Below are 57671 nucleotides of genomic sequence, written 5' to 3'. Positions count from 1 at the left end.
AGTGCGCCCACGAGTGGACACCTGATGCCACCGCCACGGGCGTTGCCGAGAAGGGGGTCATCCGCGACGCGGTCGGTAACGTGCTCGCCGACGGCGACACGATCACGGTGATCAAGAGTCTCAAGGTCAAGGGCAGCCCCACGGGGATCAAGGCGGGCACCAAGGTGCGCAACATCCGGCTCGTGCCCGGTGTCGGTGACCACGACATCGAGTGCAAGGTCGACGGGATCGGCGCCATGCAGCTCAAGTCCTCCGTGGTCCGCAAAGCCTGACATTGCGCACGGCCCCAGAGCTCTGGTCCCGCAGACTTTCGCCTGGGGTCGGGTGCTGTGCCTGTGCGCAACCTTTGACATCACACGCCGTGGGCCAGTATGTCGGCCAGGACCGTCGCCTCGCTGATGTCGCTTCGCTTTGCCGCGGTCAAGAGCGTGACGGTGCCGTGCGTGCTCCGCCTACGAAGATCAGCAAGGGCAGCAGCCCGGGCAGGGTCGTCCAGTTCGGCGCGGTAGCGGCGGGCGAACTCGGCAAACCGATCGGGGTCGTGGCCATACCACTGCCGCAACTCGGTGGAGGGCGCTATGTTCTTGCACCAATCGGCAAGGTGAGCCTGATGCTTACTGAGCCCGCGCGGCCAGAGGCGGTCGACGAGCACCCGTTGACCGTCGTCGGGCTGGGGCTGATCGTAGGCGCGTCGAACCCGCACCCGTGGCGCCGCTGGCATCCCTGTCCCCCGTGGTGTCGCCGGACAGTCCCTGCGTAGTCTATTTCGGGTGGTTGACGTCTGCGCGACGAACTTCGGACACGCCGTGCAGCGCAGCTCATGCTCGGTCCGGGCGAGCGGAATACACCGGGGCCACATCCAACAATGGCCAGGCTGGCGGCACGTGGGTGGCTAGCGAGTCCTGGGCCGTTGACGGCCGCACAGGCGATCACGGTCGGGCGGGTGCCCGCCGCCGCTTCGCCTGGGGGCTGGGTCGGCACGGCGGCCGGGACGCGCTGCGCGTCAGCTTGTGTCAGCGCCCAGGGCGGTCTTCGAACCCGTTGATGTCCTGGCGGGCCGGCAGGACCGCTTCCTTGGACTGACAGCCACAACATTTGGACCACTACATATAGGCGGCGCAGGTAACCGTAGGCACCATATATTGATCCCGGCGGCCAGCTGCACTCCTTCGAGGAGTAGTGTCGGATGTGACACCGACGAGCCCACTTGTCGAATCAATCCGGATCCAGCAGTGAGGAGCTAGGGAGATGCCGACGAAGAAGTCAACTGTTCAGAGCCCTGGCGAGCCGGCCAAGAAGTCAGGACAGTACGCGCCGGTCAAGGGAGGCGACGAGGTCACGGTGCCCAAGGGCCACCGGCTGCCCCCCAATCCGAAGAGAGGCGACTGGGAACTGGTCGACCCGACCAAGAACAAGTCCGGCTTGGAAGACTGACGATCGACCGTCGAACAGGTACGCCATGCTGGCTGCCGGGAAGGCCTAGCCGAAAGCCCGCCTTCGTGCGGAGAGCGAGCTCGGTAGAATGATCGCCGTGGTCGCCGGCAAACGTACCGGACGTCGGTGCGTACATGGCTGAGGTGCCGCAAGACCGTCACGAGGTGCTGGCAGCCGTTCGTGAGTTATGCATCTTCGCTGCCCGGATTCGACGAGCACATCGCCTTCGGCATGCCGTCCTACCGCCGTAGCGGCGGTGATGTCGAGGTCGCTTTCGCCAGCCAGAAGCAGTGCATCTCGCTCTACCTCCTGCGCACCGACGTCATGGCCGCCCACACAAGGATCAACTTGTCGGCGGTACTTGACCCAGGTCACCGCGGACACGTCGTACACCATGCTGCTCGGTGGCCTGCTCGTACTCGGCATGGGCATGGGCCTGACCATGATGCCGATCTTGTCCGGCGCGCTGGGCAGCCTGACCGACCACCAGATCGCGCGCGGCTCGACACTGATGAACATCATCCAGCAGACCGCCGGGTCGATCGGCACCGCGGTGATGTCGGTAGTGCTCACCAACCACGTGCTCAACAGCCCAGCCGCCACCGCCTACATGGCGTCGCCCAAGGCGCCGTGCCCGCCGACCAGGTGCCCCCGACCCTCCTGGCCCAAGGCCAATCGGCGCTGGCCGAAGCATTCGGCAGCACCTACCTGGTAGCACTGATCCTGATCGTCGCGTGCATCGTCCCGGCACTGTTCCTGCCGCGCAGGAAGATCGCCAGCGCGACCGGCCAACCCGCGGAACTGGCATTGGCCCTGCACTGAGCCACCAAACCCGCACGGGCGGCGGCTTCGCCGCTCAGGAAATGCACGCCACCGCCAACGCCACCGTCCACGAATTCGCGATGACCGGCCTGTTCGGCTGTGAACGCTGCGGCCGGAAGCTGGAGCCGCACTGGAGCCGCTGCCGTCCCGCGCACCGCTGCCGGCACGGTCGCACAAGCTCGCGAACGCGTTGGCAGCGACCGATCAAGAACATCTACGCTCGCGAAGACCAGGCCATGGCCTTCCTCGAACAGGCCGGGATCACCGCTGCCGACCTGGTCACCGTTGTGGAGGCTCATCGGATGATCATCTGGTGCGATCATCACACATGGCGGCTGGAGATTGACGGCAACGTCGTGGTCACGAACGACCCGCCACGGATGCCGCCCGTCCCGAAGCAGCGCACACCCCGTCAGACGGCGAATACGCTACCCGGAGATCGGGTAGCGTCGATTGAAGCCGTGGGACAATAACGTGTCCGAGGGGGGACTTGAACCCCCACGCCCTATACGGGCACTAGCACCTCAAGCTAGCGCGTCTGCCATTCCGCCACCCGGACCGGTGGTGTCCGACCTTCCCCGGCCACCTTCGGAGGCATATCTCCGCTGGTGTCCGGCGTCAGCCGCACGAGCCACAACGATACACGCTCCCCGTTGATCACGCACATCGGGTTACCGGTGTCGGTAGTCTCCGGGCGTGAACGCTGCGGTATGGGTCGTCGCCGGCCCTCCAGGGGCAGGCAAGAGCACGGTGTCCCGGCTCCTCTTGGCAGCCCTCGACCCCGTCCCGGCCCTGCTCGACAAGGACGTCCTCTACGGCGGCTTCGTCGCCGCCACCCTGCAGGCCGCGGGCCGCCCGCACGGCGAGCGCGAGGGCCCTTGGTACGACGAGCACATCAAGATCCACGAGTACGCCGGCATGACGGCCACCGCCCGCCTGATCCGCTCCCACGGCTGCCCAGTCCTCCTGGACGCCCCCTTCACCGGCCAGATCCATGATCCAGTCCGCTGGGCGGCATGGGTGGCCGAACTCGGCGGCGACCCGGTACACCTGATCTGGATCCGCACCGACCCCGCGACCCTGCACACGCGCCTACACGCCCGAGGCTTGCCCCGCGACGCCCAGAAGCTGGCCGGCTTCGACGCGTTCGCCGAGCAGATCCGGGCCGGAATCGAGCCTCCGATCCCCCATCTGACCGTCGACAACCGCACCGGCGCGGAACCACTGGAGTCCCAGCTCACCGCCCTCCTACAGCGGTGATCCGGACATCTGCTCCACAACCGGGCAACAAGCACGACCCGCACACCTGATCCCGCGCCGGGGTTCATCCGTGAGGAACGACCCGGCCGGGATCTCACTGGGGACGCCGGCACCCCAGCCCTGAACGCCATGCCACACGCACGATGCCGATGCACGATGCTGCGGTGCCCCGCCCAGCGCCTTCAGCCAGGTCGTCACGCCCAGCCAGGTCGTCACGCTTCCGAATGTGGCCTCCACCACCACACATGCGTGGCAGCTGATGGGCGAAGCGGGCCGAGCAAGCTGGCAGCGCACCGGCATGAACCGCCACGGGCACCCGTGCGTCCGGGAAACCGGGACCGTCTGGTCAGTGCAGCGGCGTGAACGCCATCGTGAACGTGGCCGGGACGGCGTGCAGTTCGTGCTCGGGCAGGACGGCGGGGCCGCAGGAGTTGCTGCCGATGCCGTGCTGGGCCAGGTCCACGTTCACCCACACGTGTTCGCCGGGCACCAGGTCCGTGAGGTGCCGGGCGTTGTCGAGCTGCTCGCTGGTCCACCGCCGTGCTGTGAACAGGAACGGCGACCCGCCCGCGATCCGTAACCCGGCCCCGGCGGCGTCGGTGACACTCGCCCACCGGACGTCGAGCCGGGCCCCGTTCTCCTGCGGGTACACGTACGGCGTCTGCATGGCGTCGACGGTGCTGGTGAACCTGCCGACGCGGGCGGCGTGCCGGGTGTCGGCGTAGGCCTCGCCGGGTCCCCGCCCGAACCATTCAACCTGGTCGTACGCGGCGGGCAGGCCGAGGCGGAGCCCGAGCCGGGGCAGCGGCACGGTCCATACGCCGTCGGGGGTGATGTCGAGCCGCAGCCGCAGCACATCTCCGGCCTCGCTCCACCGGTACGTGACCAGCAGCCCGGCGTCGGTTGCGGCCGCCGCGACGCGGGTACGCACGACCAGCGCGTCGCGGTCGGCGGTGACGTCGACGGTGCGTTCGTGCACCCGATGCAGGCCCTCGTGCCGCCACCGCTGCGCCAGGGCGTGGGCGTCGTTGTCGGTCGGCGCCCGCCACAGGTCGATCCGCGGCGCGACCACACCCATGCCTCCGATCTCCACGAGCCGCCCACGCTCGTCGAACCGCGCCGCCCGAGGCGCGCCGAACCCGGCCCCGGCTTCGTCGCCACCTACCGCCGCGCTCTCGCCCTCAATTCCGACCGACGCACTTTCGCTCCCGCTCCCGACCGGCTCGCTGTCGATCCCGACCGGAGCAATGCCGCCGAGCGCCGATCCGGCCGCCTCAACCGCGTTGCCCTGCACCGAAGCCTCCACCGAGCGCCACTGACCCCAGGCGATCTCATGCCCGGCCATCGCCCAGGCCGTGTCCTCGGCCAGCACGGCGCGCACCGTCCACCACGCCTCACCCTCGGCCGCTGACCCAGCCCCTGCTCCCCCACCGGCTCCTGGCACGCCGGCTGCGGGCAGGGCGACGGTCGCGGACTGGCCCGCCGCCAACTGCGGGCACCGCAACTCACCCGCCGCGTGTTCGACACCGTCGATCTCGTACGTCCAGCGCAGGGTCAGGCCGGTGAGGGCGGCGAAGTCGTGCCGGTTCTCGATCGTGAACGCGCCGCTTCCGGCGTCGGTGATGCGGATAGGTTCGATGACCTTCTTGTATTCGAGCAGCCCTGGTGACGGCGTCCGGTCGGGGAAGACCAGACCGTCGCAGATGAAGTTGCCGTCGTGGAGTTCTTCGCCGAAGTCGCCGCCGTAGGCGTGGAACTCGCGCCCGTCGGCGGTCCGCGAGCGGATGCCGTGGTCGATCCACTCCCAGACGAACCCGCCCTGCAGCCGCTCGTAGCGCTCGAACAGCTGCTGGTATTCGTACAACCCGCCGGGACCGTTGCCCATCGCGTGGGCGTACTCGCACAGGATGAACGGCATCGCCCGGCGGCGGGCGTCCAGTGACGGGTCGGACAGCGGCGGCTCCTCACCCCGGCCGATGAGCTCCACCTCGGCATGGTCGGCGTACATGCGGCTGTACACGTCGGTGTACCGGCATTCGCGGTCGCCTTCGTAGTGCAGGGGCCGGGTGCCGTCGAGGGCCCGGACCGCCGCGGCCATGTGCCCGAGGTTCTCGCCGACTCCCGCCTCGTTGCCCAGCGACCACATGACGATCGAGGGATGGTTGCGGTCCCGGGCGACCATGCGCACGGCCCGGTCGACGAGCGCGTCCCGCCAGGCCGGTTCGGCGGTGGGGTTGCGCCGCCACCCGTTCTCCCCGAACCCGTGGGTCTCCAGGTCGCACTCGTCGATCACCCACATCCCCAGTTCGTCGCACAGCTCGAGAAACCTCGGATGCGGCGGGTAGTGGCTGGTCCGTACCGCGTTGATGTTGTGCTGTTTCATCAGCAGCAGGTCGGCGCGCATCAGCTCCTCGCCGACGACCCGCCCGTGGTCGGGGTCGAACTCGTGCCGGTTGACGCCCCGGAACAGCACCGCCCGCCCGTTGACCTTGATCTGCCCGTCTTCGACGGCCACGGTGCGGAACCCGACGGGCACCACGGCCCGCTCCGCGGCCGTGGCGATCTCGACCTGGTACAGCCACGGCGTCTCCGCGGTCCATGGCAGCACCTCGGCCTCGTAGAAACCGTCCGCGGGTACGCCGTCGAGCCCGAGCTCGGCGCACGTGAGCACCGCGCCGGCGCCCGCGTCGACGCGCAGGCTGCCCAGCCCGGTCCGGTGGTCGTACCCGGCCTCGATCCGCACGTCGGCGAGCCCGCCCGCGGGCCGGGCGATCAGCGTGACGTCGCGGAAGATCCCCGGCAGCCACCACATGTCCTGGTCCTCGACGTACGTGCCCGCCGACCACTGGTGGACCCGCACCGCCAGCACGTTGCCGCCCGCCCGCAGCAGCGCTCCGACCGGGTACTCGCTGGGCAGCCGGCTGCCGGCGGTGGTGCCGAGCTCGACGCCGTTGAGCCAGATCCGCCCGCACGAGTCGATCCCGTCGAACCGCAGCACCGCGTCCCCGCCAGGCCATTCTGCGGGCAGGTCGAACACGAGCCGGTGGTCGCCGGTCGGGTTGTCGGTCGGCACGTGCGGCGGGTCGACGGGGATCGGGTAGCGCACGTTGGTGTAGATCGGGTTGCCCCAGCTGCCGTCGCGGCGGGCCAGCGGCCAGTGCGACGGCACGCCGATCTCGTCCCATCCGCTGTCGTCGTACCCGGCCTGCGCGAAGTCCTCGGGCACGTCGGCGACGGGTGACAGCCGGAACCGCCAGGCGCCGTTCAGGGACAGCCGGGGCGCGTCGGTGACCAGCTGGGCGCGGGGCGGCAGGGCCCCACGGCCCGTCGTGGAGATCAGGTATCGCACCCCGACAGATTCCGACACGATCCCCCAGATGTCAACGCACCCAGCGTGGTGCACCGGCACCTGCCGGCACGGACGCCAGAGGCGTCAAGACGACTGCCCGTACCCGTTCACCTTGATCCGCTGCGCCGCCACGTCGTACGCCGCCGGATCCGCCGGCACGATCGTGCCCAGCCCGTCGACATACCGGTTGTACATGCAGAACGCCGCCGCGATCAGCACCGTGTCATGCACCTCCAGGTCCGTCGCGCCCTCCGCCCGCGCCGCGTCCACCAGCTCGACGGTCACCTTCCGCCCGTCCTGCCGCACCGCCGCCGCGATCCGCAGCAGCGCCCGCAGCTTCGCGCTCACCGGCGCCGTCTGCGGATCCGCACGGACCTGCTGCACCAGCGTCATGCCCTCATCCAGCTGCGCCGCCGCGAACGCAGAATGCGAGGAGCAGCAGAAGTCGCACTCGTTGAGCCCCGACACGTACGCCGCGATCAGCTCCCGCTCGCCCGCGGTCAGCGTCGGGTGCGGGGCGTGCAGCAGCGCCTCGGCCAGCGCGTTCAGCGGCGCGGCGGTCTCCGGCCGGAACCGCATCGGCCCGTTGATGCCGGGGAACTGCTTCTCGTCCAGACCCAGGTCGATGTGTGCCACGCGCGCTCCTCAGCGGTCGTCCCGGCCGCCGGCTGTGCGACCCTCCGCATTGTCGCCGCGGCACCACCCGTCGCGCTTCTTCGATATTGCCGTCCTCACCGGCCAGCCCGCGGCCACTCGCCCGGCCGGCCCCGCACCAGCCCTGACCTGCACCCCGGGCGGGAGCGCAATCCAAGCCATGGCCCGATCCGCGGCACGCTGCGACGCTTGCCCCATGTGCGATGTGGAGGCCATAGGCGCTATGGCACAGGCCCGGGCCGCGACGATGACCGAGCAGCTGCAGGAGCTGGTCGAGCTGGAATCCCCGCCCGGCGACCTGCCCCGCCTGCACGCCTGCGCCGACCTGCTCGCCGCCTGGGGCACCGCCGCACTCGGCCGCCCACCCCGCCGCGTCGTCCGCGACGGCCTGCCCCACCTGCTGTGGGCCGCCGACGACCAGCGGGTGCTGCTGCTCGGCCACTACGACACCGTGTGGCCCGCCGGGACCGTCGACCAGTGGCCTTTCACGATCGACGGCACGATCGCCACCGGCCCCGGCGTGTGCGACATGAAATCGGGCATCGTGCAGATGCTCACCGCCGTGTCCCTGCTGCCCGACACGTCCCGGGTCGGGCTGCTGCTCACCTGCGACGAGGAGACCGGCTCCATCACCTCCCGGCCGCTGATCGAGCAGCAGGCCCGCCGCTCCCGCGCCGTGCTGGTCGGCGAACCCGCCACCGAGGACGGCGCCCTCAAGGTCGCCCGCAAGGGCGGCTCCATGTACCGCGTGACCGTGCACGGCCGCGCCGCCCACGCCGGCGTCGAACCGCACCGGGGCGTCAACGCCGCCGTCGAGCTCGCCCACCAGGTCCTCACCGTCGGCTCGTTCGGGATCGGCGACACCAGTGTCACCCCGACCGTGCTCAGCGCCGGCACCATGACCAACCAGGTCCCCGAATCCGCGGTGCTCTGCGTCGACGTGCGCGCCTGGACCCGCGACGAGCTCGAACGCGTCGACCGGATGATGCACGCGCTGGCCCCCCACGTGCCCGGCGCGACCCTCAGCCTCGGCGGCGGCATCAGCCGCTACCCCCTGCCCGAACACGTCGCCCGGCCCCTGCTCGACCTCGCCCGTGACACCGGCCGCCGCCTCGGCCTGCCCGAACTGCGCGGCGCGCACGCCCCCGGCGCCTCCGACGCCAACTTCACCGGCGCGCTGGGCATCGCCACCCTCGACGGTCTCGGCGGCGTCGGCGGCGGTTCCCACGCCCGCAGCGAATGGGTCGACCTCGCGCACCTGCCCGCCCGCGCCGCGCTGCTCGCCGGACTCGTCGACGCCGTACTCCAGCAGCCCCGCCCCCGCACCCCGCGGACCCTGAGCACCGGCGCCGCCGCACACTGACCCCGGCCGCGGCCGGCAGCTCCGTCCACATCGGCGTGTCGCCACCGCGCGTCACCAGCACTCCAGCCCTCGGTCCGGTTAGGCTCCCGGCGGCCGCAAACGCGGCCCCGCCGAGCCGGAGGGCCATCCCTGCCATGACCTCGACCCACCAGCCGACAGCAGCACCCCGGTTCGGGGTCGAGGAGGAGTTCCTCGTCGTCGACGCCGCCACCCGGGCCCCCGCGCCCCGCGCCGCCGAGGTCATCGAGAAGGCCGCCGCCACCCTCGGCGCGCGCATCTCCGGCGAGATCACCACCCTGCAGCTGGAGACCCGCACCGACCCCTGCACCACCCTCGACGAGCTCGCCGAGCAGGTCATCCAGGCCCGCCGCGTCACCGCCGCCGCCGCGCAGGCCGCCGGGCTGCGCCTGACGGCCACCGGCTCGGCCGCCGTGGCCGCGCCCGTGCCGCCGCCGATGACCACCGGACCCCGCCAGGACCGCGGCATCGCCACCTTCCGCGGCCTGCACGACGAGCTGGCCATCTGCGCCCTGCACGTCCACGTCGAGATGCCCGACCGCGACCACGCCGTCGCCGTGTCCAACCACCTGCGGCCGCACCTGCCGGTGCTGCTGACCCTGACCGCGAACTCGCCGTTCTGGGACGACCGCGACACCGGGTACGCCAGCTGGCGCACCATGACCTGGCCGCGCTGGCCGGTGGCGGGCCCGCCGCCGCGGTTCGACTCCGCCGCCCACTACGACCAGGTCGTCGACACCCTCCAGGCCGCCGGCGCCCTCGTCGACCGGGGCACCGTCTTCTGGGACGTACGCCCCTCGGCGAACCACCCCACCCTGGAGGTCCGCGTCGCCGACGCCGCGCTGACCGCCGGCGAGACCGTGCTGTACGCCGCCGTCGTCCGCGCCCTGGTCATGCACCTGTCCGACGCCGTCCGCCGCGGCGAGCCCGCCCCCGACGTCCCCGCCGAACTGCTGCGCGCCGCGTATTGGCGCGCGGCCCGCGACGGCCTGGACGGCGAGGGACTCGACCCGGTCACCGGCCGCCTGCACCCCGCCCCGGACCTGGTCCGGGCCCTGGTCGACCGGATCGCGCCCCAGCTGCACGCCAACGGCGAGCACGACCGGGTCACGGCGGGCCTGCAACGCCTGCTCGCCGGCGGCACGGGCGCCGCCCGGCAGCGTGCGGCCGCCCGCGACGGTGGCCTGCCCGCGGCCGTGGACTACGTCGTCGAGCAGACGGTCGGCTGAACACGGACACAGGTCGGGCGGTGGACGGCATTGGCGGCCGGTGAAAGTGGGCAATCCGGCGTAACCGCGACGGCCCGACGCCGGGCGATGCTGTACGGGAGCCGCAGACACCCCTGGAGGCCCCGTGCAAGCCGTCGCCACCACCCCGTTCCACCTGGACCGCCTCGAACCCGGCCAGATGAGCCGCGCCGCCCGCGACTTCGCCGAGCGGATGGCCGCCCGCCGCTCGGTGCGGCACTTCTCCCCCGACCCCGTCCCCATCGACGTCATCGAGCAGGCGGTACGCGCCGCGGCGACCGCCCCCAGCGGCGCGAACATCCAGCCGTGGCGCTTCGTGCTCGTCACCGACCCGCAGCGCAAACGGGCTCTGCGCCTGGCCGCCGAGGCCGAGGAGCGCGAGTTCTACGAGCGCCGCGCCCCGCGGCAGTGGCTGGACGCGGTCGCCGCGATGGGCACCGACTGGCAGAAGCCGTTCCTGGAGACGGCCCCGGTGGTCATCGTCGTGTTCGAGGTCCACCAGGGCCCGACCACGCCGAAGCCGTACTACGTCAAGGAGTCCGTCGGCATCGCGGTCGGCATGCTCGTCACCGCCCTGCACCTGGCCGGGCTGGCCACGCTGACGCACACGCCCAGCCCGATGCGGTTCCTCAACGAGATCTGCGAGCGCCCCGCCGAGGAGCGCCCGTACGTGGTGATGCCCGTCGGGCATCCCGCCGAGGGCGTCACCGTGCCCGCGCTGACCCGCAAGCCCCTGCCCGAGGTCCTGATCCACCGGTGACGGCCGGGGCCGTCACCGCGCCTGCAGGTCGCGGTCGAAGAACTCGCGCAGGGGCCGCACGTGCCGGTCCTCGCGCCGCCACTCGGCGAGCAGGTCCTCCAGCAGGTGCAGCTCCTCCACCAGCTCCGCGCCGCGGTAGCGGCGGATCACCGGGTGGATGAACGCGCTCTCGGCCGCCCGGTCCGGCTGCGGGTGCCGTTCGATGGCGAACACGTCGGAGTACTCGTCGCGGCCCCAGCGCAGCCCGAACGTGTAGTAGTGCGGCTCGTCGCCGAACCGGCTGACCGCGTACTGCTCGGGCAGGTCGTGGAAGTGCCGCACCGGCCCGCCGGCCGGGTCCACGACCAGCACGTCGACCAGGAACTCGAACTGCGTCCACAGCGCCGAGCTCCAGTTGACCCGGTCCAGCACCGCCGCCGTCAGCGCCGCGGCCTCCGGGCGCACCTGGTCGTGGGCCAGCGGCACGCCCTCGTACCGCTCGCGCAGCAGCTCGGTCAGGGTGCGCAGGTTGTACCGGAAGCCGTCGATGAACGCCGACGACGCCTTCTTGAAGTCCCGGTCCTGGGCCAGGGTCCCGGCGAAGTACAGCCCGTCCACGTCCACCGACTCCCAGCCGGGCCGGGTGGCCGGCATCCGCCCGTTCGGGGTCATGCCCGGCCGGCAGCTGTCGCTGAACGCGGACGTGTCCATGGCGAAGCCGGTGCAGCGCAGCACCGACTCGTACTCCATGACGGCGGTCTCCCCGTCGGCGTGGGTGTAGGTCAGGTGCACCTCGTACCGGTCGCCGACCGGGCGGATCTCGTCGATCACGCAGTCCAGCACCGAGTGCAGGGTCTTGAACTGGTAGCTGTCCAGCACCGCCCCGTGGTGGCCGCGCACGTCACCGGGGTGCTTGGTGTTCCACGCCAGCCGCACCGGCCGCGGGCTCGCCAGGTGGATCATCGCCGCGTGCCCGAGCAGCGCCGACGCCGTCTCGAACGCCGAGTTGCCCTTGCCGAGGATCAGCACCCGATGGTCGGCGTAGTCGGCCGGGTCGGTGCTCATCGCCTCGTAGCCGACCGCGTGCTCGATGCCGCGCACGTCCGGGATGTTGGGCCGCCCCCAGCCCGCGGCCCAGATCAGGCATTCGGCCGTCACGGTGCCGTCGGCGGTGTGCACGAAGAACCCGTCGCCGTCGCGGTCCACGCGCAGCACCTCGGTGCCGTAGCGGACGTTGAGCTTGTGGTGGCGGCCGAAGTCGCCCAGGTAGCGGACCATGTCGTCGGCGTGCGGGAAGTACTCCCGGCTGTAGTCGGCGAACGGCAGCTCGGCCGGGTCCTGCAGCAGCGAGTTCCAGTCCCAGCGCAGCCGGATCTCCGGGTCGGTGCTGGTCGTGTGGACCTTGTTGAGGGAGATGAGCTTGCGGTGGCGGGGGAAGTGCCGGAAGAACTCGGCGGGCTCCAGCGCCCGTTCCAGGGTCACGTAGTCGGCGCCGGCCTGCTGCAGGTAGTAGCTGAGCTGTAGGCCCGCGGGGCCCGCGCCGACGATGACGTAGCGGTGGCGGGCCTGCGCCGTGGTGCTGTCTGCCATGAACGCTCCTTTGTGGATGCTCATGACCATCGCAGGATCGATCACGTTCCGTCAATCTCTCCCGACCTCGCCGGCGGTGGCGATGTAAAGAATGTTTGACGCGATACGCGCCCGTGGCGTACCGTCAATATGTCAAAGATTCTAGACATGCGGGCCCGGCGGTCCGCTCCTCACCATGCGCCAGCAGCGATGACGCCAACCCACCAGCTTCCCGAAGGTGCCCCATGACAGACGTGAAACGCACCGCCCGCATCACCGGCCTGGCCTACCTCGGGCTGGCCGTCACCGGCTTCATCGGCTTCCTGTTCGTCCGCGACCAGCTCTACGTGCCCGGCGACGCCGCCGCCACCGCCGCGAACCTCATCGCCCACGAAGGCCTCGCCCGCGTCGGCATCGTCGCCGACCTCGCCATGGTCCTCACCCAGGCCGCCACCGCGGTCTGGTTCTGGCGGCTGTTCCGCCCCACCGCACCGGTCGCCGCCGGGTCGATCGCCGCGTTCGGCCTCGTCAACTCCGTGGTCGTGCTCGTCTCCACGATGTGCACGACCACCGCGCTCCAGGTCGCCCTGCGCGCCGACGCCGCATCGGCCGCGCAGGCGCTGCTGCTCTACGAGGTCAGCGGCGCCGCGTTCGCCCTCGGCGGCCTGTTCTTCGGCCTGTGGCTGATGCCGATGGGCTGGCTGGCGATCCGCTCCGGCTACATGCCCCGGCCGCTCGGCTGGATCCTCATCGCCGGCGGCGTCGGCTACCTGCTGAGCGTCCTGGCCGCGGTCCTCGCCCCCGACCTGCCCGCCGCGGTCACCGTGCTGGTCATACCCGCGACCGTCGGCGAGTTCTGGATGGTCGGCCACCTGCTGGTCAAGGGTGTGTCGAACCGGGCCGCCGTGAGCGCGCACCCGCAGGTCGCGGCCGCCTGACGAGCCGGAAGGAGATGCGCAGCGGCGCCGCGCTGGGTCGCGGCGCCGCTGCCGGAGTGAGGCTCGATGACGCGGTGCGGGTCAGTGCCGCAGCCGGTCGGACATCAGGCGGCGTACCGCGGCGGCGTCCCCGTCGCCCGCGCCGAAGCGCAGCGGGACGGTCTCGGCGTAGACCTCGCTCGTCTCGTACGCCCGGTCCTCCAGCTGCACCGCCTCCCAGTCGGCGGCGAGCCGCTCGGCGACGGTGAGGCCGCGCCTGCCGGACAGGAACAGCGTCTCGCCGTCGGAGTTGGCCTGCGCCGCGGCGACCAGCCCGATGCCGGGCACGTACGAGCGGCGTACCGGCGGGGCGAGCAGCGGGCTGAACTCCTCGACGATCAGCACGTCGTCGTAGCAGATGGCGGGCGCGCAGACCTCGTCGGCCGAGGTCCGGATGACCAGGCCGCACCGCAGCAGCCCGATCGCGGGCGCTTCGGCGCGCAGGTACGGCGGCTCGTCGCGGTCGGGGTCGCCGGGCACGACGATCCCGGCCCGTGCGCCCGCGACACCGGCGATCCAGGTTCCGGGCGCGCCCGCGGGCAGCTCGTTCTCGACCAGTTCCGGGTACTCGCCCAGTTGCCAGACGTTGCCGTGGTCGTCCTGGGCCTGGAAGACCAGCGCGGATTCGACGGCGGCTCCGTCGCGCCAGTCGCGCTGCCAGAGCACCCGGGCCCATACGCCGTCGATGTTCTTGACGAGGTCGGTGGCGGTGATGGTGACCAGGTGCGGCAGCAGCGCGCCGCCGTCGTTGGCGACGGCCTGCAGGGTGATCTCGGTGCCGGGCGGCAGTGGCTGGTGGGGGTTGTCGAGGTCGGCGGGGTCGCCGAAGTCGCGCGGCCGGAGGCGGGTCAGCGGCGGGCAGGGGCCGGGGTCGGCGGTCGCGGCCGGGGGCAGCACGGTGGCGGCGGGGCCGGTCGAGGGGTCGGGGGTGGCGTGCGCGGCGACGGGGGTCAGGGTGAGTGCGGCGGCGAGCGCGGCGGCCGGCAGCACTCCGCGTCGTGTCCGCCGTGGACGAGTGTCGTCGCGCATGGTCCCGCCCTCCACGGCCGTTAAACCCATTGGGTGCTTTTGCCCCATGTTCGGAGGGTAGGGGCAGCGAGAAGGCATCACCTACCGAGGTCACCCGTCCGCGAACCAGGTTGACCCTGACGTGGCGGAAGGCGGCACCGTCGGGGTACACCGCTGCACCAGCGACGAAGGAGTGCCATGACCACCGAACGCCCCGCCCGGCCCGCCCCCGGCGTCGACCGCGACATCTACCCGATGCCCGCGTTCGTGAAGTTCGAAGCCGCCGACCTGCCCGCCACGACCCGGTGGTACGAGGCCGCCGGGTTCGTGGTCCTCGCCGCCCTGCCCGGACCCGGCGGGTCCACGGCCCTGGTCCACCTGCGACGGCAGCGCCACCAGGACATCCTGCTCGTGCCCGCGCAGGCCGCGCCGCAGAGCGCGGGTCGGATCACGATGGCAGCCGGCGGCGACGACCTGCGGCTGCGCGCCGCCGACCTGGCCGCGGCCGGCGGCGGCACCGTCGCCGGCCCCTCCCCCACCCCGTGGCGCAGCGACGACCTGACGCTGACCGACCCCGACGGCAACGTCGTCGTGCTCACCGAACCCCGGCGGGCCGACATCGACGCCGACCCCGCATGGTCGGCGATGGTCCGCGACAGCGTCGGCCGCAAGGTCGCCTGACCCGCGACCCCCGCGGCGCCTGCCGCAGGTGGGCGCCGCGGGGCAGCACGCCCGCACAGCCGTCGCGATGCCGTGACCGGAAAAAAGTACGCTTCCCGTTCCCCCCGAACCCGGCACCGTCGGCGTCCACAGGACCATGGAGTGGCGAGATGCGCGATGACTGGACGCCGCCCGACGCGGGCACACCAGACGACCGGGCGGCGCGGTTCGAGGAGTTCGTCCGGGCCCGGACGGCGTCGCTGTGGCACGCGGCGTACCTGCTGACCGGCGACCGGCACCACGCCGAGGACCTGCTGCAGACCGCGCTGGAACGCACCGCGGTGCGGTGGGACCGCCTCGACCGGCCCGAGGCGTACGTGCGCAAAGTCCTCTACACCCAGGCCGTGTCCTGGTGGCGCAGGCGGCAACGGCGCGTGCCCGAGGTGCTCGTCGACGCGACCCCCGAGCCGGCCGGCGCGGCGGGCGAGCCGGAGGTGCGGATCGTGCTCGCGCAGGCCCTGCGCCGGCTCACGCCCAAGCAGCGCGCGGTCCTGGTGCTGCGCTACTACGAGGACTGCACCGAGGACGAGACCGCGCGGCTGCTCGGGGTCGCCCCCGGCACCGTCAAGAGCCAGACCCGGCACGCGCTGGGCCGGCTGCGCCAGCTCGCCCCCGAACTCGCGGGCCTGCTGGGCGAGCTGGACGGTGCGAGCGCGACCGGCCACGACGAGAAGGTGGTGACCCGATGAGCCTGCGCGAGCACCTGCGCGCCGTCGCCGAGACCGAACCGCCCCCGGCGCTGCCGGAGCACTTCTTCGCCCGCTCCCGCCGCAGAGCACGCCGTCGCCGCCTGGCCGGAACAGGACTGCTCGCGACGGCGGGCGTCGCCACCGCACTCGCCGTCACCAGCGACGGCGGCACCCGCGCGGTCCAGCCCGCCGCCCCGCCGGGGTTGTCCGGGCTGGGCGGCTCAGGGCTGGGCGGCCCGCTCGGCTGGGCGCTGCTGGCCGTGCTGCTGGTGCTGCTCGCCGTGCTGTGGCGGGACATGCCGGGCAGGTCGCTGGTGCGCCGCCTGGCCACGGCCGCGGTGGTCGGCGCGCTGCTGATCCTGGCCGCGCCGCCCGGCAGCGCGCTGTGGGGTGAGCCGCGAGGCAGGGTCGGGCTGCCCGACCGGCTGGCCGCACGGGATTCCTGGTGGTCGGCGGCGGAGCTGCAGCAGTCGCCGCCGGGGCCGGTCGCCCTGGTCTACAGCGGCCGGGCCACGCACGGCAACCTCGAGGAGGGGCGGCTGGTCCTGCTGGCCGCCGACGGCGACCGCTACCGGGTGCTGGACGTGTTCAGCGACCCGCTCGAGCAGATCGTGCACGAGGAGCTGGCGAGCACGTGGCCGGTCCTGTCGCCGGACGGCCGCCTGCTGTCGGCGGGCGGCTACGGCGTGTTCGACCTCGTCACCGGGGAGCAGGTGCACGGGCAGGGGTGGGAGTCGGTTCCCCGGGCGTGGTCCGCCGACGGCCGGCGCGTCGCCCGGGCGGCGGCCAATCCGGCCGACGGCGCGCAGACCGGCTGGCAGGTGCAGGATCTGGCGTCGGGGCGCACGCTGCGCACCGTCCCGTACGCCGAGCCGGGCGGCGGCGCCATGGCGGCCCTGTCCCCCGACGGGTCGCGTATCGCCGTCGAGCACGGCGACCGGATCGCGGTCTACCCGGTGGCCGGAGGTGAGCCGGTGACCTGGCCCCGCGACGGCTGGCGGCTCGGCGACAGCACCGCCTGGAGCCCCGACGGCCGACTGCTGGCGATGGTGCGCCGCACCGCGTGCGTCGGCTGCGGCCAGCCGACAGGCCCGAGCGAGGTGCGGGTCGTCGACGTCGAGACCGGAGCCGTGGTCACCGGCGGGGCGTTCGCACCGCTGCCCTCGGACATCCCCGTCCGGGTACAGGGCTGGCGTACACCGGAGCAGCTCGTGGTGCAGGTCGGCGGGGCGGTGGAGGTCTTCATGCTCGGCCGGGCCACACCGTCGCGGCTGCTCACCCTGCCCGCCGGCGTGTCCGCGATCGAGATCGCCACGAGCCGGCTGGCGGACCCGCTGCGCCCGGCGGAGCCGGCGACCTACGGGCCGCCGAACCTGTTCCTGTGGCTGACGCTCGGCATCTGCGGCATGCCGGTGCTGCTGGCGGCCGTCGGGGCCTGGTCGCTGTCGCGCCGGATGCGCGGCCGGTCCCGCCGGGGCGGGGACCCCGCCTAGAAGACGGCCCCCGCCAGCACGAAGAGGAACGGCAGGGCGCCCAGCGCCCAGCAGACGGCCGCGGTGCCCAGCACCGTCCCGTAGAACCGGCGCGGCCGGGCCGGACGCACCACGCGGTCGTCCGCCTCGGCCGCGGCGGGCGTCTGCTCGGGCAGCCGCGGGAACAGCAGGCCGGCCCAGGCGAGCACGGCGAGCGCGGGCAGTACCGCGATCAGCCACGCCACGTAGCTGCCCTTCGCGCCGCCGCCGCGGCCGCTGCTGAAGTCCGCGGGGACCTCCGCGCCGAGATACCAGGCCAGCACCGCGATCAGCACGGTGTACGCCAGCACCAGGGCGGCGTTGACCCAGCCCAGCCGCACCGACCGTCCCGCCTTGCGGGCCCAGAGCGGGTGCAGCGCCGCGCTGGCGAGGGTGGCCGCCGCGAGCGCGGTCAGCAGCACGTAGCCGGTGCTCTGCCAGCGCTGGTAGGCGTCGCGCAGCAGCGGGACGTCGTCGGCCAGGGCGCTGAGCCAGACCGTCGCGCCGACGGTGATCACGATGACGGCGAGGCTCAGCACCGCGCGCCGGTCACCGCCCCGGGGGGATGGGTCGGTAGTCACGGCCGGGATCGTACACAGCAAGGTCACCTGACGTCGCGGGCCCGCCGAGCACCCCGGCGGGGTCGCGGTATGCCCGCGCCAGCAGGGTCACCCAGTCGTAGATCGCGGTCTCGTTCGGCGCGAGCGGTCCCGGGGTGTAGTGCGGGGAGGACAGGCCGCGCTGCACCGACTCGCACGCCGCCCAGTCCTGCCGGTTGGTGACGTCCCAGAACTCGACCGCGTACGACGGGTCGGTGACGGTGTCGTCGAACAGCCACACGCACTCGACCGCGGTCCGGTCGGGCGCGAGCGGGGTCATCCGGTGCGCCATGACGTAGTCGGGGTGCAGCGACAGCAGCACGTTCGGGAACAGCCCCAGGTAGCGCACGGTGCGCCGGTCGACGCCGTCGAGCATCACCCCGCGCGAGCGCCCGTCGAGGGACATGGTCTCGGCGTGTTCGCGCAGCTCCATGGACCCGCCGAGCCAGTGGCCGGGCTCGTGCCAGTTGTCGCCGGAGTTGGGCGGGGTGACCGCGCACAGCTCCGGGTGGATCAGCGGGCAGTGGTAGCACTCGTGGTAGTTCTCGGCGATGACCTTCCAGTTCGCGGCGACCTCGTAGCGGTGCACGGCCTTGACGGTCAGCTTCTCCGGCGCGTACGGCGCGACCAGCGCGTCGAGGGTGCCCAGGTGCTCGCCGAACGGCATCGCGGCGCCGGTGGCGTTGACGAACACCCAGCCGTGCCAGTCGACGGCGGGCAGCTCGACCAGGCCGAACTGCTTGGCGGGGAAGTCGTCGCCCATGCGCGGCGCGGTCTTCAGCGCGCCGTCGAGGTCGTAGGACCAGCCGTGGTACGGGCACACGATCGCCCGGCGCTCGCAGGAGCCGCCGTCGGGCAGCAGCTCGTGGCCGCGGTGCCGGCACACGTTCGCGAACGCGCGCACCCCCTGGTCTGCGACGGTGACCACGACGGCGACGTCGCCGATGGTCACGGCGTGCTGGTTGCCGGCGGCGGCCAGCTGCGCCCGCCGCCCCAGGCACGTCCACGACCCGGCGAACAGGTGCCGCCGCTCCCAGGCCAGGACCGCCGGGTCGGTGTAGGCCTGCACGGGCAGCATCCGCGAGGTCCCGAACGGGCGCAGCGCGGCGTCGAGGCCGTCGGCGGGCAGCGGCGCGGCGGTCATCGCCGGCCCCGGCGGCCGGTGTCGCGCAGCACCTGCCGGACCACGTTGCGCCCCGGGATACCGGTGACCCCGCCACCCCCGTGCGTGGCGGAGCCGGCCTGGTAGAGGCCCTTGATCGGGGTACGCAGGTCCGCGTAGCCGGCCGCGGGGCGGCAGTGGAACATCTGCCCCGGGGTCAGCTCGCCGTGGAAGATGTTGCCGCCGACCAGGCCGTACTCGTGCTCCATCTCGTGCGGGCCGATGATCTGGCGGCCGATGACCGAGTCGGTGAACCCGGGCGCGACGGCCTCCATCCGCGCGACCAGGCGGTCGGCGTAGGCGTCCAGCTCGGCGGGGTGCGGCTCGGCGGCCCAGGTGTGCGGCACCCACTGGGTGAACATGCTGACCACGTGCTTACCCTCGGGCGCGAGGCTCGGGTCGAACACCGACGGGATGCACACGTCGGCGAACGGCAGCGTCGCCGCCCTGCCTGCGGCGGCCTCCTGGAACGCGGCCTCTACGTCGTCGAGGGACTCCGACAGCACGATCGTGCCGCCGTACACCGCCGGGTCGAACTCGGGGTGGCTGGCGAAGCTCGGCAGCCGGTCCACCGCGAAGTTGACCTTCACGGTGCCCGAGCGGGTCTGCCACGACTCGATGTCGGCGACGAAGTCACCGGGCAGGTCGGCGCGGTCCATCAGGCGCAGGAACGAGATCTTCGGATGCGCGGTGGTGATCACCGTCGGGGCGCTGAGCTGCTCGCCCGACTCCAGGGTCACGCCGGTGACCCGGCCGCCGGCGGTGTCGATGCGGGCCACGGCCGCCTCGGTGCGGATCTCGGCGCCGAAGGAGCGGGCGGACGCGGCCATCGCGGCGGTGACCCCGCCCATGCCGCCGCGCGGGAACCCCCAGGCCGCGGACTGGCCGCCGGTCTGGTCCAGGTGGTGGTGCAGGGTGACGAACGCGGTGCCGGCGCTGCGCGGGCCGCCCCAGGTGCCGATGACGCCCGACACCGACAGCAGGCCCCGCATCGCATCCGACTCGAACCGGTCCTCGACCAGGTCGGCGACGCTGGCGGTGAACAGCCGGGTCAGGTCGAACGCGGCCCGTACGTCGATGTTGCGCAGCGTCTTGAGCAGCGCCGCCTGGCCGAGCAGGTCCCCGGGGCGCTTGCTGCCGAGCTTCGGCGGGATGGCGTCCAGCAGCGGGCCGACCTTCGCGCCGAGCCCGCCCAGCCAGGACTCCCAGCGTTCGTAGGCGTCGGCGTCGGCCTTGGAGAACTTGGCGATCTCGTCGTGGCGGCGCTGCGGGTCGCTCGCCAGGTGCAGGTGGCGGCCGTCGCGGCGGGGCGCGAAGTAGGGGCCCTGCTCGTACACGTGGTAGCCGTGCTCGGCCAGGCGCAGGTCGCGCACCATGTCCGGCGGGAGCAGGCTCACCACGTAGGACAGGGAGGTGACGAGGAAGTCGGGGCCGAACGGGCGCTCGGACACGGCCGCACCGCCGACGGTGTGGCGGCGTTCCAGCACGACCACCTTCCGCCCGGCCCGCGCGAGGTACGCCGCGGCGACCAGCCCGTTGTGCCCACCACCGATGATGATCACGTCATGCGTCACGCTGAGAGTTTGACTGACTGACCACTCAGTTGGGAAGACCCTTGTTCACCACGCATTATTTATTACTATCGGTATCTGCGCTCGGCGACCAGGTCATGAGCTCACCACGGCGTGGCAAACCCCCAGCCCCGACACCGCGGGGCCGACCGGGACGGAGCGCCCGGTCGGACCCACGGGGCGCGGCCGTCAGCGGGTCGCCGACACCACGAGCATCTCGCAGGGCCCGACGAAGCCCTCCGGGCCCTCGAACGCCGCCAACTCGGCGGTGATCTCCGCCCAGGCCTCCTCCCGCTCCGCCGGCGACAGCCCGGCCAGCATCTGGTGCAGGGCGCCGAACGACTCCCGCTCGAACCGGACGCAGTCGGCCGCAGACGGCAGCCGCACCGGCGAGTCGACCACGTCGACGGTGATGTCGTGGAACCCGGCCCGGGCGAACGCCTCCTCCGCCGCACCCGGCGCACCGAGGCTGAACGGCCCCGGCTGGCCCGGCAGCGGCGGCGGCAGCGCGGCCCGCCGCCGGATGATCCCGACGGGCACGGAGAAGAAGCCGTTGCGGTCCGCGCCGGCGTAGACGACCGCCGCGACCCTGCCCCCGGGCCGCAGCGCGGTGCGCATCCCCGCCAGCGCCGCCTGCTGGTCCGGGAAGTAGATCAACCCGACCCGGGAGATGACCGCGTCGAACGACGCCTCCGGCACGTCCAGGCGCTCCCCGTCCAGTTCGGCGACCGCCACGTTGGCCAGCCCCGCCTCACGCGCGGAGCGCTCCGCGTACGCCAGGATCGCCGGCGAGATGTCGGTGGCCAGCACCTGCCCGGCCGGCCCGGCACGGTGCGCGGCGGCCAGCGCCTGCCCGCCCGCCCCGGCGGCCACGTCGAGAACCCGGCTGCCGGCGGTGATCCCCGCCGCGTCGAGCATCCTCTGCGTGGCCGCACCGAGCCAGTCCTCGATCAGCGGCCCCCACCGGTGCCAGGCCTCAGCGGCGTCCTGCCACTGCTGCCGGGTGGTGGACTTGTACACCTGCGGGTCGAACGTGGTCGTCACGGCTACTGCCCTCCGGAAATCATCGCCGGTCCTGTCCTGTCACTGCGATACGCGCCAGAACGGCACCCGCGACCGCCAGAAAACGCCTGGCACTTTCCGGCCGGACGCCGAAGCTGCGCGACAATGCCCGGGTGTCCACCTTCGTCGGCCGCCAAGACGCACTGTCCCGCCTCGCGGCCGCACTCGCCGCGACCGGTGGCTCGGGCTGGCGCCGGCCCGCACTTGCGCTGGTCAGCGGCGAGGCCGGGATCGGCAAGACCGCGCTGCTGGCCAGGTTCACCGCCGACGCCACCGCCGCGGGCGCCCGCACGGCCTGGGGCACCTGCTGGAACGGCGAGCAGGCACCGGCGTACTGGCCGTGGACCCAGGTGCTGCGCTGCCTGGACGACCACGGTCCGCAGGCGGGACCGGCGACCGTGCCCGCGGAAAGCCTGCTCGACGCGGGACCGGCGGGCGGCGACGGGGCCGGCGGCCGGCTGCGCGTCTTCGACGCGGTCGCCCGCGTGCTGGCGGCAGCCGTCCGTCAGGGACCCGTGGTGGTCGTGCTCGACGACCTCCACTGGACCGACGACGCCAGCCTGGAACTGCTGCGGTTCCTCACCGGTATGACCTATCCGGGCGCGCTGCTGCTGCTGGCCGCCTACCGCCCCGACGAACTCGCCGGCCCCGCCGCCACCACGATGACCGACGTGGCGCTGCCGGCCGAACGGCTGCCGCTGCGCGGCCTGTCCCCGCAGGAGATCACCGAACTGGTCCAGGCCGTCGCCGGCGCCGACGCCGCCGACCGGTGGGCCCCGGTGGTGCACGAACGCAGTGGCGGGCACCCGTTCTTCGCGGCCGAACTCAGCCGGCTGCTGTCCGACGGCCCTGCTTCCGGCACCGTGCCCGCCGCGGTACGCGAGGTCATCGCGCGCCGCACCTCCCGGCTGTCGGCCGACTGCGCCCGGCTGATCGAAGCCGCCACGGTCGGCACCGGCACGCTGCTGCCCGACGTGCTCGCCGAGGTCACCGAACAGCCGCCCGCCCGCATCGCGGAACTGACCGAGCAGGCCACCGCCGCCGGCATCCTCACCTGCGCCGCCGACGGGACCCGCTTCACCCACGACCTGTACCGCGAATCGATCTACTCGGCAATGTCCACCGCGCAGCGCCTGCACCTGCACGCGCGGTTCGCGGCCGCGCTAGAGCGCCGGCACGAGCGCGGCGGGACCGTGTTCGCGGCCGAGATCGCCCACCACTGCACCGCCGCCCTGCCGCACACCATCACCCCGGCACTGCTCTGGGCCCGCCGCGCCGCACAGATCGACGCCGAGCGGTACGCGTTCACCGACGCCGCCGCCCACCTCGGCCGCGTCCGCACGGCCGCCCTGGGCGCCGGCGCCGTCCTCGGCGACACCGACCACATCGACCTGCTCACCGCCGAAGCCGACCACCGCCTCCGCGCCGGCGACACCGCAACGGCACGCGACCTGCTCGACACCGCATGGCAGCGCGCCCGGCACACCGGCGAACCCGACCTGATCGGCGCGGTCGCGCTGGGCATCGACCGCATCGGCGCCCGCTTCGCCATGCCCCGCACCGACCTGATCGACCGCCTCGAGCAGGCCCACCACGCCCTCGCCGGCACCGCCACGGCCACCGAAGCACAGGTCACCGCCGCGCTCGCCCGGCAGCTGCAACACTCCGTGCCCGCCGACCGGCCCCGCGCCGCGCCGCTGGCCGAACACGCCATCGCCGTCGCCCGCCACGTCGGCGACCCGGCCACCCTCGCCGGCTGCCTGCTCGCCCAGCACGACGTCCTGTGGACGCCGGGCACCGCGACCCGCCGGGCCGAGATCGCCGGCGAGATCGGCGAACTGGCCCGGCAGGCCCACGACCCCGAACGCCAGACCCAGGCGCTGCTGCTCACCGCGACCGCGCAACTGGAGACCGCCAACCCGGCCTTCCGGGCGACCCTGCACGCCTACGACCACGCCGCCCGGCAACTGCGCCAACCCCGCCACGACTACAACCTGCACATCCGCCGCGCGGCGCTCGCCCTGCTCGACGGCGACCTGGCCGCCGGCGAGCAGCTCAGCGCCGAAGCCGCCGCGCTGGGCGAAGCCGTCGGCGACGCCGACGCCGGCAACGTGCGCATGTCGCAGCGCCTCGAAATCGTCCGGGCCCGCGGCGACGCGGCGCAACTGCGCGACACCGCCGCCGAAGCCGTCTCCTGGTGGGTCGGCGCACCGGCCCACGCCCACGCCGTGGCCGCCGGCTTCTACGCCCGCGCCGGCGACCTCGACCTCGCCAGACGCGAACTCGACACCGTGCTCGCACTGCCGGACTGGCGCACCGACCGGTCCTACCTGTGGTCGGTGTTCGTCGGCGAACTCGCCACCGCCGCCGTCGCCCTCGACGACCGCCCACTGTGCCGGCAGCTGCTCGGCGACCTGCTGCCACTGTCGGAGACCTGCGCCGTCAACGCGGCACTGGTCGCCTTCATGGGCGCGCACGCCCACCGGATCGGGTCGCTGCACGCGGCTCTCGCCGAGCCCGTCCCGGCCCGGCAGTGGCTGGGCCGCGCCGCCGAACTCCACCGGCGGCTGGGCGCCCGCGGCTGGCAGGCCGAGTCACACGCGGCGATCGCCGCCCTCGACACGCGGCCACGACAGCAGCCCCCGCCGCGCCACCGTGACAGCGAGGTGCCACTGCGGCGGATCGGCGACATGTGGCAGGCCGAGTACCACGGCCGGACCGCGTTCCTACGCGACTGCAAAGGGCTGCACGACCTCGCCGCACTGCTCGCCGCGCCGGGCGTCGACCATCCCGCGCTCACCCTGGCCGGGGCCGCCGCAGCCGACGCCGGCCGGGCCGACCCGGTGCTGGACCGCACGGCGCTGGCCGCCTACCGGCGACGGCTGGCGGCACTCGAGCAGGAGCTGGCCGACGCGGACGACGGCAACGACCTCGGCCGCCGGCACGCCGTGACCGACGAGCGCGAGCAGCTGCTGACCCAGCTGCGCCAGGCCACCCGCCCGGACGGCGACAGCCGGCCGCTGGGCGCGTCGGCGGCCGAGCGGGCCCGCAAGGCGGTCACCGCCCGCATCCGCGACGCGATCAGCCGAATCCGCGAGGCGCTACCTGAGCTGGCCGCGCACCTCGACCGGACCGTACGCACCGGCAACACGTGCCGTTACGACCCGCGTTGACAACGAGCGGGTCGGCCGTCAGCCCGCGACGACGAACGCGTAACAGTAGGGGCCGCGCGACAGTGCGCCGGGCCGGAACCGAGCCCGGAACTACAGCAGGTCGCCGCAGGAGAGCAGCGACTCGATGCCGTCGCCGCCCGGCATCCGGTAGACGACCACCGTGTCCACCCCCGCCATGTCCCTGATCGGCCTCAGCATCGCGCAGTCGAACTCCGGCGCGGCGACGTCGGCCAGCAACAGCGCCGGGATCTCCTCGACGGTGATGGACGCGGCCAGCTCCGGGCTGTCCTTGAACTGACTCTGGAACTTCTGGAACGCCTGCTCCCGGCTCTCGTACCGGACGGCCTCCACCGGGTCCAGGCCGGCCAGCGCCGACTGCAGGGCGGCCTGCTGCTCCGCGGTGATGGCGCGGTCCAGGTAGATGCTGACGAGGTACCGGTGTTCGGGCTCGCTCCAGCCCGAGAACATGATCACGGAGGTGAGCGTCCCGACGAGCACGGATACGGCGACGACGACCGGCAGGACCCAACCGCGCCGCCGGGGTGGCGCTTCGACGAGGTACGTCGGCTCGGCCTGCGACGGCGAATCCACGGACGGTCGTTCCATGAAGTCGGACATGGCCCCCAGTTCTACCAGTATCGAACTTTTCGCGGGGTCCCCGATCCGTCGCATCCGCCGCGGAACAGCGTCCAGATCGCGTGGCCCCGTCGACCTCGGCCGCCGGGGGGCCGCCGACAACCGGCGATGCCCGCCATGGCGTTCACCACCCGGCAGGCACGCCGGAACGGGTGCTCCGGCAGACCAGGAAGCGGTGACCGTGTACCAGCAGCCGGCCTCGAGCACGACCGCGGTGATCGACCTCGGCGCGGGCTGGCGGCAGCAGCCGTCCGAACGCGACCATCCCGGCGCGCGCACCCTGCTGCGGCCGGTGGCCGCCGCGGTCGCGGCCGCCCTGGTTTTCGCGCTGGGCGGCGCGGTCCCCGCCCGCCGCCTGCAGGAGGTGGCCACCGTCGCGCTCACCGCGCAGGGCGACTTCCAGGTCCTCGAAGATCTGCTGCTGGTACGCGGCGGCGACCGGCTCGCCGGATACAACCTCACCGACGGCTCACAGCGCTGGGACCTGCCGCTGCCGGGAACGGCGGGCGGCCCCATCATGCCCGTCGAGGCGGCACCGGGCATGATCCTGACGGCGATGGAGGACGCGGCCACGGGCCGCCGGACCACCTACGCCGTCGACGTCGCCGCCGGGGTGGTCCGCTGGCAGGACGAGCTGCCCATGATGGCGCTGGGCGACGTGGCGATCGCCGTCTGGTCGCCCGGCGAGGACCGGACGGACACGCGGATCACCGTCCGCGACGTGCGCACCGGGCAGCAGCGCTGGACCGTGCGGGGAGTGCTGCCGGCGCTCGACTACCCGGCGGTGATCCGCGGCCGGGACACGATGCCGATCTGGACGCTGCAAACCGGCGGCGAGCTGACCGAACGTGACCTCCGCGACGGGCGGGTGCTCCGCCGGCTCAGGCTGGACCTGGGCGCGGCCGTGCCCGTCAACCTGAGCATCTCCGGCGACGAGCTGATCGTCGAGACGGTGCTCGCCGGCGTGAAGACGACGGCGCGGTTCGCCACCGCCGACCTGTCGCCCGTCGCGCTGACGGCGCCGTACGTGTTCCGCACCGACTGCGGCGCTCACTGGTGCACGACGTCGCGCCCGGCCGCCGGGGGGCCGGTCGACGAGACGGGTGCGATCGTGGACAAGGAGACCGGCGAGGTGCGCGGACGCTTCGCCATGGGAAGCATCATCGTGCCGACGCCGCTGGGGCTGCTGGTGGCCGGTCCGGAACCGCGCGGGGACGGGCTGCCGGTCACCGCGCTGCTCGACCCGGCGACGGCCCGGCCGCTGGCGGACCTGACGGGGTGGGACCTGTACTCGGGCTCGACCGTCGGGGTGACGGTCCTGCTCCGCGGCAGAACGCACCGGCAGGTCGCGTGGCTGACGCCCGGCGGTCTTGAACTGACCCAGTTGCCCGTGCCGCCGGCCCGGTGCGCGTTCGCACCGCGGGCGATCGCGTGTCCGGCCGCCGCGAACAGCGTGACCGTGTGGCGGGTGACCGGCTGATCCACGAGCGGCGGACCGGCCGGCACCGTGTAGGGCGGTGCCGGCCGGTCCGGGCTCAGCCGATGTTGGCCTGCGGTCCGGCGTACGTGCGGAGCAGGTTCGGCACGTCGGCGGCCGCGTCGAGGGTGTAGGAGTAGAAGCTGCTCGGCGTGAACGCCGACCCGAGGGTCTGCTGCTTGCCGGTGCAGTTGACCATGATGCTGCCGCTCTGGCGCAGCTGCGCCGTCGAGTCGGGGTAGAACGGGTCCTTCACGTTCTCGAAGTAGCTGTTCTCCAGCACCATCTTCGTCGCGCCGCGGGCGTAGTTGCCGTACGAGGCCACGTTCTGCAGGTAGTTGTTGTACAGGTGGGCGTAGGCGACGTTGTCGGTGCTGGGGTTGCGCTGGTTGGTGTCCTTGATCCAGTTGTGGTGGATCGTCATGCGGGCGGTGACGTTCTCGGTCCAGCCGATGCCGAACGCCTTGTTGTTGCTGGACAGCACGTTCCAGGAGATCGTCAGGTAGCTGGTGTCCTTGCGGCTGTCGATCAGGCCGTCGTTCATCCGCGTGATCGTGTTGTGGTCGATCCAGACGTGGTCGGCGGTGTCCATCTGGATCCCGTCGTAGTCGTAGACCTTGTCGTCGGGGTCGTCGTCGGCCATCTGCGTGTCGCGGATGGTCAGGTTGCGGATGATGACGTTGCGTACGCCGGTGCCGAGGAAGAACCCGCCGCCGACGATGTGCCCGCTGGTGCCCACGCCGACGATGGTCTTGTTCGAGGCGACGCGCAGCTCGGTGCCCTTGGGCGTGACGGTGATCGCGCCGCTGACCCGGATGACGTACGGCTCGCTCGCGGTGACGTAGCGCTGCAGGTCGGCGAAGGTGCTGACGGTGACGGTCGCGCCGGCCGCGCCGCCGGTGGTGCCGCCGCCGGTCGAGGCGAACCCGTCCGGGGTGTTCGACCAGGTGCGGCCGCCGGCGCCGGTGAACGCCCACTGCTTGTTGCTGTTGGCGGTGCACGTCTCCTGGATGATCTGCGCACCGTTGGCCGTGGAGGCGTCCTTGAGGCTGACGCACAGCCCCGAGTGCACGCTGATGATCTGGTACGTGTTCGTGCCGCTGGCGACCAGGCGCCACTGCTGGTTGGCCTGGCTGGACACGCACCCGTACTGCTGCAGCTGCACGCCCGAGGTCGTGGACCAGCCGGGCACGTCGACGCACTTGCCGCTGCTGACGTTGACGAGCTGGTAGTTGGAGCCCACCGCGGTCAGCCGGAACTGCTGCCACGGCGAGTTCGCGGTGCAGCCCCACTGCTGCAGCAGCGCGCCGTTGTCCGCCGAAGCGCCCGGCACGTCGACGCACTTGCCGCTCTTGGTCACCACCAGCTGGTAGGCGACGCCCGTCGCCGGTGCGGCCTGGGCGGGTGAGGACGGCAGGCCGACGAGGGCGGCGAGCATGGTCGCGGCGAGGGCCGCGGGGGCGTACCGCCTGGTTCTGGTCTTGGTCATGGTCTTGTCTCCTGAAGGTCAGCCGACCGGGTTCCAGCCGTCGGTGCCGGCCAGATACTTCTGCGGGGTGTAGTTCGGGGCGGCGGCGTCCGACAGCTGCGGGCGGTTGCCGTTGCTGCCCGCGCCGGAGCCGGTGTTGCGGTATTCGACAAAGCGCGCGTTCTGCCACGTGTTGCCGGACATGTCGGTCCACGGCTGGGCGGTGCGGATCGTCGCCGACAGGTTCGACTCGCGGAACAGGACCTGCGCGGCGGGCCCCCACGGGCGGCCGAGCTGGGTGACGCCGTTGGCGGTCCCGGTGATCGTGCAGCGGTAGACGAGGATGCCGTAGGCGTTGGCCGGGTCGGTGCGGGCCGCGGTGATCGGGCCGCCGCTGGTGCGCTTCTCGTGGATCGTGCTGGCGTTGAACACCGCGGTGCCGCTGCCGAAGATGAAGTCGACGGTGCCTTCGACGTACGAGTTCACGATGTAGGCGCGGTAGTTGTTGAGCAGCAGCGTGTCCTGGTTGCCGAGGAACCGGACGTTGTCGAAGACGGCTCGGTCGCCGTTGAGGTTCGCGGCCACGGCCTGGCTGCCCTCGCCGTAGTCGTTGGCGATCGTCAGGTTCGCGGCGCGGAAGTCCTTGCCGTTGACGAACACGGTCGCGCTGCCGGAGGTGCCCCACCCACCCGCGGAGCTGTGGTTGTTGACGATGACCGTGCCGCTCGCCGACCCGCCCAGGCCCTGCAGGGTGATGTTGGGTTTGTTCGACGGGATGGTGACGATCTCGCGGTAGGTGCCGGCCTTGATGGTGATGACCTGGCGGGTGGTGCTGCCCGCGGGCACGGCGTCGACGGCGGCCTGCACCGTGCGGTACTGGCCGGTGCCGTCGGCGGCGACGGTCGCGGCGGTGCCGCCGCCGACGCCGGTGAACGCCCACTGCTTGTTGCTGTTGGCGGTGCACGTCTCCTGGATGATCTGCGCACCGTTGGCGGTCGAGGCGTCCTTGAGGCTGACGCACAGCCCCGAATGGACACTGATGATCTGGTACGTGTTCGTGCCGCTGGCGACCAGACGCCACTGCTGGTTGGCCTGGCTGGACACGCACCCGTACTGCTGCAGCTGCACACCTGAGGTCGTCGACCACCCGGGCACGTCGACGCACTTGCCGCTGCTCACGTTCACCAGCTGGTAGTTCGACCCGGCCGCGGTCAGCCGGAACTGCTGCCACGGCGAGTTCGCGGTGCAGCCCCACTGCTGCAGCAGCGCGCCGTTGTCCGCCGAAGCCCCCGGCACGTCGACGCACTTGCCGCTCTTGGTCACCACCAGCTGGTACGCCACTCCCGTGGCCGGAGCCGCCTGCGCCGGGGACGCGGCCGCTGCCACGACCACCCCCGACGCGGCGACGGTGAGCGCCAGGGCGAGCCACCGCCCCGCTCTTCGTACTGTTGCTGTCACGACGATCCCTCCTTCTCGAACGGTCAGGCCCCCGGCGCCCGGAGTCGGGATCGGCCCTTGTTTCGATACGGAGACGGCACGGCGTCAGCGGTGATAACAGAAACCGGCGGATTTTCTCGCCGGTTCCGACAAAGTCCGCGCACCTCGCACGCCCACGGTGGCGTGCCCCACGCTGGGGTCCTCAGCTCGCCGGTGGCGGCGAGGGTGCGGTCGCGGCGGTCATCGACGCGCCCATGGTCTTGTCCTTGCGGTTGAGCAGGAACGTCGTCGTCGGCAGCTGACCGGACGGGGTGCGCTCGCCGCGGGCGGTGGACGGGTCGCCGCTGCGCAGCACGGTCGTCACCCAGCCGCTCTGGCCCCAGGAGTTGCCCGTGTCGTCGACGCCGCCGCCGACCTGCACGTCACGGGCGTTGGCCAGGGCCAGGTTGTTGCGCAGCCGCGCCGAGGAGTACAGGAACGCGAACCCGGTCGCGCCGTTGCGGAAGGCGGTGTTGTTGGTGACGGTGAGCCGCCCCGCGTTGCTCGCCTCGGTGAACCCGTAGCCGGCGTTGTCCCAGGACGCGTTGTCGACCACGACGTGCGCGACGGCCGGGGCGGGTTCGCCGCCGCCGAGTTTGATGCCGTTGCCCGGCCCGTTGAACGAGGCGATGTCCCACCGGTTGTGGCCGTTGCCGTAGGCCCAGTTGCTGGTGACGGTGACCGGGTCGGTGAAGTTGCTCAGGTCCAGGCCGTCGCCGGAGTTCTCCGCGAACCGGTTGCCGCGTACGACGTTGCCGGGGCCGGAGCCGTTCTTGATGGACAGGCCGTCGGCGCTGCCGCCCCGGTCGACGGTGTCGTGGTTGCGGGCGAAGTCGCTGTCGAGGACCTGGTTGCCCTGCGTGCCCGCGTCGCGCAGCATCAGCGCGGTGTTCCCGTTGTCGTGCAGCCGCAGGCGGCGGAACACGTTGTCGCGGCACGAGCTGCAGACGTAGGCGTGGCTGGGCGCGTTGCGCATCTCCAGGCCCTGCACGGTCCAGTACCCGCCGGTCTGGGAGATCAGCCACCGGCCGCCCGGCAGTGCGGAGCCGTCGATGACGGGCCGCTCCCCGATCAGGTTGCTGACGGTGATGCGCCGGGCCGCGGTGCCGCTGGTGGTGATCTCGACGGTCTGCGTGGGCCGGTGCGTGCCCGCGCGCAGTGCGATGACCTGCCCGGGGCGTACCGCCTGCACCGCTTTGGCCAGAGTGGCGTAGGGCCGGGCGGCGCTGCCGGGGCCGGAGTCGTCGCCGTCCACCGCGACGTAGATGTCCGCGCTCTGCACGCCCTCGGCCGTCACCACGTGGCGGGCCGGTGCGGGCGCCGCCGACGATGACGGCGTGGCGGACGGCTCCGCAGGTGCGGCGCTGGTCGCGGGCGCGGCCTGCGGCGGAGGACCCGGCTCGGTCGGCGGGGTGGCCGGTGGCGTGGTCGCGGTGACGGCCAGCACGGCGGCGGTGGCGGCGGCGACCCCGGCTCCGGCCGTGCCGACGACCTTCAGATTGACGTATCCGACGACGCGCCGCATCACCTCCACCGCCACGGCCGCCGCGCCGCTCGTCGCGCCGGTACCTCCCGACGTTGCTACCAACTCCGGGAGCCGGGCTGCAAGCACGGCGGGCACCGGTGCCAGCCATGGCAGGGCCAGTACCCGTACCGCGGGCACGCCGCGGCGGCCGGCGAGCAGGCATACGTCGCAGTCGGTCACGTGCCGGCCGAGGCGTTTGAGCCAGCGGGGCTCGGCGGTGCGGTCCCAGGCCGCGGCTGCCTCATCGAGTCCGGGGCAGCGTTGGGCGGACCGCAGGGCGCGCAGCACGGTCAGCGCCAGGTCGAGGCGGGCCCGCATGCGCTGGACCCGGACGGCGGTGTGCGCCGGGCTCAGCGAGAGCGCGGCGGCGACCTCGGCGCGGGTCATCGTCCCGGCGACCTCCTGCGACCACAGTGCCAGGGTCTGCCGCTCGGCCGGGTTGAGGAATCCGGTGGCCTGCGCGATCAGGCGCAGTTCGCGGTCGAGGTCGACGCGGTCCTCGGCCAGGCCGGCGACGTCGGTGTCGGGGTCGGGCGACTCGGCGGCCCCGACGCCGAGGTCGATCGGCTGGGTGGCGCGGGCGCGCTGGCGGGCCAGGCGGCGGGTGCGTTCCTGGATCTGGCTGACCGCGATGGACACCAGCCAGGACTTGAACCCGGCGGCGTCGCGCAGCCCGCGCAGGTGCCGGACCGCGCGCAGCATCGTCTCCTGCACGACGTCGTCGACGTCGGGGTCGCCGCCCAGTGCGCGGCGGACCACCGCGTACACCAGGGGCAGGTGGTCGCCGAGCAGGGCCTCCAGGGCATGCCGGTCGCCTGCGCGGGCGGCGGCCACGCGCGCGGCATCCGCCGTCGGGGACAAGGCGACTCCTCGGTACGCGTACCGCGACCGGGCCGGTCGGCACGTGCCCGACATGGTGACACTCATGAATGTTCGTTGTAAAGCCGAACTAAGGTTCGCCGGACAACCCGGGCATGGCGCCGGCCCCCGGTCGACACCGGGGGCCGGCGTACGCACTCACGTCGTCCAGTAGCCCTGGACCTCACCGAAGTCGTCGGTCAGTTCGACCTTCGCACCGGCGAAATTGGCGGGGTCGGCGTCGAACACGACATTGCCGTTCTTGCGCTGACCCTCGTTGATGGTGGTCATCGCGTCCAGCTGGGGGTCGATGCCGACGACCAGGAACTCGCTCTGGTAGACCGTGCCGTCCTTGGCGATCAGCCGGAAGTTCGACGGGCCCAGGTCGGTCTGACCCTTGGTCGCGAAGATGTCGACCATGACGGCGACGAACTGGCCACGCTTGGGCTGCGTGAACTGGTTCGGCGACTTCGCCTTCTTGACCGACTTGACCGTCACCCTGGTCTGCGCACTCATGAACTTCACGTCGATGGGCTGGCCGACCTTGACGGTGACCGGGCCGTCGGGCTCGGCGGCCTTCGTCGGCGACGGCGCCGCCGCGGCGGCCTCGGTCGGCTTCGCCGCCGGAGTGTTCTCGGCGTCGCCGCCGGTCGCCGCGACAGCGGACGGCTTGTCCGCCGGGTCGGGGGCGAACACGGCGATGATCGTGCCGCCGATGCAGCAGAGCGCGATGAGCGAGCCGACGACGATGGCGATGATCGCGCCGGTTCCGAGGCCCTTCTTCGCGGCGGGCTGGACGACGAAGGGTGGCTGCGGGGGTACGGCCGGGTACTGCGGCCCCGTGTTCATGTTGGTCACCGAGACAACACTGAAGCAGGATGAAGACTGCTACAACGGTACGTTTAGGCAGCTTTGGTGACGTACGGTGCAGCGGCGCTGCCACTCCGCCACCGGGCACCGCCCGGCGGTCACGTGGACTCGGCCCGGTGGCGTTCGATCGGCCTCGGTCGGCCTGCCGACCCGGACTTCGGGCCACATACCTCACGGCCTTTCCACCATTTTAAGGGCCTAAATACCCCAGAATGGGCAGGGTGAGGAGTCGCCCGTGCTCGCCGTACTGATGCTCGGCCTGGTGCTGGTCGTCTGGGCCGTGCTGGCCCGGCCGGCCCAGCGCTACAGCGTCACCGTGCCCATCGCCATGGCCGCCGCCGGCCTCATCCTCACCAACGGCACCCATCCCCTGGTCGACGTCGAGGTCACCGGCCCCATCGTCCGGCACCTCATCGAGATCACCCTCGCCCTGGTCCTGTTCACCGACGCCACCGAGATCAGCATGCGCTGGCTGCGCGAGACCGGCCGCGTACCCATGCGCATGATCTTCATCGCGTTCCCGCTGACCGTCCTGCTCGGCTTCGCCGCGGGCGTCCCCCTGCTGCCCGGCGCGGGCTGGTGGGTCTGCGCCATCTGCGCCGCCGTGCTCGCCGCCACCGACTCCACCCCGATCCTGCCGATGCTGCACGACCAGCGCCTGCCCTCCGGCATGCGCCACACCATCACCGTCGTCAGCGGCCTCGACGACGGCATCGCCGCACCCCTCGTACTGCTGCTGCTGGCCGGTGCCGTCGCCAGCACCGACCTGGAGAGCGTCCTGCTCGAACTGCTCATCGCCCTCGTCGCGGGCCTGCTCACCGGCTTCGGCGGGTCGCGGATGCTCAGCCTGGCCCGCGAGCGCGGCTGGACCACCCCCGAAGCCGACCGGGTCGGCATGCTCGCGCTCGCGATCACCGCGTTCGCGATGGCCGAGGTACTGCACGGCAACGGGTTCGTCGCCGCGTTCGTGGCCGGGCTGGCCGCCCGCGCAACCGCGCCGCACATGCCGCACGCGGCGCTGCAGACCGTGTCGGACACCGCGACGGTGCTGTCGGCGGCGGTGTGGTTCGTGTTCGGGTCGCTGATCGTGCCCGCGTTCATGGACGGCCTGGAGTGGCGGGTGTTCGCGTACGCGTTCCTGTCGCTGACGCTGATCCGGATGCTGCCCGTGGCGCTGTCGCTGCTGGGCAGCCACGTGCCCTGGCGCGAGCGCTGGGCGCTGGGCTTCTGGGGGCCGCGCGGGCTGGACAGCATGGTGCTGGGCATCATCGCCCTGGAGCAGCTGTCGGGCCTGGACGCGGACTGGGTCGCCGACGTCGTCGTGGTCGTGATCAGCCTGAGCATCCTGATCCACGGGCTGTCCGCCCGCTACTTCGCCTCCTGGTGGGACCGGCGCAGCCGCGCGCTCGCGGGATCGGCCGGGCCTTCCACCCGCTAGCGCAAGCCTCGCGAGATCGTTGCCCCGCCGCGAGCTCGACCTACAACTCGCGGCGCCCCAGACGGCATCGCACTCCGCGCACTTCTTGATCGCCGGCTCGCAACGACTGATCTTGACCAGTTCAAGTAGTCCCTGCTCGCATCGCGGACAGGTCTTCACGTTGCTCTCTTCCTCGGACACGCGGTGCCGGCTTAAACGCGACCGGACCGCACTCGTCGACGAGGCGAACTCGTCGACGAGTGCGGTCCAGCAGACAGGCCGACGCCTCCGGCGATGACCGCGGAGCGGCTGCTAGGACCGCTGCCCTTCGGGCAGTGGACTCGCGCAGTCACCGGTGGTGATCGAGACGACGATGTCGCCTGTCAGCCGTGCCGGATCGATGTACGGCGGCCGTCCTGGGCGTACGGCGCAGAACGTCACGTTGCCGGTGAAGCGGTCCGGGTCCACCAGGGTCCCGGCCGAGGAGACGTACGCGGCCACTTCGACTTCGGGCAGTCGGCGGTACTGCTCGTGCAGCGCCGCCCACGCGAAAGCCACGCCCCGGCGCAGCAGCACCGCTGCCCGCTCCTCTCCCTCGACCGTCAGGTCGAGATCGGGGATGCCGCGGCCGTTGACCGCGGCCTCGTAGTCCATGGTCTCCGAGAACGCCGACCGGTCACCGTGGTAGCTCTCGCGCCAGGCGCTGAGGAGCACCGCGTCGTCGTCGACCGTCCAGCCCCGGCTTGCCGCATCCGCCCACTCGGCAACGAGATCGTCCCGGGTGACGGATGAGACCAGCCCGCCGCCGGCGATTCGCGCCGCGCGAGCGCTCATCCATGCCATGGTGCGCCCCCTCCTTGCTCGACGGTCACCGTCCTCAACCACAGGTGCCGATCACCCGCCCGAAGACATTAGCCCCGACCTGCAGACCCTTCTGGTAACTCTTGTGGTTCTTCGCCAGGTCCTTCTCGATGGACTTGGGCATGTCCGTGAACCGACCGGTTTCCGGATCGAACTGGTACTTGGGCGCGTCGCCGGACTTGATGCCCTTGAACTGCACCTGGAAGTGCATCTGCTTCATGCCGTTGCGGGCCTCGATGTCGATCCGGTACGGACCGCTCTGCCACACCGTGTAACTCTTTCCGTTCAGGTCGATCGGCGAGTCGTCGTTGTGCACGAGAACCGGCGTGCCGCCGGCCAGCACGTAGTAGGTGTGCAGGTCCGCGACCGTGAGATTGTACATGACCTTGGAACCGTGCGTGTTGTCGACAGCACGCACCGTGATGGTCTGCGTCCCCGGTGCTCGGAGGGTCTCCCCGGGCTCCAGGTCCGCCGCATCCACCCAGGCCGCACGTGACACCGACCAGAACGGGTGCTCCCACGTGGTGTCCACCACGCTCTCCCGGCCGGTCTCGTCCACCACCGCCAGCAGGGTCAGCTGCTCGTCACGGTTGACGTGAACCCGGGTGACCGCCTTGGCCAGCGTCTGACCCGACACCGGGTCCGTGGCCGCGACCTCGTCACCGACCGCGACATCCTTGATCTTCTTGGTGCCGCCGTCTGCCATCAGCACCAGGGTGTCCGGATCGAAGCTGTTGACCAGCCTGCAGAAACCAGCCGCGAAGTCGACGACCTCGTCGACGGCCTTGGTGACCTTCGGCAGTTTGCCGATCGGCACGATGCCGGCGATCTCGAGCGCGGCCCCGGTGTAGTTGCCCTCGCTCCACGCCTCCTTCGCCAGCGCGACCGAGTACGGCACCCCGACGACGGGCACGTAGCTCATCCACTCCATGAACGTCAGCCCGGCCTGGCGCTTCAGTTCGTTCTGCAGATCGCATTCCTGCATGTAGGAACACAGGTACGCACCGAGGAAGCTCAGCTTCTGCTCCTCGGACAGGTCCGTGACATGGCAGTGCGAAGGCATGTACGGGCAGCCCGCGAGCTCGACATAAGCCGGGAACGAGATGGGCTTCTCAGGATCGGGGATGAAGACGTACGGCTCGATCACCGGATGCGTGGTGTTGTTGTTGGTCCACGTCCCCGCTCCGTTCGCCATCGGCGCGGTGTTGTCGCACGTCTCGCGGTTCCCGCCGTTGCCGCACTCCGGCCGCAGACCGGACGGGTCGCTGAGGGAGACCGGCGAGTTGTTGGCGTATGCGTAGCCGTTCCACTGCGACGGATCCTTCAGATCCATGATCGGATCGACGCTGATGAACCGGCCGATCGCCGGGTCGTACTCACGGGCACCCAGATGGGTCAGCCCGGTCGTCGCGTCCTGCGTGCCGCCGAGGAACCCGCGCTGATCCGGCCAGAACGCCGGCGGCGCCGACTCCCGCAGCATGCCGTACGGGCTGCTGCGGCGGCGGGTGATGGTTCCGGAGGCCGCGTCGATGCTGCTCGACGCGGTGCCGTGGTGATCGCCCGACTCGAAGTAGACACCCGTCGTGGTGCGCACGGCGACCGTGGCACCGGTGATCCCGTAGAACCGGGTTCCGGTGACCACCGTGCCGCTGAGGGCGAGTTCCATGCCCGGCAGGTAGAGAGTGGTCTTGCCACCCGGCTCCTTGCGCACGATCCGGTTGCCGTCGGCGTCGTAGACGTAATCGGTCGGCTGGCCGCCGGTCGGGGTGCTGCTCTGCAGGTGCCCCTCGGCGTCCCAGACCAGCGACTGCTGGCCGGCGAGGTTGCCGACGGCGCAGTTGTTGGTCCCCGTCCCGCCGGGGCGGCACAGTGTGTTGCCCGCGGCGTCGTAGGTGTAATTGAACGTCTTGGGACCGTTCGGACCGTCCTCCACGATTCTGGTGAGCGCGTGCGGCTGCTTCTCGCTGCCGCCCTGTGCCGGGTACTGGTAGTCACGGACCGTGTCGGCGCCCCCGGTGACCGAGTGGATGGTCTCGGTGTCCCGGTTGCCGACCTTGTCGAAGGTCCAGCTGTGGTGGTAAGCCGCCGGTCCGCCCACACCGGTCCCCGACACACCGTCGGCGCAGGTCTTGGTCACGTTGGCCGTCGACCAGGCCTCGACGAGACGGCGCAGGTGATCGTAGGCGAAACACTGGACGTCGACCTGTCCACCGACCGGCCTGTCGGCGATGGCCAGCACGTTGCCCGCGGCGTCGTAGTCGTAGGCGGTGTCCGCGTCGACTGTCGCGACACCCTGCCGGTTGACCTTCGCCGCCTTCAGCCGGCCGGTCCCCCGCTCATAGTCCCAGGTCAGCCACGCCTTCTTCCCGGTCCCGCCGGTGTACAGCTCCGCCTGCAGCAGTTCGCCGACGTTGCTGTACGCGGTCGCGGTCACGTAGCTGGTCGTGCCCGTGACGGTGGTCGGACGCAGGAAGCTGTCGTAGGTCGTGGCCACCGCCTCGCCCGGCAGGCCGCCCGCGGCGGGCAGGCCCGTGGACTGAACCGTGCCATCGGTGTTGTACGCGGTGGTGAAGTCGTAAGACTTGCCGAGCAGCGTGCCCACGCCACCGGACGGGAAGCTGTACCGGGTCTTGGTCGGCCGGTACAGGTCGTCCCGCGTCATGGTGATGGTGTAGTAGCTCTGACCGGCCACGATGCGCTGGCTGTAGTAGAGCTCGCCCTTGTTGCCCGTGGTGTCGTAGGACCAGACCGCCGTCTTGGTGCCGGAGTCGAGCTCGCCCTGCCACGTCTCCGTCCGGCGGTTGAGCGCGTCGTACCGGGTGGAGACCTTGATGCCACGGCTGTCGGTGACCGACGTGACGTTACCGATGCCGTCGTAGGTGTAGCGGGTGTCGCCTGCGTCGGGATCGGTGACGAGATCCTTGAGGTTGCGCTGGTTGTAGTGGTAGCGCCAGGTGTTGTTCAGCGGGTCGGTGACCGTTTCCAGCATTCCCGCCGCCGTGTAGCCGTAGCGGGTCACGTCGGCGGGCCCGGTCGGGCCGGTGCCCGAGTACTGGTGGATCTCCGACACCCGGCCGCGAGCGTCGGTGACGGTCGTGGTCGGCGTGCCTCCCGTCGGCGGGTCGACATGGGTGCGGTCGCCCTCGTAGGCGGTGGTGGTGGTCCAGCGGTCGTCGCCGGCCACCGCGAAGGTCTGCGAGACGACCCGGCCCGCGCCGTCGTAGCCGACCTTCTGCTGCGCGTTGACCGAGCCTTCCACCGTCACGATCGGCACGTCACCGGCAGTGCCGGTGGCCAGGTAGACCCCGTTGGTCTTCCAGGCTTTGCCGCGGCCGTCGTGGAACGTGTCGGTCAGCAGCAGGCCGCCGGGTCCGGCGGTCTGCGTCTGCCGCGGGCGCAGCAGACCGTCGAACAGCTCATGGCTGGCCCGGTACGAGCCGTCGTTGTTGAGCCGCTCGGTGGTGATCACCGTCGCCTTGTCGGTACGGATCTTGTAGCTGAACTTCGTGGTGGGCGTGGCGCCCTGGTCACGGTTGCGATCGGCCTTCCACACCGCGGTGACCCCGCCGAGGGCGTCGTAGGTCATGTCGACGCGCTTGAGGTTCGCGTCGACGATCCGCGTCGGCACGCCGAAAGCCGGGTCGACCGTCGTCGTGGTCACATGGCCCAGCGGGTTAGTGATCTTGACCTGGGTGGTGAGACCGTCGATCTCGGTGTACTCGGTGCCGGTCACCCGGCCGAGGGCATCCTTGGTGGCCTTGACCCGGCCGTAGCCGTCCAGGTCGGTGGTCTCCGACGCCTGCACGTAGAGGACCTTCGTGCCGTCGAAGCGGTCGAGGGTCTCCACCCGCGTGGCGCTGCCCTTGGTCGGCGGCACATTCCACGCCTGCTTGTCATAGCTCGTCCGGCTGTCAGCGATCAGCTGCTGCGACAGGTCCGGGCTGGCCACGCCGCAGCCGACGGACACGGTCTGCGTCCGCGACACGTACGAGTACATGTTCAGCGCCGGGTAGTCGGTGTACCAGGTACGGGTGCACTGCTCGTCGCCGTCCTTGCCCGGCCCGACCTCGCCCAGGTCCTCGACCGTCTCGACGCGGCCCCGCGTGGTGTCGAAGGTCGAGACGGTCTTGGTCTCGCCCCAGACCGGATTGCCCTGCCCGTCGTCGGGCATCGCGATCAGGTTGCGGGTCACGTCCGTACGGACGAATCCCGCGACGTTGCCGCCCCAGGACTCGGTCTGGGTGTGCGTCACGTGCCGCCACGGCTGGTTGATCGACTTCGACACGATGTCGGCGCCGTCGTAGAGCACCGTCTCGATCTCGTGGCCGGAGAAGGCGTTGTGGTCGGTGTAGGCCGTCCCGGTGGAGTCCTTGACCGTCACGACCGGCCTGGTCCCGTCGGACTTCTCACCACCGCTCAGGCCGCGCAGGAAGAAATGGTCGACCCGGCCGGGCATGGACTGCCCGTCGCCGTTGCGGACGATCACGTGACCGTAGCCCCGCCAGTCCGACCAGGTGAGATCCTCGTCCTTGCCGATGCCGTCCGGCTCACTCTTGCGCCAGGCCGCACCCCCGACGTACTCGTACGACGTCACCATGTCGTCGTTGCCGCCGACCAGGTCGTCCTCGACCACGTTGTCCACAACGTACTTGTGGAACCAGTCGGTGACCTTGTCCTCGTCACCACCACCCAGCGGGTTCCAGATCACCGGATAGCAACGCCCGGTCGACTGGCCCGGCGTGGGCAGGTTGTCCTTGGTGCAGTCGGGCGCCTTGTAGTTGACCGTGATCTGCGCGCCGGTGTCGGTCTTGACCGTGGCCAGGCGGTAGCGGATCAGCGGCCCGAAGTTGTCGTCGTCGAGGTCGATGCGGTTGGGCAGCTGAATACCGTCGAGCTCGGTGGCGGGCATCGTCAGCGTCGCACCGCCCCGATGTCCCGAGTGAAGGATCTTGCGCAGCCACAACGTCCGCGAGTTGTCATCGTTGACCTTGAACTGGTGCTCCAGGCTCCACGACTCCACCGGCGACCAGCCCGCGCCCTCCCGGATCTCAGTCTGGATCTTCGTCAGGCGCTTGCGGGTGAAGAAGGTCGCCGCCGTCTGCGTGGCCTCGCAGTGGGTGCCGGCCGCGCAGATCCGGTCCTCGGGAACGTCCGGCCACGACGCCGCGGTGTCCTCGTCGAGATCCTGCGGATCGCAGTCCACCGAGCCGCCCGGGATGCACCGCTCAGCCGTGGTGAACACCATGCGAGCGGGAGCGTTCGTCGTGTACACCTGCTGGTCGCGCTGGCCGTAGTCGACCCGGGCCAGATACCCGCCCCGGTGATAGGCCGCACCGTTGACGTCGGTCTTGCCGCCCCGGGCGTAGTGGTTGGTCTCCCGGTCGTAGAAGTACGAGATCACATTGCCACGGGGGTCGATGACGTGGTCGAGGTTCCAGCGCCACGCCTGGTCGCAGTACGAGTCGTCGAAGGACGCCTTGTGGCAGGGCTCGTTGGCGTCGTCGCCGTAGACCGGCGCGGTCCAGGTCGACTCGGTCTCCTCCTTGCCGGCCGTCCAGCCCGGCAGCCGGTTCTGGCCGAAGAAGTACCGCGTGCCGTCGGTCGTCGTGATCTTCCAGTACTCGCCGTCGTCATCGCCGTTGACCGCGCCGGTCAGCCGCTCGACCTTCGAGCCGTCATCGGTGGACAGCCTGTAGTTGTCGTCATCGACCTTGACCAGGGTGCCGGAGTGCCCCGCCAGCATCACGGTGCCGTTGTGGAACGCCCAGCACTGGTCGCCGGAGGTCTCGTGGCCGTCGTCGGCGCAGGCCTTGTAGCGGCGCTCGATGTAACCCGGCTCGTACGTGAAGCCCTCGCCGATCCACGAGCCCTGATTGTTCGTCGCGGACGTGCGCCCGTCGACAGACTGCGAGGAATAGGAGAGCGCCACCTGCGGACCGAATCCGCTCGGCGTCGCGGGCGTGCGGATCGGGTAGGTCCAGGAGAAGGCGCCCGTGGACGTTGCGGTCGACCACGACGACGACGGCGACAGCTTGGTGGCGGTGTAGTCGCCCTGGGCCGACGAGTCACCGGCGGTCATCGCCAGCACCATCGCACCGGACTCGACTCCCGCCGCGGCGACGTCGGCGCGCAGGGTCTGGGTGGCCGTGTCGTTCACCGTCTCGACCGGCAAGGCCTTGCGGCACTCCGCCTTGTCCGGGGTGGTCAGCGCGCACGACGGCAGGCTGACCAGCCGCAGCCGGGCACCCCAGTCGCCGCCGTGGGCGTGGGCGAACGTGTCGTATCCGACGGCGATGCCGACCTGCTCGGTGGCGGTGACGCCGTCGGCGCGCGACACCTTGAACACGGGACCGTCGACCCCGGCGCGCTTGGCCGCCGTCCGGTCGAAGACCTGCACGTGTGCGCGCTGGGGTGCCTGCGCGGCCGATCGTGACGACGCCCCCGCCGCGACGGTCTTGGCGGGTGCGACGTCGATCCGCAGACCGCCGATCCTGGCCGGGGTCCTCTCGACGGTCGCCGCGTCGATGTCGGCCGAGCCGGCGACCGGCCAGACGACCGCGTCGGCACGGGACATGTTCTTGTCGGCGGTCGGGTCCTTCCTGGGCGACTGCGACTTGAGCGCAGTGCCCTTCGCGGCCTGCGCCTGCGCCTGGGTCGCCGGTCGGCCGGACTCGGCCGCGGCCGGGGTCACCGACTGGACCTGCACGAGGCCTGCACCCAGCGCCGCGGCCAGCACCAACGCCAGTGGCCGGGTCAGCCGCCGCCGCGGCGCGAAAAGGGGGATCTTACGTTTCAGTGACATGCGTCATTACCGCCAATGATCATTGCGGGAGGAGATGAAAACGAGTGGCCGGCGTCCGCAGGACGCCGGCCACTCGCCGGTGGTGTTACAGGTCGGACTGGGCCGTGGTGCTGGCCAGTCGGATCACGGTCGCCGCGTCGAGGACGCCGCTGTACACGCGGACCTCGTCGAGGACGCCGGAGAAGTACCCGCCGTACGTCGGCGTGGTCGTGGTGCCGTCCACGAGGGCGCGGCCGACCTGGACACCGTTGTCGGGACCGTTCCACACCGGGCTGTGGGTGCCCTGGGCGCTGGCGGCGAGCTCGCCGTCGACGTAGAGCTGCACGTCCTTGGTGAACGCGTGGTAGGTGACGACCAGGTGCTGACCCAGGACGTTGCTCGGGTCGGGCACATGGGTGTCGTCCACGACGACCGTGGTCGAGGTGGCGGTGTCGTCACCGGCCGCGACGGTCAGCTGCCAGCGCAGCTGCCCCCCGCCGATGTCGACGCACTTGACCTGGAACCGGCTGGTCTTGGCACCGGGCTGCGACAGCACGACCTGGTCGGAGCTGCACGCGGCAGCCAGCCGGGCCCGGGCCGCGACCGAGAAGCTGCCGGTCTGGCCCACGAGCGCCTGGCCGCTGGCGGCGTAGTCGTCGCCGCCGTCGAGGACCATGTGGCCCGCGCCGACCAGGGCCGGCTCCGCGAACGGGTCGTCGGGGTCGGGCGTCATCACCGTGGCGCCGTTGTACAGCGTCAGGTTCTTGGCCTCGTCCGGCGTCGCGCCGTCGACGACGGTCTCGGCGCTGACGAACACGCCGGGGTTGTCGTCGGGCACGTCGGCGCTGTCCAGCGCCCAGTACACCTCGCGCTGCAGGCGCGGCTTGGCCAGGGCGTCGATCTCGGCCGGCGTGACGAGCCGGTCGAAGATGCCGACGTCGGAGATGCCGCCGTTCCAACCCCAGACGTGCTGGGTCTTCGCGAGCCGCTGCCCGATCTGGAAGTTGCCGTGCGACGCCCACTGCGAGCGCACCGGGGCCGTGCCGGAGACCTTGCCGTTGACGTACATCGTCATGGTGTCCTTGACGTTGTCGACGACGACGGCCAGGTGGGTCCAGCCGGTCTGGGCCGTGACGACCTCGGTGCTGGTGACCTGCCAGTCACGGAAGGCGTTGACGTCCATGTCGGGCACGCCGAACAGCCACTTGCTGCTGGCCGGGCTGAACCCGAGGTAGAAGCCGGGCACGCCGGAGCCGTCCTGCGAGACGGCCGACATGTAGCCGGTCAGGGAGTTGGCCTTGACCCAGGCCGCGACGGTGAACGGCTGGGACGTGTCGACCAGGCCCTGCGACGCGGTCGACAGGTAGCCGGTGGAGTTGCCGGGCAGCAGCACCGACGGGTGCGCCGCCCCGCCCGGGCCGGGCTGGCCGAAGGTCACACCCGGGCCGGGCGTGGCCGGGTTGGCGCCGCGCTCGTCGACGGCCTGGGTGGAGCCGGGCGCGTCACCGAGGTTCCACTGCCCGATCGACGGACCGCCCGCGGCGACGTTGAAGTTGCAGACGGAGGTGTCGCTCTCCTTGCCGGCCGCGTCGACCGCGATCACGGTGACGAAGTGCGGCGCCTCGGTCATCGGCGCCCAGCTCACGCTGACCGGGCCGCCGTTGGCGGTCGGGGTCAGCACGTTGCTCGGCGACGGGTTGGTGTCGAAGCCGTACTTGTACGACACGACGTCCGTGGCGGCGGAGTCGAAGGTGAACGTGCCGTAGCGGCCCGCACCGTCGATCCAGTCACCGGACTCGACACACGACGGCGTGGCGTCGCCGGCGTCCGAAGGCAGGAACAGCGCCGAGTCGATGTCCGAGCCCGCGGGCTTGGTCTTGTCGAGGATGAACCCGCAGGTGACACTGCTGGCGCTGTTGGCCGTGCCGTCGGAGGCCTTGACGCTCCAGGACACGACGACGTTCTCCGGCAGGTTCGGCACGCCGGTGGCGGCGTCGGCCAGGTTGTAGTCGAACGTCGACTTGTTGGCCTTCTGCCCCGAGGTCCACGTCTTGGTCTGCAGGCTGCCGCCCGACGGGGTCCAGGTGACGGTGAACGTCGCGGTCAGCGGCTCGGCCGCGTCGGTCTCCGGGTCGGCCAGGTACGCCGACAGCTTCGGAACGCTGGACACGTACCAGGTGTTGTCCGGCGTGCCGGTCTTGCACGCGCCACCGGGGTTGGCGGTGAGGTTGGTGGGCGTGGCCGGCGGCCGGTTGTAGGTCACCGACAGCACCGCGTTGTCGCAGAACCGCTTGATGGAGTACTTGCTGCCCTCGTCGTCGGCGCGGATGCCGAAGGTGGTCGTCGACCAGTTGTTGGCCGCCGCCTCCTGCGCCGCACCGGTGGCGACGAACGTCACGTTCTGGTTCGTCGACGTGCACGAACCCTGCGTCACCGTCGGGTCCTGGGTGTCCTGCTTCTTGCTCCACGCCGGCTGGTTGCTCCAGTTCGTGGCCGAGGTGATACCCGCGCCCATCCGGTACAGCGACGCGTTGCGCGCCGAGCCGTCGTAGGTGTGCGTCATCGTGACCCGGAACGTCGCACTGGACACCACGATCGTGTCGTCCTGGTACGGCGTGGGCAGCGCGTACATCAGCCGCTTGATCTGCGAGCTGTTGCAGGTGTTGCCCGAATCGGTCCGGTTGCACAGACCGATGCGCTGGTCGCGGTCGCCGTCGAAGCGCCAGTACTCCTCACTCGGGTAACCCGAGTCGACCATGGTCCAGGAGCTGTTGCTGGTCGGGGCGGTCATCGGGTCGATGTACAGCGGGAAGCGCACGCCCTTGTCGGCGAGCATCGCCGCGTTCGGGACCAGGCGCAGCGTCGCACGGTCGAGCTGCACGCCGATGTCCGCCCGCCGCGCCGATTCGGGCGAGGAGCGGGTCGGCTCGACGCCGGCCTTGGCGGCCTCGGCCGGGTCGCCGGCGTCCCACATCTTCGGCGCCGGGGACGAGAACACCACGCCGCCGGAGCCGGTGTCCTTGGCGACCAGCCGGTCACCGGACTCGACCGCGAAGGTCAGGTTGGTGCCCTTCAGCCCGTACGACACGGTCTTGATCTGCGGCAGCGCCGCAGCCTGCGGCGTCTTGACGACCAGCACGTGCGTGTAGCTGGTCGCCGAGGCGTGCACGACCAGGTCGACGTCCGGCAGGACGTTCGGGTAGGTCGCCGAGTCGCCCGACAGGACCGGCTGCGGCAGCGCCGTCGGCCAGGTCAGGCTCATCACGCGGCCGGCCCGCGAGATCGTCGCCAGCGGCATGTCGCCGCCGCCGGAGAACCGCATCGGCGTCTCGGCGGCCTTCGGGCCGACGCTGCCGTCGCTGTGCCGGATCATCGTGGTGTCGACCGGCACCCACTCACCCCGCTGCATGACGCGGAACGGAGCGGCGTGCGACTCGTGGGTGAACGAGCCGTCCGGGTTGGCGTAGGTCACCTGGCGGGTGGTGCCCTTGGCGGCGACCTCGACCTGCTTGCCCGACTTGCGGGCCGCGCCCACGGCCTGGGCCTCGGTCCAGGGCTTGGCGGGTTCGGTGACCCCGCCCGGGCCCATCGCCAGGGTGTCGGCGGGCGTCTGCTGCGCGGTGCCGCCGGCCCACACGGTGGCGGCGGCGAGGCCCGCGGCGGCGCCGAGCGCGCCGAGCCTGGCCCACCAGCGCCGTGTGCCGGCGGGCTGCTTGGTTGAACTGTTCAACGTGCTTTTCCTGTCAGTGCTCTGTCGTTGCGACATCGACGTCATCCGATCTGCGTGCCGAACAGCACGCCCGAGGGGATGCCGGCCGTGCCGGGGGTCCACGTCTTGGAGATGGTCACGGTGTCGGCCGCCAGCGCGGCCCAGGTCATCGCCCACGCCGCCTTGTTCCGGTACGGCGAGGAGACGTAGAGCTCGGTGCCGGTCACGCCGAGGGCGTTGCCGATGAGCTCCCGCTCCCCGGGGGTGCCGGGCAGGTTGGCCGTGCCGCGCTCCACCGGGACGTCGTTGGTCACGGTCGGCACACCGGCGGCGAACACGCGGATCGTGCCCGCGTCGAGGGTCGTGCCCAGCTCCTCACCGGGCGCGCCGATCGCGATCAGCATCGTCGACGTCGTCGGCGCCGCGGTCGGGTTCGTGTTGACCAGCGCGACCTTCTCGCCGAACAGGTCGCCGGCCTCGCTGCCGCCGGAGATGCCGGCGCTGTCCTGGTTGTGCGACGCCAGCTCGGTCAGGCTCGTGCCGGACATCCGGAACTGGTGCACCATGCCGGTGTCGGTGCCGGCGGTGGAGTCCTCGCCCGGCACGCCGACGGCCAGGATCGAGTCGCCGGTCGGCCAGTACGCCGCGAGCGCGATCGACTTACCGAACGTGTCGCCGCTCTCGGCCGCGTCGCTGACTCCCGAGCTGTCCTGGTCGGCCGAGCCGGTGCGGGTCGGCACGTTGCTGGTCAGCGTGTGGCTGTAGACGTTCACCTGGCCGCTGTACTGCGCGCTGGAGCTGCGGCTCTCGCCCGGCGAGGAGACCGCGACGTGGTACGGCGAGGCAGCGACGGCGTAGCCGAACATGTCGTCGTACTCGGGGGTGCCGCCGGAGCCGCTGCCCTGGTCGAACAGCGCCGCGACACCGCCACGGATGTAGTAGGCCAGACCGGCCTCGGCGTTCAGCCGGGCGTTGACCATGACGTCCTCACCCGGCGCGCCGATGATCAGGAAGGGCTCACCCGCGGACGTCTGCCCGCCGGCCAGCGAGAAACCGAAGTAGTCCCCGGAGTTCTGCGAACCCGGCACGCCGCCGGTGCCCTGCACGTAGCTCACCGACGGGGCGGTGGCGCTCTTGCCCAGGCCCGCGGGCGAGCCGAAGATCAGCTGCACCTCGCCGGCGTCGCTGTAGGCGCCGTCCTCGTACGGCACGCCGACGGCCAGGTCGGCGCAGCCGTCACGGTTGGCGTCGTACACCGACAGCGCGTAGCCGAACCGGTCGCTGGCCTCGGACGTGCCGGGAACCTCGGCGAGGTCCTGGGTCAGGGTGGTCACCGCGCCGGAGGCGCCGTCGACGATCTGGACCGCGCCGGCCTCGGTGAGGCTGTTCACGGTGGCGTTCGGGTCGGCGATGGCCACGTCCTTGACGCCGTCGCCGTTGAAGTCGTTGGCGACGCCGCTCTGGCACCCGGCGACCGGCGGGAAGGTGGTGTAGACCGAGAACTCGCAGAACGACGACCAGGCCGAGGTCGACAGACCGTCACTCGTCTTGACGCGCCACTGGTAGGCGCCGCCCTCGGCGAGGTTGCCCGCGACCAGGGTGTGCGAGGTGGTGCTGCCGGACGCGACGGCGGACTTGGTGGCCGAGCCGAGCGCGGCGGAGCCGCCGACCTGCCACCACTCGAACGTCACGGACTGGGCGGTGCCCTCGGTGTCGGCCACGGTCGCCGACAGGGTCGGCGTCAGCGTCTGGATCGCCGGGCGGCCGGAGCCGGTGACGCAGGACGTGGCAGGGGTGGTCGACCGCGCGGTCACCTGCGGCACGTCGTTGTAGGTCACGATGAGCCGCGGCTCGTACGCCCCCGCGGAGAAGTCCGAGGAGGTGAACCGCTTCCAGCTCTTCGGGTCGGTCTCCGAGGCACGCAGCGACAGGCCGTAGTTGGCGCCGCCGGTCGCCCAGCTGGTGAACGTCGCGGTGCTCAACGCGACGTCGCGCCACGCGCCCTTGCTCCGGTCACCGCCGGTGTTGGTGCAGGCCGGGTAGTTGTCGGCGATGGTCAGCGTGCCCAGCGCGGTCGCGTTGATCGACGGGCCCGGCAGCGTGCTGGTGCCCAGCGCGGTGTCGGTCCAGTTCTGGGTCACCGCGTGCACGGTCACCGGCAGGTGCGTGGTGCAGTCCCACGACCAGGTGTGCCACAGCCGCAGCGTCACCGCGGTGATCTGGCGCCCGGCCAGGTCGGTGGCGAAGTTGCCGAAGTGGATGTACGGCCGGGCCGCACTCTCGTTGTCGTAGCCGACCGCCAGCGACGTGCCGTTCTGCGTACCGGCCGGGGTGCTGGTGTCGTTGTCGACGAACGCGTCCGTCGTGGTGTACGTGGTGATCTGCGGGTCCACCCGGACCGGGTAGGCCCGGGCCGGGTCGGCCAGCCAGGCACGGTCCGCGGTCACCCGCAGCGCCCAGCCGCCGGCGCTCTCCACCAGCTCGTAGGACACGGCGTCGGACGTCGTCGGCTCACCGGTCGGCAGCTCGACGTGCGAGTCCTGCATGTAGCCGCGCGGGATCCAGGCCACCGCGGTGCCCTTCGCGTCGAGGAACGCGACCCGGCCGTCGGCGTCCAGCCGCGGCGTCACACCCTGCAGGCGCAGCGGGAACAGCCACGAGTTGGCCGCCTGCGGCGACTTCAGGACGATGTTCTCCTTCTCGCCCGACTCGTACGCCATGATCTCGACGTCGGTGTTCGGCAGCAGCTCGCGATAGGTCGCGGTCGAGCCGGACACGGTCGGCGCGACGGCGGCGGCGCCCTGCACGCCGTAGGCGATGCTCTGCCCGCCCTCCAGCGTCACCGACACGAGGTCGGCGGCCGGGTTGCTCTCGGCACCGCCGGCCAGGGAGACCTGTACGGAGTTGGCGGCCATCTGCAGCCGGCCGTCGGACCGCTTCACCAGTTTGGTGTCGATCGGGCGGTAGTAACCGTCCTTGGCCCGGTAGTTGACCGGGCGGCTGGAAACGACCTTGGTCAGCGATCCGTCGGCATTGCGGTAGGTGTCAGAACCGCGGTCCGATTTCGCCGCCACCTTCACGCTGGTGTCCTTGTCGAACACCCCGGAGACGGACGGTGCTGCCGGCTCCTGGGCGGCAGCGGGAACGGCGGCAGGATCGGTCACCGGCTCCGGCGCGGCCTGCGCCACGCCCCCGGCTCCGAACTGGGCTGCCACGATGAGCGCCAGGCCCCACAACGGCCAGCGCAACGAACGGCCTTGGCCGAAACGGCCATGGCTCACAAGGCGACGCGACACGCGTACTCCCCCGGTAGAAGATCAACGGGCGGGGACGCTATATGCATGCCCTGACCTGAGCAAATACCCGTCGACGGATACCGCGCCCGGCGCGATTGCGCACTTGACCTGCGGAAATGATGTCGATTGGCAGTCAGGTACCCATCTACCTGCAACGATTACGCTCTGCGATTCCCTGCTGACTGAGCCCTGTCGCTCCACGAATGACGCACGCAGCCAGCGCTCGTGATTGAACCGTTATCGGCCGGAGGCCGGTCGTGACCCCCCGGTCGGGCGGCGTTCTCCTGGCCGACCAGCGTCGCACCGAACCCCGGCCTCGAAGATAATCCGAAATGACCGAATTCCCGCGCTGCGATGAGATCGACATCTGTCGCTGCCGCGGCGGCTGCCCGGAGACGCGAACAGGCCGGCCGGGCCTCAGCGAGGCCCGGCCGGCCCGCAGGCGGCTCACTTACCGGAGAACAGGACCGGAGAGGTGTATCGCGGCCACTCCGGACGGGTCCGAAGCCGACCCGTCACGCGGCTTCACGCCGCCGCTACCCCATCAGCCCTTCTCCCAGATGCCGGTCTGGACGAAGAAGCCGACCAGGCTCTGCACCGTCTCCGGACCGGACCGCCGCGCCGCCACCAGCCATTCGGTGGGAATCGGTGCGATCGAGCGGTAGCTCGTCCACTCCGCGTCGATCTGGTCCCTGCTGTCCGGCTCACTGCCGATCTGGATCAAACCGGACTTCTCCACCCAGATGTCGCTGGCGGGCCCGACCGCACCGAAGCCGTACCCCTTCCTGCCCTCCACGGCCGAGGACGCGACGGTCTTGGCGATGTCGGCGACCTCACCCAGACCGAACTCCACTCCGCCGACCGCGACACCGCCACCGACCGGAACGGCTCCGACGCCGTCGATGAGTGACTCCAGTGCCTTGTCGGCATCGTCGGTCGCCGTGTACGAGACCGCGAGCAGGAGGTTCGCGGCGATCCCCGCGACGGGAAGGTCCTTCCAGCTTTCGAGGCCCTGCTGCATCGACCGCTGCGCGCCGAAGCCGCAGCCACTGCGGCCCATGAAGTCGCACACCTCACCCATGAAGTTGCTCTCGTCGTCGACGTAGAACGCCCGGCGGTCGCGCTTGCCGGCCTTCCAGTCGAGCAGATCCCGCATGGTCATCTTGGCACTGCCGATGTAGCCGTACCGCTCGTTCAGCCAGCGGTACTCGACCCAGTCCAGCTCGCCGTCGTAGGCCAGCGGGATCGTCAGCAGCGGCGGGTCCGGCTTCGTACCCGGATCGCCGGGACCGTTGCCGTTCTCGCTGCCGGTGCAGGCTCCCGGGCCGCCGACCTCGCCGGGCGCGCAGCTCGCCGAGCCCAGCAGGCCGGAAGGGTCTGCGACCACGAGCGGGCTGCTGTTGCCGTAGCTGTAGGCGCTCCACTGCTGCGGATCGGTGAGATCCATGATCGGGTCGACGCTGATGAATCGGCCGAGCAGCGGATCGTATTCCCGGGCGCCGAGGTTGACCAGGCCGGTCGGGTCCTGGGTGCCGCCGATGAAGCCCTTCTGGTCCGGCCAGCTCGCCGGAGCCTGACCGCGGCCTGCGCCGTACGGGGTGGTCCGCCGCCAGGTGATGGCACCGGTCGCCGCGCTGATGGTGCAGCCGGCGGTGCCGTGGTGGTCGGCCGCCTGGAAGTCGACCCCGGACCCGGTGCGCACGGCGACGGTGTGGCCGCCGAACGAGTAGTAGCGGGTGCCCGCCACCACGGTGCCGGTCTGCTTCAGTTCCATGTTCGGCAGGAACAGCGTGGTCGTGCCGCCGGGCTCCTTGCGGGCGATCCGGCGGCCGTCGGCGTCGTAGACGTACGTGGTGGCCTGGCCGCCGGCGGGGGTGCTGGCGGCCAGCCGGCCTTCGGCGTTCCACGTCAGCGCCTGCTGACCGGCGGGCGTGTTCGGCGGGCAGACGTTGCCGGTCGCGGCGTTTGGCCGGCAGGTCGTGTTGCCGACCTTGTCGTAGGCGTAGTTGAAGGTCTTGTCGCCCCCCGGGCCCTTCTCGTCGACTCGGGAGACGGCGTGCGGCTGCTCCTTGCCCGCACCTGATGCGGGATAGGTGTAGTCGCGGACCGTGTCGGCGCCACCGGTCGTGGAGTGCAGGGTCTCGACGTCCCGGTTGCCGATCTTGTCGAACGTCCAGCTCTGGTGGTACGGGGCGGGGCCGCCGACACCCGTCTCCTCGACGCCGTCCGCGCACGTCTTGGTGGTGGAGTCGGTCGCCCAGGCCTCGGTGAGCCGCCGCAGGTAGTCGTAGCCGAAGCACTGGACGTCACGGGTACCGCCGACGGGGGTGTCCTCGATGGACAGCACGCTGCCGCTGTCGTCGTAGCGGTAGAGGGCGTCCATGTCGGGCGTGGCCACGCCCTGCCGGCTCACCTTGGTCTTGGTCAGCCGACCCGTGCCGCGCTCGTAGTCCCAGCCGAGCCACGCCTTCTTCCCGGTCCCGCCGGTGTACAGCTCGGTCTGGAGCAGTTCGTTGACGTTGCTGTACAGCGCCGACGTGACGTAGCTCGACGTGCCCGTCAGCGTGGTGGGACGCTGCAGGTCGTCGTAGATCGACGCGACCGCCTCGGCCGTCAGGCCGCCGCCGGCCGGCATGCCCAGCGACTGGATCGTGCCATCGGTGTTGTACGCGGTCGAGAAGTCGTAGTTGCCGCTCAGCGAGCTGCCGACCCCGCCCGACGGGAAGCTGTAGCGCAGGCTGGTCACCCGGTACAGGCTGTCCCTGGTCATGTTGATGACGTAGTAGTTCTGACTGTTGTCGATGCGCTGGCTGTAGTGCAGCTGGCCCTTGTTGCCGGCCGGGTCGAACACCCACGCCGCCAGCTTGGTGCCGGTGCCGACATCGCCCTGCCACGCCTCGACCTTGCGGCCCAGCACGTCGTACTTGTTGGACAGCTTGACCGGGCGGGCGTCGCTGCTGGAGAGCAGGTCACCGCTGGTGTTGTAGGTGTACGTCGCGACCCCGGTGTCGGGATCCTCCGCGCGCTCCTTCAGGCCGCGCTGGTTGTAGTCGTAGTTCCAGACGTTGCCCAGCGGGTCGGTGACCGTGTCGAGCAGTCCGGCCGGGGTGTAGGTGTAGTGCGTGACGTCGGCCGGGCCGGTGGGGCTGTCACCGTGGTACTGGTACAGCTCCGTGGCCTGGCCCCGGGCGTCGCTGACCGTGGTCGTCGGCGAACCGCCCTGCGGCGGGTCCACGCTGACGCGGTCGCCTTCGTAGGTGGTCGTGGTGACCCACCTGGCGTCGCCGGCGACGGAGAACGTGTCGGACACCGTACGCCCGGCGCCGTCGAACACCAGCGTGTTCTGGCCGTTGACGGCGCCCTCCGCGGTCACGATGGGCGTGTCGCCCGCCGTGCCGGTGGCGAGGTACGCGGCGTTGGTCTTGTACGCCTTGCCCAGGCCGTTGTGGAACGTGTCGGTCAGCAGCCAACCGCCCTGACCGGGCACCTGCGTCTGCCGGAGCCGGAGCAGGCCGTCGTGCAGCTCGTAGCTGGCCCGGTAGGTGCCGTCGTTGGCCAGCTTCTCGGTCTTGACGACGGTCGCCTTGTCGTTGCGCAGGAAGTACGAGTACTTCAGGTTGGGCGTGGCGCCCTGCGACCGGTTGCGGTCGGCCGTCCACACCGCGGTGAGCTGGCCCAGGGAGTCGTAGGCCAGTTCGGTGCGCCGGAGATTGGGGTCAACCGCCGCCACCGCCAGGCCGAAGGCCGGGTCGAGGGTCGTCGTCGTGACGTGGTTGGCCGCGTTCGTCGACTTGACCTGGGTGGTCAGGCCGTACGTCTCGGTGTACTCGGTGATGTTGGAGAAGGTGCGGTTCTCCGCGATCGCCCGGGCGTCCTTGACCGTCAGCGGGCGGTTGTAGGCGTCGAGGCTCGTGGTCTCCGAGTCGATGACGTACCGGATGGTCGTCCCGTCGTAGCGGTCCAGGGACTCGCTGCGGGTGCCGGTGCCCTCGGTCGGCACTGCGCCCCACGCCTGCAGGTCGAAGCTGGTGCGGGTGTCGGTGACGAGGTGCTTGCTCAGGTCCGGCGTGGTCGTGCACTTCACCGACACGGTCTGCGTCCGCGAGACGTAGCCGTGCAGGTACCTGGCGGGGTCGGGGTTGTCCAGGTACCAGGTGCGGGTGCACTTGTCGTCGCCGTCCTTGCCGGCGCCGACCTCACCGAGGTCGTCGACCTGATCGGGCCGGCCCCAGGTGGTGTCGTAGGTGGTGACGGACTTCGTCTCGCGCCAGACCGGGTTGCCCTGCGCGTCGTCCGGCATCGCGGTCAGCTGGCGCACCACGTCGGTACGCACCATCGCGGCGACGTTCGAGCCCCAGGTCTCGGTCTGCGTCCTGGTCACGTGCCGCCAGGGCTGGTTGATCGTCTTCGAGACGACGGCCGTCCCGTCGTAGACGATCGTCTCCAGCTCGTGTCCCGACAGCTGGTCGTGGTCGGTGTAGCTGCCCCCGGTCGAGTCCGTGCGCGTCACCGCGGGCTTGCTGCCGTCGCCGAGCTCCCCGCCGCTCAGACCGCGCAGGAAGTAGTGGTCGACCCGGCCCGGCATCGACTGCCCGTCCCCGGTCCGCACGTTCACCTGCGCGTAGCCCCGCCAGTCGGACCAGGTCAGGTAGTCGGCCTTGCTGATGCCGTCCGGCGCGGACTTGCGCCACGCCGCGCTGCCGACGTATTCGTAGGAGGAGACCATGTCGTCGTTGCCGCCGACGAGGTCGTCGGTGACCACGTTGTCCACCACGTACTTGTGGAACCAGTCGGTGACCCGGTCGTCCTCGCCGCCGCCGAGCGGGTTCCAGAGCACCGGATAGCAGCGCCTGGTGGAACCGTCCGCCGCCGCCGGCAGGTTGTCCTTGGTGCAGTCGGGCGTCTTGTAGTTGATGGTGATCTGCGCGCCGCTGTCGGTCTTCACGGTCGCCAGCCGGTAACGGATGAGCGGGCCCATGTGGTCGCCGTCGACGACGATGCGGTTGCTCAGCTGGATGCCGTCCAGCTCGGTCGGGGGCAGCGCCTGCGTCGTGCCGCCCCAGTGTCCGCTGTGGTTGATCTTGCTGAGCCACAGCGTGCGCGAGTTGTCGTCGTTGGCCTTGAACTGGTGCTCCAGCACCCAGGACTCCACCGGCAGCCAGTTCGTGGCGCCACGGACCTCCGTCTGGATCTTCGTGAGCCGCTTGCGGGTGAAGAACGTCGTCGCCGACTGCGAGGACTCGCAGTGGGTGTTCGGCGCGCAGATGCGGTCCTGCGGGACGTCGGGCCAGGAGGCCGCGGTGTCCTCGTTCAGATCCGCGGGGTCGCAGTCGACGCCGCCCGCCGGGATGCAGCGCTCGGCGGTCTCGAACACCACCCGGGCCGGCGCGTCGGTGGTGTAGACCTGCCCGTCGCGCTGGCCGTAGTCGATGCGGGCGAGGTAGCCGCCGCGGTGGTAGGCGGTACCGTCGACGTCGGTCTTCCCACCGCGGGCGTAGTAGTTGACCTCGGAGTCGTAGAAGTACGAGATGACGTTGCCGCGGGGGTCCACGACGTAGTCCAGGTTCCAGCGCCAACCCTGGTTGCAGTACGAGTCGTCGAAACCGGAACTCTTGTAGCACGGCTCGCCGGAGTCGTCGCCGTACACCGGCACCGACCAGACCGAGTCGGTCTCCTCCTTGCCGGAGGTCCAGCCGGGCAGCCGGCCCAGACCGAAGAAGTACTGCGTGCCGTCGGTCGTGGTGACCTTCCAGTGCTCGCCGTCGTTGTCGCCGTTGGTCGCGCCCTGCTTGCGCTCCACCCGGGTGCCGTCATCGGTCGAGAGCTTCCAGAGATCGTCGGTGATCTTCACCATGGTGCCGGAGTGGCCGGACAGCATGACGGTGCCGTTCTGGAAGGCCCAGCACTGCTCGGTCGAGCCGTCATGGCCGTCGTCGGAGCACGCCTTGTACCGCCGCTCGATGTAGCCGGGCTCGTAGCTGAAGCCCTCGCCCATCCACGAGCCCTGGTTGTTGGTGGCCGAGGTGCGGCCGTCGACGGTCTGGGACGAGTACGCCAGCGCGACCTGTGGCCCGAACCCGCCGGGCGTGCCCGGGCTGCGGATCGGGTACGTCCAGGAGAAGGCGCCCGACGAGAGCTTCGTCTCCCAGGACGACGACGGCGACAGCTGGGTCGCCTTGTAGTCACCCTGCGTCGACGAATCGGCGGCGGCCAGCGCGAAGACGGACGTCCCCGACAGCGCGACCAGGTCGACGTCCGCCGAGACGGTCGCCTCGCCCGAGTCGTTGCGCGACGGCAGCGGTGTGGCGACGCGGCACTGCGCCTGCTCCGGGGTGGTGAGGGCGCAGCTCGGCAGCGCCACGAGCCGCAGCCTGGCTCCCCAGTCGCCGCCGACGGCGTGGGCGAAGCCGCGGTAGCCGAGCGAGAGCTTCACCTTGCCGCCGCTGGGCGACGCATCGTTGCGCTGGAGGGAGACGAGCGGCCCGTCCACGCCGACCCGGCGGGACGCGGCGCGGTCGTACACCTTGACCCGGGCCCGCCCGGGTTCGGCGTCCGCCGAGCGCTGGGCGGCGCCGCGCGCGGTCCGGTCCGCCTGCGACAGGTCGACCGCGAGGCCGCCGACCGAGACCGGGGTGGCATCGACCGACGCGGCCTCGATGTCGGCCGAGGCCGCTGCCGGCCAGGCGACCGCGTCCGGGCGCGACATGACCTTGCCCGCAGTCGGGTCCTCCTTCGCCCGCTCCGGGGTGAGGCCGCTGCCCCTGGCCGCCTTCTGCTGCGCCTGCGCGGCCGGGCGGCCGGGATCGGTCGAGGCCAGAGCCGCCACGGGCAGCTGGGCCACGGCGATTCCCAGCGCTCCCGCAAGGAGCAGGGCAAGGGGCCGGTTGAGGCGCCTGGGGAGGCGCGACCACCGGTTACGTTGTGATGACATGTGTCGCTGTACCGCCAATGATCAATACGGGTGGGGCGAAGCCCCTCACCGGCCGGCGCCGCAGTCGGCCTCGACCACGACGGCCCAGGCCACAGGACGGCGCGACACGCATGCTTCCCCCGTTCGGACATGAACGGCCGGACCTTAGGTGGGGGCAGGTACACCGAGCAATAGGCCGAATTCGGGCGACGACTAAGACCACAATGGTGCCTCGACCAGGAAAAACGACGGCCGCCGCTGGCACTGAGCCCGTTGCCAGCAGAGATCGCTGTCGGTCGCGAGCCATCGGCTGATGATCATCGATGGGCGTACGGTCCCGGCCGACGAGTCACCGTTACCAAATCGATGCGATGCAACCCTGCGCTGCTCAGGCGGCAGGGGAGGTCCCGATCGTCCTTGCGGCCGGTCCGGCGGTGGCGTTACCACCGGACCGGCCGCCTCAGCCCGCCTCTCGCGGACGGACTGAGGGGTGCCACCAGCCACGCACGTCGGCCGGCACGGCTGACGGCACGTGCTTCGTGAACCCCGATCACGAAGGGTCGGCCCGACCCCGGGGCGGTAGCCGGGCCAACCGGGCAAATCGTACAACCGCGAAACGAAGGACTTGACCGGATCACGCCGCGTGTCGCGCATTTGCTGATCCGCTGACGCCCGCCGGGCGGTCAGCCGCACGCAGCGCGGCGATCTACGATGCCACCCATCAGGCACGGGGAGGCGGCCATGGGCGACACGGACTGGAGCGGCGTGCGCGAACGGGTCGAGAGCCTGCGCGCCCGGCCCGGCCACGAGCGCCGGTTCGGCGCGGACCTGCACGGATTCACCCTCGCGCCCGCGCTCGGCGACGGCGACCTCGCCGACCTGGAAGCCTGGCTCGGCGTCGAGCTGCCCGCCGACTACCGGCGATTCCTGACGCAGGTGGCCGCCGGCGGCGCGGGCCCGGACTACGGGATCAACACGGTCCGGCGCATCGCCGACGGCGACGGCTGGCGGTGGCACGGCGACTGCGGCGACCTGACCGACGTCGCCCGGCTCGGCCTGCCGTTCCTGGTCGAGCGGCCGTTCGGCGAGCTGCTCGACGAACTCGATGAGCGGGAACCCCGGCCGGAGGACTTCACCGACGAGACCGCCTTCAAGGAGGCGACCTGGTCGTGGCAGGACCGGATGTGGGAGATCGTGGCCGTGCCGGAGTTCAGCCAGGGCGCGATCTACCTGGTGGACGAGGGCTGCAATCGGCGCTACTGGCTCGTCGTGAGCGGACCCGCGGCCGGCACGGTCTGGTACGACAGCAGTTGCGACTGGGCGGACATGAACCCCGTCGAGAACGACGCCGGCGAGCCGATGGGCTTCGGCGAGTGGTACCTGGACTGGCTCGACAGCACTGAACGCTACCTGGCACTGTGGCCGAATGGCGGCTGCGGTCCGATCGGACCGCAGCCGCC

The 57671-nt window shown here is 71.3% G+C and carries 35 protein-coding genes and 1 tRNA gene (1 of these 36 running past the window's edge); 16 read left to right on the top strand and 20 right to left on the bottom strand.

The window, feature by feature from the left end; genetic code table 11:
* Positions 1-272, top strand: the 3' portion of a protein-coding gene (locus tag Cco03nite_RS26615) for a zinc ribbon domain-containing protein YjdM (RefSeq protein ID WP_239167684.1). 79 nt of this gene lie to the left of the window's left edge; only the last 272 of its 351 coding nucleotides appear in the window; the start codon falls outside the window, past its left edge; it ends in the stop codon at positions 270-272.
* Between the two features lie 80 nt (positions 273-352).
* Here the strand turns inward: Cco03nite_RS26615 and Cco03nite_RS26610 are convergent, their stop codons facing one another.
* Positions 353-721, bottom strand: coding sequence for a DUF488 domain-containing protein (locus Cco03nite_RS26610; protein WP_203694952.1), 369 nt, complete (start codon positions 719-721; stop codon positions 353-355).
* Between the two features lie 527 nt (positions 722-1248).
* Between Cco03nite_RS26610 and Cco03nite_RS26605 the strand changes: the two genes are divergently transcribed.
* The 3 genes from Cco03nite_RS26605 to Cco03nite_RS26595 all read left to right on the top strand — a co-directional run bounded on the left by Cco03nite_RS26605 (position 1249) and on the right by Cco03nite_RS26595 (position 2729).
* Entirely contained in the window at positions 1249-1434 is a 186-nt protein-coding gene (locus tag Cco03nite_RS26605; RefSeq protein ID WP_203694951.1) for a hypothetical protein, read from the top strand.
* A gap of 361 nt (positions 1435-1795) precedes the next feature.
* Positions 1796-2149 carry a hypothetical protein gene (locus Cco03nite_RS26600; RefSeq protein ID WP_203694950.1) on the top strand — a complete coding sequence of 118 codons (354 nt, stop codon included), beginning with the start codon at positions 1796-1798 and terminating at the stop codon, positions 2147-2149.
* A 19-nt stretch (positions 2150-2168) separates the two neighbouring features.
* Positions 2169-2729 (top strand): hypothetical protein, encoded by a 561-nt coding sequence (locus tag Cco03nite_RS26595; protein ID WP_203694949.1) that lies wholly within the window; start codon positions 2169-2171, stop codon positions 2727-2729.
* Between the two features lie 2 nt (positions 2730-2731).
* Here Cco03nite_RS26595 and Cco03nite_RS26590 read toward each other — a convergent pair.
* Positions 2732-2815, bottom strand: a tRNA-Leu gene (locus tag Cco03nite_RS26590).
* 137 nt (positions 2816-2952) lie between these two features.
* Between Cco03nite_RS26590 and Cco03nite_RS26585 the strand changes: the two genes are divergently transcribed.
* Entirely contained in the window at positions 2953-3516 is a 564-nt protein-coding gene (locus Cco03nite_RS26585; protein WP_203694948.1) for a P-loop nucleotide/nucleoside kinase family protein, read from the top strand.
* Between the two features lie 346 nt (positions 3517-3862).
* Here Cco03nite_RS26585 and Cco03nite_RS26580 read toward each other — a convergent pair whose 3' ends face one another.
* Together Cco03nite_RS26580 and Cco03nite_RS26575 are read right to left on the bottom strand one after the other, a co-directional pair.
* Entirely contained in the window at positions 3863-6883 is a 3021-nt protein-coding gene (locus tag Cco03nite_RS26580; protein WP_239167682.1) for a glycoside hydrolase family 2 TIM barrel-domain containing protein, read from the bottom strand.
* Positions 6884-6949: 66 nt separating this feature from the next.
* Positions 6950-7501 carry a carboxymuconolactone decarboxylase family protein gene (locus tag Cco03nite_RS26575; RefSeq protein WP_203694946.1) on the bottom strand — a complete coding sequence of 184 codons (552 nt, stop codon included), beginning with the start codon at positions 7499-7501 and terminating at the stop codon, positions 6950-6952.
* A 241-nt stretch (positions 7502-7742) separates the two neighbouring features.
* On the opposite strand from Cco03nite_RS26575, the gene Cco03nite_RS26570 reads away from it, so the two are divergent.
* From Cco03nite_RS26570 to Cco03nite_RS26560, 3 genes are all read left to right on the top strand, one after another.
* Entirely contained in the window at positions 7743-8882 is a 1140-nt protein-coding gene (locus Cco03nite_RS26570) for a M20/M25/M40 family metallo-hydrolase (protein WP_239167681.1), read from the top strand.
* A 134-nt stretch (positions 8883-9016) separates the two neighbouring features.
* Positions 9017-10129 (top strand): carboxylate-amine ligase, encoded by a 1113-nt coding sequence (locus tag Cco03nite_RS26565; protein WP_203694944.1) that lies wholly within the window; start codon positions 9017-9019, stop codon positions 10127-10129.
* Positions 10130-10307: 178 nt separating this feature from the next.
* Positions 10308-10907, top strand: coding sequence for a nitroreductase family protein (locus Cco03nite_RS26560; protein WP_203694968.1), 600 nt, complete (start codon positions 10308-10310; stop codon positions 10905-10907).
* Between the two features lie 12 nt (positions 10908-10919).
* Here the strand turns inward: Cco03nite_RS26560 and Cco03nite_RS26555 are convergent, their stop codons facing one another.
* Complete coding sequence (locus tag Cco03nite_RS26555; protein ID WP_203694943.1) at positions 10920-12476, bottom strand: NAD(P)-binding domain-containing protein; 1557 nt, start codon at positions 12474-12476, stop codon at positions 10920-10922.
* Positions 12477-12700: 224 nt separating this feature from the next.
* Here Cco03nite_RS26555 and Cco03nite_RS26550 point away from each other — a divergent pair, with 224 nt between their 5' ends.
* Entirely contained in the window at positions 12701-13393 is a 693-nt protein-coding gene (locus Cco03nite_RS26550; protein WP_203694942.1) for a DUF4386 domain-containing protein, read from the top strand.
* Positions 13394-13474: 81 nt separating this feature from the next.
* Here Cco03nite_RS26550 and Cco03nite_RS26545 read toward each other — a convergent pair whose 3' ends face one another.
* Positions 13475-14461: a hypothetical protein gene (locus Cco03nite_RS26545; protein WP_203694941.1), complete on the bottom strand. Its 987-nt coding sequence runs from the start codon at positions 14459-14461 to the stop codon at positions 13475-13477.
* Between the two features lie 177 nt (positions 14462-14638).
* Here Cco03nite_RS26545 and Cco03nite_RS26540 point away from each other — a divergent pair, with 177 nt between their 5' ends.
* The 3 genes from Cco03nite_RS26540 to Cco03nite_RS26530 all read left to right on the top strand — a co-directional run bounded on the left by Cco03nite_RS26540 (position 14639) and on the right by Cco03nite_RS26530 (position 17342).
* Positions 14639-15121, top strand: a complete 483-nt coding sequence (locus tag Cco03nite_RS26540) for a hypothetical protein (RefSeq protein ID WP_203694940.1) — start codon at positions 14639-14641, stop codon at positions 15119-15121.
* 149 nt (positions 15122-15270) lie between these two features.
* Positions 15271-15849, top strand: a complete 579-nt coding sequence (locus Cco03nite_RS26535; RefSeq protein ID WP_203694939.1) for a SigE family RNA polymerase sigma factor — start codon at positions 15271-15273, stop codon at positions 15847-15849.
* Positions 15846-17342, top strand: coding sequence for a WD40 repeat domain-containing protein (locus tag Cco03nite_RS26530; protein ID WP_203694938.1), 1497 nt, complete (start codon positions 15846-15848; stop codon positions 17340-17342). The genes Cco03nite_RS26535 and Cco03nite_RS26530 overlap by 4 nt, the downstream gene beginning before the upstream one ends.
* Here Cco03nite_RS26530 and Cco03nite_RS26525 read toward each other — a convergent pair.
* From Cco03nite_RS26525 to Cco03nite_RS26510, 4 genes are all read right to left on the bottom strand, one after another.
* Positions 17339-17941 carry a hypothetical protein gene (locus Cco03nite_RS26525; RefSeq protein ID WP_203694937.1) on the bottom strand — a complete coding sequence of 201 codons (603 nt, stop codon included), beginning with the start codon at positions 17939-17941 and terminating at the stop codon, positions 17339-17341. The two genes, Cco03nite_RS26530 and Cco03nite_RS26525, sit on opposite strands and share 4 nt — an antisense overlap.
* On the bottom strand, positions 17910-19103 hold the full coding sequence (locus Cco03nite_RS26520) for an aromatic ring-hydroxylating oxygenase subunit alpha (protein ID WP_203694936.1): 1194 nt from the start codon (positions 19101-19103) through the stop codon (positions 17910-17912). Before Cco03nite_RS26520 ends, Cco03nite_RS26525 begins: the two co-directional genes overlap by 32 nt.
* A complete protein-coding gene (locus tag Cco03nite_RS26515; protein WP_203694935.1) occupies positions 19100-20695 on the bottom strand; it encodes a phytoene desaturase family protein in 1596 nt (531 codons plus the stop codon). Before Cco03nite_RS26515 ends, Cco03nite_RS26520 begins: the two co-directional genes overlap by 4 nt.
* Before the next feature lie 186 nt (positions 20696-20881).
* Positions 20882-21736, bottom strand: a complete 855-nt coding sequence (locus Cco03nite_RS26510) for a class I SAM-dependent methyltransferase (protein WP_203694934.1) — start codon at positions 21734-21736, stop codon at positions 20882-20884.
* Between the two features lie 131 nt (positions 21737-21867).
* On the opposite strand from Cco03nite_RS26510, the gene Cco03nite_RS26505 reads away from it, so the two are divergent.
* Positions 21868-24927: an ATP-binding protein gene (locus Cco03nite_RS26505; RefSeq protein WP_203694933.1), complete on the top strand. Its 3060-nt coding sequence runs from the start codon at positions 21868-21870 to the stop codon at positions 24925-24927.
* A 90-nt stretch (positions 24928-25017) separates the two neighbouring features.
* On the opposite strand, the gene Cco03nite_RS26500 is transcribed toward Cco03nite_RS26505, so the two are convergent.
* Positions 25018-25545, bottom strand: a complete 528-nt coding sequence (locus tag Cco03nite_RS26500; RefSeq protein WP_203694932.1) for a permease-like cell division protein FtsX — start codon at positions 25543-25545, stop codon at positions 25018-25020.
* 199 nt (positions 25546-25744) lie between these two features.
* Between Cco03nite_RS26500 and Cco03nite_RS26495 the strand changes: the two genes are divergently transcribed.
* Entirely contained in the window at positions 25745-27043 is a 1299-nt protein-coding gene (locus Cco03nite_RS26495) for an outer membrane protein assembly factor BamB family protein (RefSeq protein WP_203694931.1), read from the top strand.
* A gap of 55 nt (positions 27044-27098) precedes the next feature.
* Here the strand turns inward: Cco03nite_RS26495 and Cco03nite_RS26490 are convergent, their stop codons facing one another.
* The 4 genes from Cco03nite_RS26490 to Cco03nite_RS26475 all read right to left on the bottom strand — a co-directional run bounded on the left by Cco03nite_RS26490 (position 27099) and on the right by Cco03nite_RS26475 (position 33216).
* Positions 27099-28529, bottom strand: a complete 1431-nt coding sequence (locus Cco03nite_RS26490; protein WP_203694930.1) for an RICIN domain-containing protein — start codon at positions 28527-28529, stop codon at positions 27099-27101.
* An 18-nt stretch (positions 28530-28547) separates the two neighbouring features.
* Positions 28548-29966 carry a pectinesterase family protein gene (locus Cco03nite_RS26485; protein ID WP_203694929.1) on the bottom strand — a complete coding sequence of 473 codons (1419 nt, stop codon included), beginning with the start codon at positions 29964-29966 and terminating at the stop codon, positions 28548-28550.
* A gap of 181 nt (positions 29967-30147) precedes the next feature.
* A complete protein-coding gene (locus Cco03nite_RS26480) occupies positions 30148-32370 on the bottom strand; it encodes a sigma-70 family RNA polymerase sigma factor (RefSeq protein WP_239167680.1) in 2223 nt (740 codons plus the stop codon).
* A 156-nt stretch (positions 32371-32526) separates the two neighbouring features.
* Positions 32527-33216, bottom strand: coding sequence for a DUF4352 domain-containing protein (locus Cco03nite_RS26475; protein ID WP_239167685.1), 690 nt, complete (start codon positions 33214-33216; stop codon positions 32527-32529).
* 256 nt (positions 33217-33472) lie between these two features.
* On the opposite strand from Cco03nite_RS26475, the gene Cco03nite_RS26470 reads away from it, so the two are divergent.
* Positions 33473-34675 (top strand): cation:proton antiporter, encoded by a 1203-nt coding sequence (locus Cco03nite_RS26470; RefSeq protein WP_203694927.1) that lies wholly within the window; start codon positions 33473-33475, stop codon positions 34673-34675.
* 291 nt (positions 34676-34966) lie between these two features.
* Here the strand turns inward: Cco03nite_RS26470 and Cco03nite_RS26465 are convergent, their stop codons facing one another.
* The 5 genes from Cco03nite_RS26465 to Cco03nite_RS26445 form a co-directional block, all read right to left on the bottom strand.
* A complete protein-coding gene (locus tag Cco03nite_RS26465) occupies positions 34967-35488 on the bottom strand; it encodes a hypothetical protein (protein WP_203694926.1) in 522 nt (173 codons plus the stop codon).
* Positions 35489-35531: 43 nt separating this feature from the next.
* Positions 35532-42317, bottom strand: a complete 6786-nt coding sequence (locus Cco03nite_RS26460) for a polymorphic toxin-type HINT domain-containing protein (protein WP_203694925.1) — start codon at positions 42315-42317, stop codon at positions 35532-35534.
* Between the two features lie 85 nt (positions 42318-42402).
* Positions 42403-46026, bottom strand: coding sequence for a LamG domain-containing protein (locus tag Cco03nite_RS26455; protein ID WP_203694924.1), 3624 nt, complete (start codon positions 46024-46026; stop codon positions 42403-42405).
* A 41-nt stretch (positions 46027-46067) separates the two neighbouring features.
* On the bottom strand, positions 46068-49253 hold the full coding sequence (locus Cco03nite_RS26450; protein ID WP_203694923.1) for an FG-GAP repeat protein: 3186 nt from the start codon (positions 49251-49253) through the stop codon (positions 46068-46070).
* A 592-nt stretch (positions 49254-49845) separates the two neighbouring features.
* Positions 49846-56142 carry an RHS repeat-associated core domain-containing protein gene (locus Cco03nite_RS26445; RefSeq protein WP_203694922.1) on the bottom strand — a complete coding sequence of 2099 codons (6297 nt, stop codon included), beginning with the start codon at positions 56140-56142 and terminating at the stop codon, positions 49846-49848.
* 810 nt (positions 56143-56952) lie between these two features.
* Between Cco03nite_RS26445 and Cco03nite_RS26440 the strand changes: the two genes are divergently transcribed.
* Positions 56953-57671: SMI1/KNR4 family protein (locus Cco03nite_RS26440; RefSeq protein WP_203694921.1), on the top strand; the 719-nt coding region annotated here is incomplete at its 3' end.

The organism is Catellatospora coxensis, assembly GCF_016862635.1.
Taxonomy (GTDB): Bacteria; Actinomycetota; Actinomycetes; order Mycobacteriales; family Micromonosporaceae; genus Catellatospora; species Catellatospora coxensis.
The sequence above is the reverse complement of the archived record's forward strand: the minus strand, read 5'-3'. Positions and strand labels throughout refer to the sequence as shown.

Coding starts and splice junctions, on each gene's coding strand:
- Cco03nite_RS26610 (WP_203694952.1), bottom strand. CDS start 721: ATGCCAGCGGCGCCACGGGTGCGGGTTCGACGCGCCTACGATCAGCCC.
- Cco03nite_RS26605 (WP_203694951.1), top strand. CDS start 1,249: ATGCCGACGAAGAAGTCAACTGTTCAGAGCCCTGGCGAGCCGGCCAAG.
- Cco03nite_RS26570 (WP_239167681.1), top strand. CDS start 7,743: ATGGCACAGGCCCGGGCCGCGACGATGACCGAGCAGCTGCAGGAGCTG.
- Cco03nite_RS26565 (WP_203694944.1), top strand. CDS start 9,017: ATGACCTCGACCCACCAGCCGACAGCAGCACCCCGGTTCGGGGTCGAG.
- Cco03nite_RS26560 (WP_203694968.1), top strand. CDS start 10,308: ATGAGCCGCGCCGCCCGCGACTTCGCCGAGCGGATGGCCGCCCGCCGC.
- Cco03nite_RS26555 (WP_203694943.1), bottom strand. CDS start 12,476: ATGGCAGACAGCACCACGGCGCAGGCCCGCCACCGCTACGTCATCGTC.
- Cco03nite_RS26550 (WP_203694942.1), top strand. CDS start 12,701: ATGACAGACGTGAAACGCACCGCCCGCATCACCGGCCTGGCCTACCTC.
- Cco03nite_RS26545 (WP_203694941.1), bottom strand. CDS start 14,461: ATGCGCGACGACACTCGTCCACGGCGGACACGACGCGGAGTGCTGCCG.
- Cco03nite_RS26540 (WP_203694940.1), top strand. CDS start 14,639: ATGACCACCGAACGCCCCGCCCGGCCCGCCCCCGGCGTCGACCGCGAC.
- Cco03nite_RS26535 (WP_203694939.1), top strand. CDS start 15,271: ATGCGCGATGACTGGACGCCGCCCGACGCGGGCACACCAGACGACCGG.
- Cco03nite_RS26530 (WP_203694938.1), top strand. CDS start 15,846: ATGAGCCTGCGCGAGCACCTGCGCGCCGTCGCCGAGACCGAACCGCCC.
- Cco03nite_RS26520 (WP_203694936.1), bottom strand. CDS start 19,103: ATGACCGCCGCGCCGCTGCCCGCCGACGGCCTCGACGCCGCGCTGCGC.
- Cco03nite_RS26500 (WP_203694932.1), bottom strand. CDS start 25,545: ATGTCCGACTTCATGGAACGACCGTCCGTGGATTCGCCGTCGCAGGCC.
- Cco03nite_RS26490 (WP_203694930.1), bottom strand. CDS start 28,529: ATGACCAAGACCAGAACCAGGCGGTACGCCCCCGCGGCCCTCGCCGCG.
- Cco03nite_RS26475 (WP_239167685.1), bottom strand. CDS start 33,216: ATGAACACGGGGCCGCAGTACCCGGCCGTACCCCCGCAGCCACCCTTC.
- Cco03nite_RS26465 (WP_203694926.1), bottom strand. CDS start 35,488: ATGAGCGCTCGCGCGGCGCGAATCGCCGGCGGCGGGCTGGTCTCATCC.
- Cco03nite_RS26460 (WP_203694925.1), bottom strand. CDS start 42,317: ATGTCACTGAAACGTAAGATCCCCCTTTTCGCGCCGCGGCGGCGGCTG.